40 protein-coding genes and 1 pseudogene are annotated in these 57,671 nt (G+C 70.0%); 21 read left to right on the top strand and 20 right to left on the bottom strand.

All coding sequences use genetic code 11. The features are described from left to right. The first annotated feature begins 21 nt into the window (after positions 1–21). From SMA5143A_RS26130 to SMA5143A_RS26120, 3 genes are read left to right on the top strand one after another with little or no spacing between them, the layout of a single operon-like run. Positions 22–477 (top strand): hypothetical protein, encoded by a 456-nt coding sequence (locus tag SMA5143A_RS26130; protein ID WP_107465283.1) that lies wholly within the window; start codon positions 22–24, stop codon positions 475–477. Positions 478–523: 46 nt separating this feature from the next. Further along, positions 524–1,192: a two-component system response regulator CseB gene (gene cseB / locus SMA5143A_RS26125; RefSeq protein ID WP_107465282.1), complete on the top strand. Its 669-nt coding sequence runs from the start codon at positions 524–526 to the stop codon at positions 1,190–1,192. Beyond that, positions 1,189–2,439, top strand: a complete 1,251-nt coding sequence (locus SMA5143A_RS26120; protein WP_107465281.1) for a sensor histidine kinase — start codon at positions 1,189–1,191, stop codon at positions 2,437–2,439. Before cseB ends, SMA5143A_RS26120 begins: the two co-directional genes overlap by 4 nt. Before the next feature lie 499 nt (positions 2,440–2,938). Here SMA5143A_RS26120 and SMA5143A_RS26115 read toward each other — a convergent pair whose 3' ends face one another. Continuing rightward, positions 2,939–3,208 (bottom strand): hypothetical protein, encoded by a 270-nt coding sequence (locus tag SMA5143A_RS26115; RefSeq protein ID WP_107465280.1) that lies wholly within the window; start codon positions 3,206–3,208, stop codon positions 2,939–2,941. A gap of 359 nt (positions 3,209–3,567) precedes the next feature. Here SMA5143A_RS26115 and SMA5143A_RS43120 point away from each other — a divergent pair, with 359 nt between their 5' ends. Continuing rightward, positions 3,568–3,738 (top strand): DUF6444 domain-containing protein, encoded by a 171-nt coding sequence (locus SMA5143A_RS43120; RefSeq protein ID WP_181362017.1) that lies wholly within the window; start codon positions 3,568–3,570, stop codon positions 3,736–3,738. Between the two features lie 390 nt (positions 3,739–4,128). On the opposite strand, the gene SMA5143A_RS26110 is transcribed toward SMA5143A_RS43120, so the two are convergent. Continuing rightward, positions 4,129–4,722 (bottom strand): lamin tail domain-containing protein, encoded by a 594-nt coding sequence (locus SMA5143A_RS26110; RefSeq protein WP_107465279.1) that lies wholly within the window; start codon positions 4,720–4,722, stop codon positions 4,129–4,131. A 428-nt stretch (positions 4,723–5,150) separates the two neighbouring features. Here SMA5143A_RS26110 and SMA5143A_RS26105 point away from each other — a divergent pair, with 428 nt between their 5' ends. The 5 genes from SMA5143A_RS26105 (at position 5,151) to SMA5143A_RS26085 (ending at position 7,423) form a co-directional block, all read left to right on the top strand. Beyond that, positions 5,151–5,555, top strand: coding sequence for a three-helix bundle dimerization domain-containing protein (locus tag SMA5143A_RS26105; RefSeq protein ID WP_146193955.1), 405 nt, complete (start codon positions 5,151–5,153; stop codon positions 5,553–5,555). Positions 5,556–5,613: 58 nt separating this feature from the next. Then, a complete protein-coding gene (locus SMA5143A_RS26100; protein ID WP_107465277.1) occupies positions 5,614–6,570 on the top strand; it encodes a polyphosphate kinase 2 family protein in 957 nt (318 codons plus the stop codon). Continuing rightward, the gene (locus SMA5143A_RS26095) at positions 6,567–6,794 is read left to right on the top strand and encodes a cation-transporting P-type ATPase (RefSeq protein ID WP_107465276.1); all 228 of its coding nucleotides are present in this window, start codon (positions 6,567–6,569) and stop codon (positions 6,792–6,794) included. Before SMA5143A_RS26100 ends, SMA5143A_RS26095 begins: the two co-directional genes overlap by 4 nt. Then, positions 6,752–7,012 (top strand): hypothetical protein, encoded by a 261-nt coding sequence (locus SMA5143A_RS26090; protein WP_107465275.1) that lies wholly within the window; start codon positions 6,752–6,754, stop codon positions 7,010–7,012. The genes SMA5143A_RS26095 and SMA5143A_RS26090 overlap by 43 nt, the downstream gene beginning before the upstream one ends. Positions 7,013–7,129: 117 nt before the next feature. After that, positions 7,130–7,423: a zinc-ribbon domain-containing protein gene (locus tag SMA5143A_RS26085; RefSeq protein ID WP_055514718.1), complete on the top strand. Its 294-nt coding sequence runs from the start codon at positions 7,130–7,132 to the stop codon at positions 7,421–7,423. Between the two features lie 10 nt (positions 7,424–7,433). On the opposite strand, the gene SMA5143A_RS43115 is transcribed toward SMA5143A_RS26085, so the two are convergent. Further along, complete coding sequence (locus tag SMA5143A_RS43115) at positions 7,434–11,171, bottom strand: TIR domain-containing protein (protein ID WP_181362015.1); 3,738 nt, start codon at positions 11,169–11,171, stop codon at positions 7,434–7,436. Positions 11,172–11,529: 358 nt separating this feature from the next. Continuing rightward, entirely contained in the window at positions 11,530–12,771 is a 1,242-nt protein-coding gene (locus SMA5143A_RS26055; RefSeq protein WP_258193748.1) for an MFS transporter, read from the bottom strand. Between the two features lie 158 nt (positions 12,772–12,929). Between SMA5143A_RS26055 and SMA5143A_RS26050 the strand changes: the two genes are divergently transcribed. The 4 genes from SMA5143A_RS26050 (at position 12,930) to SMA5143A_RS26035 (ending at position 17,497) form a co-directional block, all read left to right on the top strand. Continuing rightward, a complete protein-coding gene (locus tag SMA5143A_RS26050; protein WP_107465274.1) occupies positions 12,930–13,922 on the top strand; it encodes a helix-turn-helix domain-containing protein in 993 nt (330 codons plus the stop codon). Between the two features lie 88 nt (positions 13,923–14,010). Further along, positions 14,011–14,517 carry a glutathione peroxidase gene (locus SMA5143A_RS26045; protein WP_107465273.1) on the top strand — a complete coding sequence of 169 codons (507 nt, stop codon included), beginning with the start codon at positions 14,011–14,013 and terminating at the stop codon, positions 14,515–14,517. A gap of 94 nt (positions 14,518–14,611) precedes the next feature. Beyond that, the gene (locus SMA5143A_RS26040; protein ID WP_107465272.1) at positions 14,612–15,586 is read left to right on the top strand and encodes a MerR family transcriptional regulator; all 975 of its coding nucleotides are present in this window, start codon (positions 14,612–14,614) and stop codon (positions 15,584–15,586) included. Positions 15,587–15,832: 246 nt separating this feature from the next. After that, positions 15,833–17,497, top strand: a complete 1,665-nt coding sequence (locus SMA5143A_RS26035) for a hypothetical protein (RefSeq protein ID WP_107465271.1) — start codon at positions 15,833–15,835, stop codon at positions 17,495–17,497. 145 nt (positions 17,498–17,642) lie between these two features. On the opposite strand, the gene SMA5143A_RS26030 is transcribed toward SMA5143A_RS26035, so the two are convergent. Further along, on the bottom strand, positions 17,643–20,597 hold the full coding sequence (locus SMA5143A_RS26030) for a D-alanyl-D-alanine carboxypeptidase (RefSeq protein ID WP_107465270.1): 2,955 nt from the start codon (positions 20,595–20,597) through the stop codon (positions 17,643–17,645). Between the two features lie 263 nt (positions 20,598–20,860). Between SMA5143A_RS26030 and SMA5143A_RS26025 the strand changes: the two genes are divergently transcribed. The 3 genes from SMA5143A_RS26025 (at position 20,861) to SMA5143A_RS26015 (ending at position 23,450) form a co-directional block, all read left to right on the top strand. After that, positions 20,861–21,619, top strand: coding sequence for a GOLPH3/VPS74 family protein (locus SMA5143A_RS26025; RefSeq protein WP_055717212.1), 759 nt, complete (start codon positions 20,861–20,863; stop codon positions 21,617–21,619). Between the two features lie 498 nt (positions 21,620–22,117). Further along, the gene (locus SMA5143A_RS26020) at positions 22,118–22,978 is read left to right on the top strand and encodes a helix-turn-helix domain-containing protein (RefSeq protein ID WP_107465269.1); all 861 of its coding nucleotides are present in this window, start codon (positions 22,118–22,120) and stop codon (positions 22,976–22,978) included. Positions 22,979–23,240: 262 nt separating this feature from the next. Then, entirely contained in the window at positions 23,241–23,450 is a 210-nt protein-coding gene (locus SMA5143A_RS26015) for a DUF397 domain-containing protein (RefSeq protein WP_055537993.1), read from the top strand. Positions 23,451–23,588: 138 nt separating this feature from the next. Here the strand turns inward: SMA5143A_RS26015 and SMA5143A_RS26010 are convergent. Continuing rightward, positions 23,589–24,080, bottom strand: a pseudogene (locus SMA5143A_RS26010) (hypothetical protein); the annotation flags it as partial. 115 nt (positions 24,081–24,195) lie between these two features. Between SMA5143A_RS26010 and SMA5143A_RS26005 the strand changes: the two are divergent. Continuing rightward, positions 24,196–25,053 (top strand): hypothetical protein, encoded by an 858-nt coding sequence (locus tag SMA5143A_RS26005; RefSeq protein WP_107465268.1) that lies wholly within the window; start codon positions 24,196–24,198, stop codon positions 25,051–25,053. A 130-nt stretch (positions 25,054–25,183) separates the two neighbouring features. After that, positions 25,184–26,845 (top strand): N-6 DNA methylase, encoded by a 1,662-nt coding sequence (locus SMA5143A_RS26000; RefSeq protein ID WP_107465267.1) that lies wholly within the window; start codon positions 25,184–25,186, stop codon positions 26,843–26,845. A 27-nt stretch (positions 26,846–26,872) separates the two neighbouring features. Here SMA5143A_RS26000 and SMA5143A_RS25995 read toward each other — a convergent pair whose 3' ends face one another. The 5 genes from SMA5143A_RS25995 to SMA5143A_RS25975 all read right to left on the bottom strand — a co-directional run bounded on the left by SMA5143A_RS25995 (position 26,873) and on the right by SMA5143A_RS25975 (position 35,165). Next, positions 26,873–29,005 (bottom strand): UvrD-helicase domain-containing protein, encoded by a 2,133-nt coding sequence (locus SMA5143A_RS25995; RefSeq protein WP_107465266.1) that lies wholly within the window; start codon positions 29,003–29,005, stop codon positions 26,873–26,875. Between the two features lie 40 nt (positions 29,006–29,045). After that, entirely contained in the window at positions 29,046–30,257 is a 1,212-nt protein-coding gene (locus tag SMA5143A_RS25990; RefSeq protein ID WP_107465265.1) for an McrC family protein, read from the bottom strand. Beyond that, a complete protein-coding gene (locus SMA5143A_RS25985; protein WP_107465264.1) occupies positions 30,254–32,062 on the bottom strand; it encodes a DUF4357 domain-containing protein in 1,809 nt (602 codons plus the stop codon). The genes SMA5143A_RS25990 and SMA5143A_RS25985 overlap by 4 nt, the downstream gene beginning before the upstream one ends. A gap of 74 nt (positions 32,063–32,136) precedes the next feature. Further along, the gene (locus SMA5143A_RS25980) at positions 32,137–33,417 is read right to left on the bottom strand and encodes a type II toxin-antitoxin system HipA family toxin (protein WP_107465263.1); all 1,281 of its coding nucleotides are present in this window, start codon (positions 33,415–33,417) and stop codon (positions 32,137–32,139) included. A gap of 35 nt (positions 33,418–33,452) precedes the next feature. Further along, the gene (locus SMA5143A_RS25975) at positions 33,453–35,165 is read right to left on the bottom strand and encodes a DUF262 domain-containing protein (RefSeq protein WP_107465299.1); all 1,713 of its coding nucleotides are present in this window, start codon (positions 35,163–35,165) and stop codon (positions 33,453–33,455) included. Positions 35,166–35,548: 383 nt separating this feature from the next. Between SMA5143A_RS25975 and SMA5143A_RS25970 the strand changes: the two genes are divergently transcribed. Next, the gene (locus SMA5143A_RS25970; RefSeq protein WP_258193746.1) at positions 35,549–37,789 is read left to right on the top strand and encodes a hypothetical protein; all 2,241 of its coding nucleotides are present in this window, start codon (positions 35,549–35,551) and stop codon (positions 37,787–37,789) included. A gap of 105 nt (positions 37,790–37,894) precedes the next feature. Continuing rightward, entirely contained in the window at positions 37,895–43,981 is a 6,087-nt protein-coding gene (locus SMA5143A_RS25965) for a hypothetical protein (RefSeq protein WP_107465261.1), read from the top strand. A gap of 397 nt (positions 43,982–44,378) precedes the next feature. On the opposite strand, the gene SMA5143A_RS25960 is transcribed toward SMA5143A_RS25965, so the two are convergent. Continuing rightward, positions 44,379–44,789 carry a hypothetical protein gene (locus SMA5143A_RS25960; protein WP_146193954.1) on the bottom strand — a complete coding sequence of 137 codons (411 nt, stop codon included), beginning with the start codon at positions 44,787–44,789 and terminating at the stop codon, positions 44,379–44,381. Continuing rightward, complete coding sequence (locus SMA5143A_RS25955) at positions 44,786–47,221, bottom strand: ATP-binding protein (RefSeq protein WP_107465259.1); 2,436 nt, start codon at positions 47,219–47,221, stop codon at positions 44,786–44,788. Before SMA5143A_RS25955 ends, SMA5143A_RS25960 begins: the two co-directional genes overlap by 4 nt. Positions 47,222–47,406: 185 nt before the next feature. On the opposite strand from SMA5143A_RS25955, the gene SMA5143A_RS25950 reads away from it, so the two are divergent. Beyond that, the gene (locus SMA5143A_RS25950) at positions 47,407–47,907 is read left to right on the top strand and encodes a hypothetical protein (protein WP_107465258.1); all 501 of its coding nucleotides are present in this window, start codon (positions 47,407–47,409) and stop codon (positions 47,905–47,907) included. 846 nt (positions 47,908–48,753) lie between these two features. Here the strand turns inward: SMA5143A_RS25950 and SMA5143A_RS25940 are convergent. From SMA5143A_RS25940 to SMA5143A_RS25910, 7 genes are all read right to left on the bottom strand, one after another. Beyond that, the gene (locus SMA5143A_RS25940; protein WP_146193953.1) at positions 48,754–49,197 is read right to left on the bottom strand and encodes a hypothetical protein; all 444 of its coding nucleotides are present in this window, start codon (positions 49,195–49,197) and stop codon (positions 48,754–48,756) included. Then, complete coding sequence (locus tag SMA5143A_RS25935) at positions 49,194–52,277, bottom strand: DNRLRE domain-containing protein (protein ID WP_181362014.1); 3,084 nt, start codon at positions 52,275–52,277, stop codon at positions 49,194–49,196. The genes SMA5143A_RS25940 and SMA5143A_RS25935 overlap by 4 nt, the downstream gene beginning before the upstream one ends. 463 nt (positions 52,278–52,740) lie before the next feature. Continuing rightward, a complete protein-coding gene (locus tag SMA5143A_RS25930) occupies positions 52,741–53,694 on the bottom strand; it encodes a hypothetical protein (protein WP_107465255.1) in 954 nt (317 codons plus the stop codon). Beyond that, positions 53,691–54,533, bottom strand: coding sequence for a protein phosphatase 2C domain-containing protein (locus SMA5143A_RS25925; protein ID WP_258193745.1), 843 nt, complete (start codon positions 54,531–54,533; stop codon positions 53,691–53,693). Before SMA5143A_RS25925 ends, SMA5143A_RS25930 begins: the two co-directional genes overlap by 4 nt. Positions 54,534–54,925: 392 nt before the next feature. Further along, a complete protein-coding gene (locus tag SMA5143A_RS25920; RefSeq protein WP_107465253.1) occupies positions 54,926–55,591 on the bottom strand; it encodes a vWA domain-containing protein in 666 nt (221 codons plus the stop codon). 59 nt (positions 55,592–55,650) lie between these two features. Then, entirely contained in the window at positions 55,651–56,154 is a 504-nt protein-coding gene (locus SMA5143A_RS25915) for a hypothetical protein (protein ID WP_107465252.1), read from the bottom strand. Then, positions 56,151–57,569, bottom strand: coding sequence for a hypothetical protein (locus SMA5143A_RS25910; protein ID WP_258193744.1), 1,419 nt, complete (start codon positions 57,567–57,569; stop codon positions 56,151–56,153). Before SMA5143A_RS25910 ends, SMA5143A_RS25915 begins: the two co-directional genes overlap by 4 nt. Between the last annotated feature and the right edge of the window lie 102 nt (positions 57,570–57,671).

The raw sequence follows: 57,671 nt of genomic DNA, 5'->3' as shown, positions 1-57,671 counted from the left end.
GTCCGACGGAAGGAGTGGGGGATGCGGCTTCGCCGACTCGCGCCGTGCGCCGTGCTGACCGTCTTCCTGACCGCCTTGCCGACCGGGTGCGGCGGGGTGAACGGCGGCGTCCGGGTCGAGGGCCCGGCGCCGACGGCGATCCCCTGGTCGGGGCCGGTCTATGTGGCGGACCTGTACGGGCGGGCCTGGCAGCGTCCCAGGACGATCGAGCTGACCGAGCTCATCTCCCTGGACCGGTTGACGTGGCGGGACTGGGGCGCGCCCAAGCCGCGAGCCACCGGCGAGGCGTCCTGCACGGCCGGCTGCTCCGCGGGCCAACCCCGCAGCTACCCGGTCCAGGTCGTCCTGAGCCACCGGGTGCGGCGTGCTTCCGTGGCTTACTACGGCGAAGCGACCATCACACCCGTCCATCCCCCCGCACCACTCTGGGCGACGGGCTTCGACCGCCCGGAGACCCTGAACCTGCCGGACGGCTGACGACGTCACGGAGCTGACGGGAAGACGACCGCCGGAGAGGAAACCCATGCACGAAGTTCTACTCGTCGAGGACGACGAGCTGATCCGGGAGGCCACGCGGCTCACCCTGGAGGAGCGCGGCTACCGGGTGCGGACCGCGGCCGACGGCCTGACCGGGCTCGCGCTCTTCCGGGAACGCCACCCCGACGTGGCCGTGCTCGACATCATGCTGCCCGGCCTGAACGGGGTGAGCCTGGCCGGCCGCATCCGCGAGGAGTCCGGCGTCCCGGTGCTGCTGATCTCGGCCCGGAACGACCCGGTGGACGTGGTGCTGGGCCTGGAAGCGGGCGCCGACGACTACGTCACCAAGCCCTTCGACGGCCCGGTCCTCGTGGCCCGCATCCGCTCCCTGCTGCGCCGCGCGGCCCCCGCCGGGCAGCGGACGCAGGACACCCGCCTGGGCTTCGGAGATCTGGTCTTCTGCCCCGTCTCCCTGACCGCGCACAAGGACGGGAAGCCACTCGCGCTGACCATGACCGAGCTGAAACTCCTGCGCGAGTTCGCAGCCGCCCCGGGGGCCGTGCTCTCCCGGGACCTGCTCCTGGAGCGCGTCTGGGACTACGCCTGGTCCGGCGACACCCGGGTCGTCGACGTCCACGTGCAGCGACTGCGCGCCAAGATCGGCCGGGAGCGGATCGAGACGGTGCGCGGCTTCGGCTACAAGCTGCGCCCATGAGGCCGCCCGCCTTGAACGTGGGGGCGAAGGTGGCCCTGGCCGTCGCCGCCGCGGCAGCGTGCGTGGCGGGTTCGACCGGGGTGCTGGTACACCGGATCACCGCCACCGACCAGCTGGCCACCGCCCGCTCGGGACTGGACCGGGAGCTGGTGAGCGCCGCCCACGACCACGCGGCCGGACGCAGCTCGCCCGCCGCGATCGACCCGCCCGATCTGCCCCGTCCGGTGGCGCGGGCGGTGCGCCATGACGTCCGCGTGACCTACCTGCACAACGGTGGCGTGCATCCGGTGCTGTGGGCGGCGACCCGGGTCTCGGACCGGAAGGTGGTCGCGGTCTCCCGTTCGTACGCCCCCGAGCAGCGGTCCCTGACAGCGCTCGACCGGACGCTGCTGACCACGGGCACGGCCGCCACCATGCTGGTGTCCCTGACCGGGCTGTTGCTGGGCGTGCGAATGGGAGGCCGGGCGACCGCAGCCGCGCGTACGGCGGAACGCATCGCCGAGGGCGACCTGGACGCCCGGCTCCGTCCCCAAGGCCGTGATGAGATCGCCCGGCTCGCCGCCTCCGTCAACGCCATGGCGGACGCGCTGAGTGCGCGGCTGGAGGCGGAGCGCCGGGTGACCGCCGACATCGCCCACGAGTTGCGCACACCGGTCGCGGGCATGTCGGCGGCGGTCGGCCTGCTGCCGCCCGGACGGGCGTCGGAGCTGGTGGCGGGCGGCGTGCAGAAGCTGCGCGGGCTGGTCGAGGACGTACTGGAGGTAGCCCGGCTGGACGCCCGGATCGCGGTGGTGGACACCGAGCAGCGGGAGGTCAGCGCGATGGCACGGCGAGCGGTCGCCGGACTCGACGAGGTGCGGGTACGGGTCGCGGCGGACGCGGTCGTGGCAACCGACCCGCGCCGCGTCGAACGCATCCTCGCCAACCTGGCCGCCAACGCCCTGCGGCACGGCGGCCCGCCGGTGGAGGTGGAGGTCGACGGCCCGGTCGTCCGGGTCCGCGACCACGGCTCGGGTTTCCCTCCCGACCTGCTCGCCGTCCTGCACACCTCCGGTCCCCAGCGCTTCCGCACCGGGTCCTCGACCGGCGGCACCGGCCTGGGCCTGACCATCGCGACCGGCCAGGCCCGTCTGCTCGGCGCCCGCCTGGCCTTCCGCAACCATCCGGAGGGGGGCGCGGAGGCGGAACTGCGGCTGCCGACGGAGTGTGGTCCGCCACGGGACGTCCCACAGGCGCCGAATGCGTGAGCGGACGGCGTAGAAGGAGCCGCCCTGAGCCGGATGGCCGGTCCTGCCGCGCGGCGCCGGCGCCTGGCGCGCGATGTCAGCCTGGTGCCAGATCAGGGTGAAGGGCGCGGCTACACCGAAGCCGCCGTGCAGGCAGAACGCCGGCCTGATCCGTTCACGCCAGAACCTGTGGGCTCTCGCTGGTCGGATTCCGGCCGACGGGGAGGGGCGTGCGGGATCAGCCTGCCGGACGGATGGCAGACAGTACGCTGAATCCAGCGGGATCGGGCCGCGCTTGGGGCCGTCGCCATTCCACGACGCACTCACCGGCACCCCATGGCTCCCACCCACCACCCTGTGAATGAACACCATCAACCGGCCGACCGTACGGCCAGGCCGAAATGGACTCAGTGCCGCACGAGCCGTCCATGAAATCCTGCACGGCGAAGGGCCTGGCGGTGCACAGCACCGCCAGGCCCTCAAGGCCGGCATGTAATAAGGCAACTAATGCCGCTGGGCGTCAGTTGCACCTGATGCTGATTTGGGCGGCCCAGGTACCGTTCTTCTCCTGCCAGGTGGTCCGGCTGATCAGTGACACGTCGTTGCGGTTCGGGCACTGGTTCCGCGCTTCGGTCAGCGCGTTGGCGTACGCCACGCCTTCCTGCGAGGCGTACGCCACGCGCGTCACCTTGTCACCCACGTTGGCAGCAGCAGCGATACCGCTGGCCCCGAACGCCATGGAGCCGGCCACTGCGGTCACCACGAGAGCCTTCTTCATCAAGGCCTTCATTTTCGCTTACTCCTTATTCATTTACAGGGGGGGGTGGCCGAAGAGGGAGTTATCGGACTTCGAACAGAATCGCCGAACCCCCTGTCCTCTTCTGCGAGTGCAGCGTAACGCGGCTGATCTTTGGACGCCCATGCTGCACACACGATCCACCCTTTTCTCTGATCTGGCTCTGAATCAGCCCCAGCGATCGAGGTGGATTACTCGATTAATTTGGCAGACATAAAGAAGATGAGCGGCAGTAAGGTGTCCATTCACAGGCGGTACTGAGGAGCGGTGGGTCCGGTGATCCCGGTGAGCTGACAATCTTGTAGATTCCTGTCCGTGTCGCAGGGGCCGTCGTCGAGGATCTCGCCACGCCGGTGGCTGTGCAGGCTCGCGTGATCGATGAGCTGCGAGCCGAGGTCGCTGAGCTACGGGCGGAGAACGCGGAGCTGAAGCGCCGGCTGGGGATGGACTCCACCAACAGCAGCAAGCCGCCGTCGTCCGATCCGCCGGCGAGGAAGAGCCCGCATTCGCAGCGGGTGCGGTAGGCGGATCGCAAGCCGGGTCAGCGCGGGCGGGAGGGCCACTGGTTGCAGCCATCGGGGAGCCCGACCGCGTTGAACGGGTCCAGCCGGCCGAATGCTCGGGGCGCACCGGCCCGCTGTCGGATGCGGCGGAAGAGGGTTTCCGCACGGTCCAGGTCTTCGACATCCCGCTGATCGAGCGGGAAGTCACCGACATGCGCCTGATCCGGCGCCGCTGCCGGTGCGGGGCCGCGATCTGCGCGCGAGCCACGAATCCTGCCGTGGGCAGCAGGAAAAGACCCCGGACCGATCATGGTCCGAGGCCTTTTGCCATCCACTTCTCACATCAATGAGGACGGTCACTCACCACCGGCCGGCGCTTGAGCAGCCGATCTCGCGGGGAGGGCGTGGGGGTCAGCGGTGGTGGTGGCCGTTGTCGTTGTGGTGGTGGCCACCGTTGCGGTGGCCCCAGTCTCCGTGGCGGTGTCCGCCGTCGCCGTTGTGGTGGCCCCAGTCGCCGTGGCGGCGGTCGCCGTCGCCGTGGCGGCGGTGGCCCCATGATTCGCTGTCGATCCAGCGGCCTCGGTCGTTGCGGAGGGTGGCGGTGTCGGAGTGGTTGCCCCAGATGTGATGGCGGCTGCCCTGGAACAGGTCAGCGGCGGTGTCACGGCCGAAGCCGGTGTGGATGCGGACCGTCGTGCGGCCCCGGAGGCGGTAGTCGTCGAAGGTGTAGGTGCGGCCGTCCTCGTTCTCGAGGGTCCAGCCGTCGAGGTTGACGCTGCGCCTGGCGGTGTTGGTGATCTCCACCCACTCCCGGTTCAAGGAGCGGTTCGAGCGGTCGTCGCGGCCCGGGGCGTCGTACTGGACCTCCGAGATCGTGACCCTCGGGCGCTCGTGACGGTCGTGGTCGGCGGCGGACGCCGGCAGGGTGACGACCGAGATCAGAGCGCCGGCGGCGAGGGTGGCGGCGGCGAGACGGCGGGCGCCGGCAGAAGCGGTAGCGGACAAGAGGGCTCCCTCGTGGTGCGGACGGCTTCCCCGGGCAGGCGGTGCGGGCCCACGGGGAAGTCGGTGTGGTGGCGACCGGTTGGCCGCACGCACACTCTGTCCACGGCCTGGAGGACTCGTGGCGCAACATCCCCTTCTGTTACCTCTTGTCCATATTTCTATGACTCTCGCCTGCAACATCCATCAATGCGGTTTACGGCCGCTATTGCATCGCCGACTGGTGGGGCCGCCTTGTGGGCGTTGGGGTGCGACGTCCGTTCTCCCCCATGCACCCACCCGCAAGGGCTCGGGCGTCACCCGAAAGTGAGTAACAAGGGGGGCCGACGGATGAGCTCGCCGGCCCACCGATGAAAGGGGGTGGGGAAGCGGCCCGCGCGGCGGGCAGGCCGCCCGTCCCCGGAGGGCGATCTTGTCCAGGTGCGTCGACAATGAGCGCGAGGGATCCTGTCGCGGCTGTGGCGGGTGTGTGGCTCTGCGGTCGGAGGTCGGTCGTCGTGCGGGACCTGGTGGCACGGCTGGCCGTCGACTTCCCCTCGGTCGGCGTGGTCACCGTCGAGGCGACGGTCAGGGCGGCGTACGACGCCTTCCGTCAGGCCAGAGTCAGGGCCTACGTCCCCATCCTCATCGAACGCCGGTCCCGGAAGGTGCTCAGGGCCCGCTGTCTCACCGCCCCGGCCCTGGCCCCCCTGCCCGCCCCGCACTCCACCCCACACCCCGTGCCGCCCACCCCGCACCCCGTGCCGCCCGCCTCCGAACCCGTCCCCGTCCTCCCCGCCGCCGAACGAGCCGGGACCGCGACCGGAACGGGAAGCGGCACCCGGACCGGGCCGTGACCGTCCCGGTCCCCGTGGCGCGCCGTACCCGCCCCCGATCGCTGGAGGGTTGATCGTGATGTCGGACCGGAGAGCCAAGCGCATCGCGGAGTTCATCGAGCCGCTCAGGGTCGAGCCGGGGACGAAGGTGCGACTGGAGCGGGACTTCGATCCCCGGTACAAGGCCGGGCTGCGGAAGCGGGACGGGGTCGAGCTGCTGCGGACCGGGGTGTCGCTGCTGGCCGAGTACCAGGAGCGGCTGGCCGCGCAGGACACGTACGGCGTCCTGCTCTGTTTGCAGTCCCTCGACGCCGGCGGCAAGGACGGCACGATCCGCCACGTCATGAGCGGCGTCAACCCCCAGGGCGTGCGGGTCAGCAGCTTCAAGGTGCCGTCCGTCGAGGAACTCGACCACGACTACCTCTGGCGTTACGCCACTCGGTTGCCCGCGCGCGGCGAGATCGCCATCTTCAACCGTTCGCACTACGAGGAGGTCCTCGTCGTCCGCGTCCACCCCGAGAACCTGCTGCGGCAGAGGCTGCCGGAGGACTCGCGCGGGCCGGGCGTCTGGAAGCGGCGCTACCGGGAGATCAACCACTGGGAGCGGTACCTCACGGACAACGGGTTCAAGGTGGTGAAGATCTTCCTGAACCTCTCCAGGGAGGAGCAGCGCACCCGTTTCCTCAAGCGGATCGACCTGCCGGAGAAGAACTGGAAGTTCTCGGCGGCCGACGTCCGGGAGCGGCGCCACTGGGACGCCTACCAGCACGCGTTCTCCAAGATGCTGTCCGCGACGAGCACGCCATGGGCCCCTTGGTACGTCGTACCGGCCGACCGGAAGTGGTTCGCGCGGATCTGCGCGGCGGCGATCCTCGCGCACACCCTGATGGACATCGATCCGCGGTACCCCGAGGTGGGCGAGAAGGCGCGGAGGGCGCTCCTCGTCGCCAAGCGGGAGCTGGAGCGGGAGGCGCCCGCCGGGGCCCCGGCCGACCCGTACGCCGCACGGCATCCGGTCGAGGGAGCGGAACGGTGACCGAGCCCTCCCCGAGCGGTCCTCGGGAGCACGCCTGGTACGCCCGCGCTCCCGAGGACGTGGCCACCGCGTTCGGTGTCGGTCCGGCGGTCGGGCTGTCCGGTGCCCGCGCCACGGAGCTGCTCGCCGCGCACGGGCCCAACGCGCTGCCGGACGAGAGGCGGGCGCCGGCCTGGCGGCGATGGCCGGCGCGCAGGCCGGGCACATCCGGGTCCGCATGGTGACCGGTGACGACGTCACCACGGGCGCGGCGATCGCCCGGCAGCTCGGGCAGCTCGGTATTCCCGGCGAGGCGGTCCTCGGCGCGGACTTCGCCGCCTGGAGCGAGGGCCTCGGCACGAGCGAGATCGACGCCCGCCAGTTCGGCTGGGCCGTGCTGGCGGCCCTCGCCCTCCTGCTCCTGTGGGGCAAGTTCCTGGCCCGCCGCTCCGGGGCCGCGTGACCGGTCCCCGCCCAGGTGGGGGAGGTGGAGGTCGCGGCAAGAACTTCTAGGACGATCGGGCCCGGGCGTGCACACTGGGGGCAGAGTGCCGGTTGGCACCAACCGGGAAGGACCGACATGCTGATCATCTTTGGCACCAAGGGTTACCTGTACCAGCTCGCGATACTCACGCTGGTGTGCGGGCAGTGCGGGAACCCCTCCGCGCACACGCTGCGGAAGCGGGTCACGAAGTTCACGTTGTTCTTCGTGCCGCTGTTCCCGGTGTCGACGAAGTACCAGACGCAGTGCACGTTCTGCGGGGCGGAGCAGAAGGTGACCGCCGAGCAGGCGGAACAGCTCCAGGCGCAGGGCGCGGGCGGCCCCAGCGGCCACTACCAGGGGCAGAGCCAGCAGCAGCCGTACCAGTCCTGACCGCCGGCTCTCAGGTGGACAGTCGGGTCATCACCGCCTCGAAGATCTCCGAGAACTCCGAGGCGCGGTGCAGTTCGGGCGACAGGGTGTTCATGTCGCGCAGGACGTCCGCCAGCCGGGGCAGCTGGGCGCGGATCTCCGTGTAGAGGTCGATGTCCTCACGGAAGCCCTGGAGGTTGGCGGCCGAGACGCTCCGCATGGCCTCGTCCAGCTCGTTGATCTGCTCCTCCCAGTACCGTACGTAGCCGATGCGGTCCTGCGGCCGGTAGATGCGGGCGTCGGGGAGCACCACGGGGAAGACCCGGTCGGTGAACTCGCCGTGGCGGGCGGTCTCCAGGAGTTCGAACAGGCAGTTCTGCGACTTCAGATAGGCGTCGCTGATCACCAGGACCACGCACTTGCCCTGCCCGAGGCGGGCCATGAAGTCCTTGATGGACGCCTTGTAGCCGATGTCCCGCCGGTCGCGGACCACGGTGACGCCCCTGGCCCGGAACGCCTCGTCGAGCTCGTCGGCGAGCGCGTTGCTCTCCTTGCTCCAGGAGTACGACAGGTAGACCTCCGTGTCGGACGGGGCCGACGACCGCACCACCACTGCTTGCTCCTCACGCCTGTGTCGTTCCCACTCACGCCGCAGCGTCACGCGCAGCGGCTGGAAGGCCGGATGGTTGAAGGGGATGGCGTACAGCGTCAGCACCAGGTCGAACAGGCCGACGACATGGCGGGTCTCGTCCTGGAACCTGCCGGGCGCGAGACCGCGGAGGAGTTCGACGGGCTGGAGGCTGTCGGCGGTGCCGGCCCGCAGCAGCGGGATGACCCGGGGCCACGCGCCGGGGCCGCGCCGGGCGCGGATCAGTTCCGCGTCGACGGCCGCCGCGCCCTCGGGGCGGGTCAGGGCCCGCAGGTGGTCGGGGGTCACCACGACCAGGACGACGTCGTCGCCGCGTACGTCGGCCGGGTCGTCCACCATGAGCACCCCGGCCTCGCGCAGGTCGCGGGCGAGCCGGGACGCCCAGGCGGCTTCGGCGGGCGGCCGGCTGAGGTAGCAGCGGGGCACCGCGCGGTCGCTGCGGAAACTCTTCACCCGCACGAGGAACGACTCGTAGGTGCTGCGCAGCCGGGCCGCCGCCTCGTCCCGTTCGACGAGCCGGGTGTCCTCGGCGCCGAGCGCGACCGGCTGCTCGGTGTCGGGGAGGTCGATGCGGTCGCCGCAGCGGAAGCAGAACATGACCCGCACACCGTCGCGCAGGGAGCCCATCACCGCCGAGCGCTCCTGCCGGTGCCCGCCGGCACAGGACACCGGCGGGAAGACGGTCACCGTCACCTCACGCTGGTACAGGAACCGCTCGAACAGTCCCTGGAACATACGGCGGCCGTACGGGGGCACCGCCGCGCTGTAGTGCAGGACGAGTTCGATCTCGCCCTCGCGCTCCTGGAAGAGCCGGAACCCGCAGATCTGCCCGCTGCCCATGTCGAACTGGGCCTGGCTCTGCCAGTAGTTGACGCGGGTGAACGTCTGGGTGTGGCCGAGCAGCACCACCAGCGCGGGGTAGACGTTCTCTACCTGGCCGCGGACCACGTACGACACGTCGTCGACCGTCTCGATCGCGTCGAACAGCGGGCGCTTCTGCTTGATCAGACCGGGGAAGATCAGCAGGGTCTCCGCGCCGAGCGTGTCGCGGAAGCACAGGTTGTGCTCCAGGAACCGCACGACGGCGGCGTCCAGCAGGACCTGCTGCTCGGCGCGGTCCAGGGTGTCGACCTCGGGCAGGGGGTAGCCGCCGGCGAGCAGCGTGGACTCGCTGAGCGCGCCGAGTTCCTGCGGATGCTTGTCGGCCTGGAGGAAGACGGACGAGGCGAGGTCGACCAGCAGCTCCGGGGCCAGCAGGACGGTCCGCGCGCCGGAGGAGGTCCGCAGCACCGAGACATAGCCGTGGTTCTCCAGGTGCCCGACCGCCGTCATCATCTCGGCGTCGGTGAACCGCCACTCAGGGTCCGTCTCCAGCAGCTGCCGGCGCAGATCGGCGGGCGACACGAGGACGCCGCGGCGGTCCGGGCGTTCCTTCAGCGCGAGCACGAACTCCTTGATCCGCTTGAAGGTGAGGGTCGTGACCGTGGTGGTCATCCGCTCCCACTGGATCTGCTCGCGCAGCAGCTCCATCAGCGCGCCGACGCCGGTGCCGGTCGCGGCGCTGGTGCTGACGTAGCCGCCGGTGATGCCGTGGGCCTGGCAGTACTGGTCCAGCTCCGCCTGCGACACCACGGGGGCGCCCCGGTCGACGCGCGCCCCGACCAGGACGGTCGGGGGAAGGGCCCTCCTCCCCGAGAGCTGTTGCAGCCAGAACTGCACCCCCTTCAAAGGCTCCTGACGGTTCGTCGGGTCGAACAGCACGAGGGCGAGATCGACGTTGTCCAGGAAAATCGCGTGCACGGGGCGGTAGACGTGCTGGCCGGCGAGGTCCCAGAGGACGGCCTCGCAGTCCGTGCCGTCGGCGCGCTGGGTGCGTACGTCGTCGATGAGCCAGAACTGCTGGCCGTGCGTGGAGGCGTGCTCCTTGAACTCGTCGTGCGCGAGCCGCCATCCGAGCCCCGTCTTGCCGACCCCCGAGTCCCCGACGAGGACGACCTTGGCGGTCATGTACCGCACGGAGTCGCCGCCGGCCTGATGACCGAGCAGCTGGTCGAGGTCGTAGTCCCAGAGGGAGAGGCCGGCGTAGTTGTTCCAGACGGCGAGGCGGGGGAGGGTGGGGTGGAAGGCGAAGCTCGGGCTGGTCCGCTCGCGGACGCTCGTGTCGTCCTCGAAGCCGTCCTCGGAGTCGTCCTCGAAGTCGTCCTCGGTGATGTCGTCGAGGTCGGCATCGTCGTCCTCGCTGTCGTCGAAGTCGTCGACCTCGACCTCGACCTCGGAGTGGCCGCGGACACGGGCGTCGAGATCGTCCGAGCCGTCGACCTCGGCGTAGGGCGGCCGCAGCACGGCGACCGTCGTCCAGTCGTCGGTGCGCCACAGGCGGACGGTCTGGTCCCGGGAGGCCGTCCCGAGCAGCTTCCCGTCCGCCGAGAACATCACGTCCGAGACACTGTCCGTGTGTCCCTCCAGGTAGGTGATCGACTCGCTCCTGGCGTTCTCGTCGAGCCTCAGAACGCTGATCCTGCCCCCGCTGATACCCGTGGCGAGCGTCCTGCCGTCGGGTGACCAGGCCACGGAGATGACGATGTCCCCCTGGTTCACGGTCTGAACGGGCAGCCATGAACTGCCGGATCGCTTCCAGACGCACACGGTCGCGTCCGCCGAACCCGTCGCCAGCATCGTGTCGTCCGGCGACCAGGCGAGACGGTTCACATAGTCGGCGTGCGCGTGGATGGTGTGCGAAGGCCGCACGCTCCGGGCGTCCCACAGCCGGACCGTCCTGTCCTGCGCGCCGGAGGCGAACAGGTCCCCGCCGTGCGACCACGCGACGTGGCCCACCCAGCGGGTGTGCGCCGTCAGCCGCAGGGACTGGTGGGGTCTGTCGATGTCCCAGACACGGACGCCGTGGAGGCCGCAGGCGGCGGCGAGGCGCCCGCCGTCCGGCGACCAGCTCACCCGGTTGACGAAGCCCCTGCTGCCGCGCGCACGCAGGATCGCGACGTCCGAGTAGTCCTCGGCGTTCATGACGCGGATCCGGCTGTGGTCGGCGGGCACCGCCAGCAGACGTCCGTCCGGTGACCAGGCGACGTAGCGACCGCAGTCCTTGCGCGGCGGTCTCCCCACCACCCGGTTCAACCACACGCCCTCGTTGGACGAAACCCCGTGTTCCGACATGGCCCCCGTCGCCCCCAACCGTCGTCTTCGCGGTCCCGCCTCCGCGAAGGTGTTCCAGGGTAGTGCCGACACCTGCGTGGGCTCACCCGATCCCGTCCGGGCGCCGTTCCCTGCCCGTTCCCCGTCGCGGCAGTCGTGGTGGCCTCTGGTGCGTGTGGGGGGTTGGGGGTCCGGGCCAGGTGGGCGTTGTCGTGGTCGCCGCCAGGAGGATCGTCATGTGTTCGGCGAAGTCGGGGCGTGGCAACGAAGTTCCCGCGTCCCGGCCGGCCTCGCCCGGCGTGCGCCCATCATGAACGCCGAGGCGCCCTCAGCGCCGGAACCTTCCGGTCCGGGAGGTCCCGCCCCTCGTGCCGATCGAGGAGGGGCGGACCGCTCCCGCTCCGTCCGGCACGGGCGGGCGGGGGCGGTCGACCGCGAGCGCCAGCGTCACCGTCACGGACGCCGCGGCCAGCACCGCCATCGCCGTGCCCGGCGACGTCAGTTGGGCGACCGCGCCCGCGAGGGCCGCGCTCACGCCCTGGAGGGTGAGCATGCCGGCCGAGTGGAGGCCGAGGGCGTGGCCCGTGAGGTCCGGCGGTGTGAGGGCCAGCAGGTGCTGCTGCTGGACGAGGCTCGCGGCGAAGCCGACGGAGGCGAGCGTCGCGCAGGCCGCGGCCAGGGGGGTCGGGGGGTGGAGGGCGAAGAGAAGGTACGGGGCGGCCAGGAGCAGCAGCAGGGGTGTGGCGAGGCGGTCGCGGAACCGGGGCGCAAGGAGTCTGCCGACGGTCACGTCACCCGTGAACATGCCGAGCGCCGCGCAGGCGAACAGCACGCCCGCGCGGTCGGGGGCGTACGCCACGAACAGGGACTCGCAGCCGACGACCAGGCCGTTGGGTATCCACAGGCCCAGGTAGAGGCGCCGGCGCGGGACGGACGCCCACAGGCGCGCGTTGGTCCGCCAGGTCTCGGCGACGGACGGGCGGCCCGTGCCGCGCGGGGCGCGGCGCGTCAGTCCGGTCAGGGAGCAGAGGGCGGCCGCCGCGTACAGGGCCGCCGACACCAGCAGGGTCACCCGGGGGGACAGCAGCGCCACCAGGGCGCCGCCGGTGGCGTAGCCGGTGACCTGGGTGAGGCCGTGCAGCATGTTGAACGCCGAGCGGCCCAGCAGATAGCCGTCCTTCGGCAGGATCTCGGTCAGCAGGCCCCAGCGCACTCCCCCACCGAGGGACGCGATCAGCCCCTGGACGGCGATCACCGCGAACACCGACCACAGCGGCAGACCGGGCAGCGCCAGCAGGGCCGTGCTCACCGCGAACGACGCGGCGAGGCCGCTGAGTGTCGCCCTCGGCGGCAGCCGGTCGGCGGCGGACAGCAGGGTCGTCGCGCCGACGACCTGGGCCAGGGACGGGCCGAACATGCTGAGCGCCGACAGCAGCGGGGAACCGGTGGCCTCGTAGACGGACGTCCCGAGGGCCAGCCCGCCGATGGTGGACCCGGCGACCTGGAGGGACGAGGACAGGAAGAGAGGGGTGAACTCCCTGGTGCGGAAGAGGGCTTGATAGCTGCGCATGGGCAGGACGATCGGCCCGACGTCCCGGCCGCCGCTAATGTTTCGCGCACACGCGAAAGCCCGGACGGCCTCGCCGCGTCCCGAAGGTCCCGCAGTGGCCGTCCGCCACAGCCCGGAGGCCCCGCAGCGGCCGTCCGCCGCACCCCGGAGGTCCCGCAGTGGGCTGGTGGCAGGTCAACGCCGACACCCTCGCCGGCAGCCGGTTCGTGGTGTCGCCGCTCGCGGAGACGTTCGCGAGCCTGAAGCGGCTGCACGCGGGCACCGGCACCCATCCCGGCGAACAGGTCTGGCTGGCGGACCATCTGCCCGCCTACCGGGCCGAGTTGGCCCGCGACCCGGTCACCGCCCTGCTGGTCCGGGCGGGTCTCGGCGAGAAGTGGATCGCCGACTTCCTCACCCCGACCCCGCGTGAGGGCGAGACCTTCGCGCAGGAGGTCGCCCGGGTCCGGGCCGTGGACCCGGCCGCCGCCCGCGCCCACCTCGTGCTGTCCCTGCGCGGCCCGCTCCCGGCCGCCCTCGACCGCGACGACCTGCCGGACCGCGCGGCCGACCTCCTGACCTACGTGTGGGAGGAGGCCGTACGGCCGGACTGGGAGCGGCGGCGGCGGGTGCTGGAGGCGGACGTCCTCGCCCGGACCGCGCAGCTGGGGCAGAGCGGCTGGGCGGCGGTGCTGGACGCGTTGCGGCCCGGCATGCGCTGGCTCGGCGAGAACCGGCTCCAGGTCAACCTCCACGAGTATCCGCCGCGGGAGATCTCCGGCGCGCGGCTGGTGTTCGTGCCGGTCACCCCGCAGCGGGTCGGTTGGGTGGCGTGGGAGGAGGGCGAGCGGTACGCCGTCGTGTACCCGTGCTCGGGCGTCCTCGCCGGCGGCGACGGCCCGGCGGCCGCGCCCGCCGCCCTCGGCCCGCTCCTCGGCACCGCCCGCGCCCGTGTCCTCGCCCTCCTCGACTCCCCCATGAGCACGACCCAGCTGTGCGCGGTCACCGGCCGCCCCCTCGGCTCGGTGGGCCGCCATCTGAAGGTCCTGCTGGACGCGGGCCTGGTCCGGCGCGGACGAGCGGGCCGCTCGGTCCTGTACACCCGGACGGCGGCGGGCGAGGTGTTGGTACGGGCTCCGGAACGCCGGGAGGCCGACGGGGACGCGGGCTGACGCGCCGTGTCCGGGGCGGGCCGAGGCGGCCGAGGTGTTCCGTCCGGGGCGGCGGAGGCGAAAAGGTTTCCGGAGATAGCATCCGTTTATGACTACAGACACCCCCCGTACCTCTCCCCTCGACATCGAGATCGGTGCCCTCACGGGCGGCTCCGCGGACCTCGCGCAGTACGCCGGCAAGGCCGTGCTCGTGGTGAACGTGGCCTCCAAGTGCGGTCTCACCCCCCAGTACACGGGCCTCGAAGCCCTCCAGGCCCGCTACGCGGCGCAGGGCTTCACCGTGCTGGGCGTGCCCTGCAACCAGTTCCTGGGGCAGGAGCCGGGCTCGGCCGAGGAGATCGCGGAGTTCTGCTCGGCGACGTACGGCGTGACCTTCCCGATGACCGAGAAGGTCGAGGTGAACGGCGAGGGCCGGCACGCCCTGTACGAGCGGCTGGTCGGTCACCCGGACGCGGAGGGCCACAGCGGCGACATCCGCTGGAACTTCGAGAAGTTCCTCATCGGCCGGGACGGCTCGGTCGTGGCCCGTTTCTCCCCGCAGACCGAGCCGGAGGCCGCGGAGCTGGTGGCCGCCGTGGAGAAGGCGCTCGGCTGAGGCCACCTCCACCCGCCGCTCCGGGTGCGCCCGTTCGTTTGACCTTCCCCCTGGGTCAAGGACCACCGTCCCTCCCGCCGGGCGCGGACGCCCGGTGACGGAGGATGACCCAGTGGCCACGGACGACCTGCTCACCATCGGTGCCTTCGCCGCCCGCGCACGGCTGTCGGCGAAGGCGCTGCGGCTCTACGACCGACTGGGGCTGCTCGCCCCGGCGTACGTCGACGAGCTGACCGGCTACCGGTACTACCGGTCCGACCAGGTCGAACGCGCCCGTCTCGTCGCCCTGCTGCGGCAGCTCGACATGCCTCTCGCCCGCGTCGCGGAGATCGTGGAGGCCGTCGGGACGGACGGCGTTCTGGCCGCCGAGCGGCTCGACGCGTACTGGGCCGGCGCCGAGGAGCGGTTCGCGTCGCAGCGGGCCCTGGTCGGCTACCTCCGTGGACGGCTCACGGGAAGGGACCCGGCGATGGACGGCACGAACGCCACGGACGCCACGAACAGCTCGAACGGTACGGGCGGCACCGACGGAACGAACGCCGCGGACGGGGCCGGGGCCGGGGCCTGCGGCACCTTCGTGGTCGAGACGGTCGACACGGCCGCGCAGGTGGTGCTCACCCAGGCACGGCACCTCCTGGTCGACGAGCTGCCGGCGTGGATCGGGGCGTCGCTGGGACGGCTGGAGGAGGGCGCGGCGGCCTGCGGCGGGACGGCGGGGGCGCCGTTCGTCGTGTACCACTCCGAGGTGTCCCTGGAGAGCGACGGCCCCGCCGAGTCGTGTGTCCCGGTGGCCGACCCGGAGGCGGCCCGCCGCTGGGCCGCGGAGCAGGGGCGGGCCCGGGGGGCCGGGGTGCGGGTGGAGCCGGCGCGCCGGCTCGCGTACACGCGGATCACCAAGGCGCAGGTGGCCTACCCGCAGATCGCGGCGGCCTTCGAGGCGGTCGAGCGGTGGATCGCCGCGCGTGGCCTGGAGGTCGTCGGTCCCTGCCGTGAGGTGTACTTCGCGGACTGGGACGCGGCGGGGCCGGAGGATCCGGTGTGCGACGTGGCGTTCCCGGTCGCATCCTGACCCATGTAGTACCGGTACGGCCGTGGGGGTTTTCCCTACGGCCGCACCGGAGGGAACTGGTCCTGTCGGCCAACTGTCAGCGGGTGGTTAGCGTCTACTCCGACACACGACGAACAACAACCGCCCGCACGAGTCGAACGGAACGGACGAGCCGCAGTGGCCTTTGCCGAGCTGACCCCACGACGTCCCGTCTCGCGCGCCGACAAACCGTCGCCGACGCGTGAGCCGTGGCGGGAACGCCACCGAGTGCCCCTCACGGCCGCTCTGTGCGCCCTGCCGCTGTACGTCGTGTGGTGGGCGGTCTTCGCGACCGGCGGCGGGGATCTGGCCGCGCAGGTGGCGTGGGCGGAGTTCGCGAAGATGTACCCGGACTCCGCGGTCAACCTGTTCTGGTACGGGGGCCTGCACGCGGCGAACTACAGCGTCCTCTCGCCGTATCTGATGGCGGTGTGCGGGGTGGTCGCCGTGACGCTGGCGTCCGGGCTCTCCGCGTCCTGGCTCGTCGGCGCGGTCGTCGCCCGGACGGGTGTGCGGGCGCCGATCCCGGTCGCCCTCGCGGCGACCTTCTCGCTGTGGTGCCAGGTGGTGTCGGGCCGCTCCACGTTCATGCTGGGCACGGCCTTCGCGATGGGGGCGCTGCTGGCGGTGGTCGGCGGGCGCGGCGGGCGGCGGCTGGCCGTGGCGGCGGTGTGCGCGACGCTGTCCACGATGGGGAGCCCCGTCTCCGGGCTCTTCCTCCTCGTGGTCGGCGCCGCGTATCTGCTGTGCCGCGAGTGGGGCCGGGCGGCGGCCCTGATCCTGCCGCCGGTGACGGTCGTCGCCGTGACCACGCTGCTGTTCCCCTTCGAGGGCGAGCAGCCCATGGCGTTCAGCCGGATATGGCCTCCGGTGGTGATCTGCGCGGTGGTCGTGGTGACCGCCCCGAGCGCCTGGCGGGTGCTCCGCCTCGGCTCCGCGGTGTACGCCCTCGGTGTGGTCCTCTGCTATCTGATCCCCACCCCCATCGGCACGAACGTCGAGCGGCTCCTGGAGCTGGCGGGCCCGGCGGCTGCCCTGGCCATCGCCCTGTACCGCGGCGAGGCCCGCGCGGAGGGGGCCCGGCTGCCGCTGTCCTGGTTCACGGCCCGGCGGCGGGTGGTGGCCGGTGTGGTCGCCCTGGTCCTCTCCCTGACGTGGCTGACGGCCAAGACCACCGCCGACATCGTCACCAACACCAAGGTGCCCGAGTGGGCCGTGAAGACCGACGGGGTGGTGAACGAGCTGAAGCGGCTGGGCGCCTGGAAGACCCGCGTCGAGGTGGTCCCGGCCCGCGACCACCGCGAGGCCGCGATCCTGGCCCCGTACATCAACATGGCGCGCGGCTGGAACCGGCAGGCCGACGTGGAACGGGGCCGCCTCTTCTACGAGGGTCACGGCGGCACGGAGGTGCCCGAGGGCGCCTTCACCCCCTCGGCCTACAAGGCGTGGCTGTCGCAGTGGGCGGTCGGTTTCGTCGTCCTCGTCAACGGCGAGCCGGACGGGCCCGCCGAGCTGGAACACGCCCTGGTGACCAGCGAGCCCGACTATCTGGAGCGCGTCTGGGAGGACGCGAACTGGAAGATCTACCGGGTGAAGAACGCGACGCCGCTGGTCGACAGGCCGGCGTCGGTGGTCAGCGCCGACGGCGCCAACCTCGTCGTCCATATGCCCCGCCCCGGCGAGGTCATCGTCCGCGTCGCCTACTCGCCGTGGCTGTGGGCGGACAACGGCTGCCTCACCGCCGACCGCGAGTCCGACGGCGACCTCACCGAGTTCACCCGCCTCACCGTCCACGAGGCCGGTGACGTCCGCATCAGCTCGCAGTACGGGGGGCCGTCCCGGAAGACGGCGCTGGAGTGCGAGAAGGAGGCGGAGGAGGAGGGCGAGGAGTAGGACGGGCCCCACGCGAGCCCCATGAGGGCCCCAAGCAGACCCCATGCATGAGGCGCCCCTCCCGGTCGGTGGTCGGGAGGGGCGCCTCTTCGTGTGCGGTGCGGCTGGCGGTTCGCGCGGGTGGCGGCTGTGCCGGCCGGCCCGGTCAGCTCACGCGGGTGAGCCTGGGGACGAAGCCGGGCTCGGTGAGGTCCTTCTGCAGGGCCACCGGGACCTCGACGCCGTAGCCGGTGCCGTCGCCCACGGTCAGCGAGCCGACCTTCGTGCCGGCCTCCGCCTGGTGCGGGATGGTTTTTGCGGGCTCCAGCCCCAGCTTGACGGTCTTGCCTGCCCAGCCGACCGCCGAGACGTCCTCGGTGACGACGACGGGGGTCTGTCCGCCGAGCTGGTCGTCGACGTAGCCGACGACGTCGCCCTTCTTCAGGATCGTGTCGGAGGTGAGGGCGTCCTGGGCGGCGATCATGGCCGTCTTGCTGACCGCGTTGACCGTGTCGATGATCGGCGGGGTGTGCTGGCCGAGGATCGCGCCGACGACGATGGCCGTCTCACCGCCGACCTCCTTGGTGGCGGCGAAGAGCAGGTTGCCGCCGGCCGCCGAGGTGGAGCCGGTCTTGATGCCGATGGCGTTGTTGTAGGGGACGAGACGGTTGTAGTTGTCCCAGCGCTGGCCCGACGGGTCGAACCAGTAGGGCAGCTTGGTGATGTCGGTGAGGGCCTTCATCCGCACCAGCTCGTTGCCGAGCTTCACCTGGTCCTCGGCGGTGGAGACGGTCGTCTCCTTCAGCCCGGACGGGTCGGTGTAGGTGGTGTTCTTCATCCCGAGGTCCTTGGCGGCGGCGTTCATCTTCTTGACGAAGTCCGCCTCGGAACCGTTGCTGTCCCAGCGGGCGAGCAGCCGCGCGATATTGTTCGCGGACGGGATCATGATGGCCGCGATGGCGTCGTACTGGGAGAGCTTGTCGCCCTCCTTGACGGTGTTGAGGGTGGACTCGCCGTCCTTGTCGTAGCCGCCCTCGGTCTCCGCCTTCGCGTCGACCGGGATGGTCGCGCCCTTCGCACCCGGCTTCATCGGGTGTTCCTTGAGGATGACGTACGCGGTCATCGCCTTGGCGACGGAGCCGATGGCGACGGGCTTCTGCTCGCCGAAGCTGTCCAGGGTGCCGATGCCGTTGACGTCCATCCAGCCCTGGCCCTGCTCGGGCCACGGCAGGGTCACCTTGTCGCCCTTGAAGGCGTAGGACTCCTTCGCGGTCAGCGCGAGCGTCGGGGCGGGGAGCGAACGGAAGTTCTGTACGACCGCAAAGACGATCACCAGCAGGATGACCAGCGGGGTCCAGATCTTGACCCGGCGGACGGCCGTCCTGAGCGGGGTCTGCGGGGGCGGCGGCGTGTTCGTCAGCTCCGCCAGCAGATCCAGCGGCGGCTTCGGCGGCAGCGGCTGCTGCGTGGTCCGCTCGGGACCCACCTGAGGAATCGTCCGGGTGGCCTCGGCGGGCGCGACGGAGGGCTGCGCGGACTTGGCCGGGGCGGCGTCGTCGAGCGACTTGAGCGCCACGAACTTGCTGGTCCGCTCGCTGGGGGCGCCCTTGATGTCGGACGGGGTGCCCTTGGCGTCGGACGGGGTGCCCTTGGCGTCCTCGGTGGCCTTGCCGTCGCGTTCGGCCTTGTCGGAGGTGTCCTCGTCGGAGGCGTCGTCGGCCTCGCCGGTCGCCTTGGTGGCCGCCGCGCCCAGCTTGAGCATGGTGGTGGGCTGGTCCACCGGGGGGAGCTTGGGTGCGCGGAAGATGGCGGTCGCCTGATCGACGGGCGGCTCGGCGTCGGCTCCAGCTTCGGCTTCGTCCTCTGCCGCGATCTCGCTGGGGCGGGACTTGGCGAAGAAGACCCCGGAGCCGCCCTTGGAGGCGGGGGTACCGGAGCCGGTCCTGGGGGCCGCCGCGTCGGAGTCCGCCCCGGACGACGGGGCACCGGAGCCGGCCTTCCCGCTGCCCTCGGGGCCCTTGCCGCGCTCCTCGTCGGGACCGGCGTCGCCCGCGTCCCCGGCACCGGAACCGGCGTCGGGCTCGGGCTTGCGCTCGCGCTCGCGGTCACGCGGAGCGTCGGCGTCGGCGTCGGCGTGCGAGTCGGCATCGCTCTCCCCGTCGCGCGACGAGTCGGCGTCGGCCTCGGCACTCGCAGCGTCGGCCACAACCTCCTTGGGCTTCGCGTCCTTGACGGACCCGGAGCCCTCGCCCTCGTCGCCGGGCTCGCGGTCACGCGGAGTCGCGGCGTCGGAGTCGGCGTCGGAGTCGGCATGTGCGCGGCCAGCAGTCACCCGGTCGGCCCCGGTCTCCTCGGACTCCGCCGCGCGCGGCACGTCCGCGTCGGCCTCGCCGCTCGCGTCCTTCGCCTCCCGCGCCGCGGGCAGGCGTGCCGCCAGGGCGAGGGTGGGCGTGGCGGCACCTGGCGAGCGCCGGGAGGCATCACCGGACGCGGAGTCGGCCGCGTCGCCGGTCTCGGCGGTCTCGGCGGTCTCGGCGGCGGGTGCGTCGCCGGTCTCGTCGTCCGCCGGCTCCAGGCTCACCTCAGCCTCAGCCTCGGGCCCGCCACCGCCATCGGCGTCGGCGTCCTCGACAGCAGGCTCGCTCTGCTCGGCGTCATCCGACCCAGCGCCGCCCGAAGTCCCTTCGGCACTCTCGGCACCCTCGGCACCCGACCCGGCACCTTCAGCGTCGGCCCTCGCGCCAGCAGCGTCGGCCGTCACGTCCGTGGTGTCGGTGTCGGCCCTCGCGCCCTCCGTGTCGGACGACTCCGCGCTCCCGGCGGCGGCACTCGCCTCCGCCGCGTCGGACTTCACGTCCCCGGCGGCGGCGCCGCCCTCCTGATCCGCCCCCTCCGCCGTCTCCGCCGTCTCCAGCAGCGTGCGGCGGGAGAAGACCGCCGTCGCCTGGTCCGGCTTCGGGGCGGGGGCCGGGGACGTCGGCCGGGAGAGCGAGAGGCGTGGGTCCTCGGAGGACGTGGAGGACCCGGAACCCGGGGTCTCCGGGATCGGCGGTTCGCTCCCCGACGCCGACGATGTCGACGACTCGTACCGCTTCGACCTGTCGGGGGACGTGCCCGCCACCGATGCCTCCTCCCGCGCGCCGCCCGTCCTCGGGACACGCGCCCTACCGATCTGTGAAACCCACCGCCCGGACACTAGTCACCCCGCGCACCACCGCGCCGCGCCGCTGTCCGAACCATGTACCAGTGTCCTGTGTGCGGGCTTAACCCCTGCGGTAGACGAGAACGACATACCTATCGGTTCCACTACATTCCGGTCACGCACCCTCGACAGACCAATGTGAGAGGGGTCACCCTGTCATTCATCCACGCGGGGAGGCATGGATGGGCAGGAGCCGCAGAACAATTCCGGAGGAGCTTCTGCTGCTGGCGTTGGACCCGGCCACGGGTACCACCGCACAGCCGCAGTCGCTCGACCTTGGTCTGGCCGGAGCGCAGCTAGTGGAGCTGGCGCTGGCCGGACGGATAGCCCCAGACGGGGATCGTATCGCCGTGGTGTCCCCACGGCCGACTGGAGATCCAACACTGGACTGCGCGTTGGAGTTGCTGCGAAGGCGTGGCGCTCCGGTCCGTGCGGTGCACTGGATCGGCGGGCCCCGGCTGGGGCTGCGCCAGACCTATCTGTCACACCTGGAGCGCTGCGGCATGGTGCACGCCGTCGCGGGCCAGATGTGCGGGGTGCTGCCGACCACGCGCTACCAGGCGACGGACACGGCCATCAGCCGGGAGATCAGGGCCCGGCTGGATTCCGCGATCCGCACCGGCGTACCGCCGGACCCGCGGACGGCCGCGCTCGCCGCACTGGCCCACGCCGTGGGCCTCGGCAAGCACCTGTACCCGGGGAACGAGGGACGCTCGTCCCGCTCCCGGCTCAGGGACCTCATCCGGCACGACCCCATGGGTGGTCTGGTGGCCCACGCCGTCATGGACGTGCAGAACGGTGTGGCCGCACAGCCGCGCCGCAGCCCGGCACCGGCCGGCCGACAGGCCGCACCCGGCGCCCGGCCACCCGCACCGGAACCCGCCCGCGGTGTTCCGATGCAGCCACGCCGTGGCTCCATGGCACGCGTCGTGGCGCACTGAGCCACCTGCGCAACGACGCGCCAGCCCCTCGGCGCGCCGGGGCAGTTCCACGGCACGACCCGTCACGACCGCACCACGCACGACCCGTCACCACCGCACCACGCACCACCGAACGACCCGCACCGCATCACGATGCGCACCATGCGCACCACTCGCACCGTCAGCGCCGGACCGAACCGCCTCACGGGACCCCAGGGCCCGGTTCGGGAGCCGCTGGATCGCGCGGGGCGCGCGAGGCCGTACGGACACGCCCGGCCGGTCGATCCGTCGACCGTTCGGGCCGGTCCGTACGACAGGGCCTCGCCGCCCCGCGCGGCCGCATGTTCCGGTGCTGGCCGTACATTCGGCGGAGAACCCCCCAGGGCGGAAAAACTACGGTGCGAACGGCTCACGCACAGCGCATATCCGTTGTTTTCCAGCGGTACTCGGCACCTTGGTGGCAATCTGCTCAGCAGCAGATACGCAAAGTAGAGGCCCGCAGCCGGAGGTGCACGTCCCGTGGCGTCCAATGTCAATCCCACCGTCAGGCGACGCCGGTTGGGCCAGGAGCTGCGTCGGCTCCGCGAGCTCAAGGGCATGACCGCCGAGGAAGTGGCCGAGCGGCTGCTGGTCTCGCAGTCGAAGATCAGCCGACTGGAGAACGGCCGCCGCAGCATCAGCCAGCGCGACGTCCGTGACCTCTGCGGGGTCTACGAGGTCGAGGACCAGCGGGTCGTCGACTCACTGATGCAGATGGCCAAGGACTCGCGCCAGCAGGGCTGGTGGCACGCGTTCGGCGACGTCCCGTACAGCGTCTACATCGGCCTGGAGACCGACGCGGCCAGTCTGCGCGTGTACGACCCCCAGGTCGTCCCCGGGCTCCTCCAGACCCGCCCGTACGCCGAGGCACTGATCGCGGGCGCGCTGCCCGAGACGATGCCCGGGGACATCGAGAAGCGGGTCCAGGTACGGATGAGGCGACAGGAACGTATCTCCGCGCCCGAGAGCCCCCTGCGGCTGTGGACGGTCCTCGACGAGGCCGCGCTACGCCGGGTGGTCGGCAACCGCTCCCTGATGCGCGAGCAGTTGGAGCACCTGGTCGAGCAGTCCCAGCTCCCGCACGTCACCGTGCAGGTGATCCCCTTCGACCTGGGCGCGCATCCCGGCCTCAACGGCCAGTACGCGATTCTGGAGTTCCCGGACGCCTCGGATTCCAGCGTTGTCTACATCGAGGGTGTCACGAGCGATCTGTATCTGGAGAAGCCGGCGGACGTCCAGAAGTACAGCGTGATGTATGAGCACTTGAGGGCGCAGGCCCTGAATGTGGATCAATCCCGCCAGTTCATCGCCGACATCGCGAAGGCCTATGCGCGGTTGTAATCCCTGCGCGGGCCCGATCAAGGAACTGCGGGATTGAAAGGGACGGAAGATACACCTTGGCACCCCTGAGGGGAAGACCCAAGGGGAATATGCCACTCGCACGAGTGAATGGCCGCTTCGCCAGCCGATGTTGGCGAGTAGCGTCGATCACGTCAAGGAAATCAACGACCTTGGCGGAAACCGAACTGTGGGGTCCGGGAACGGACGCGTTCCCCCAGTTCGGCGGCAGCAACTCAACGACCAACCGGCTAGCGGAGCAGAAATGGCAATTCAGCAAGGCGCCACGGACACGTGGGTCAAGTCCTCGTACTCCACGGGCAACGGCGCGTGCGTCGAGGTCAAGTCCCCCGTCGTCGCGGCACTCTCCGTGCGTGACTCCAAGGTTTCCGACGGTCCGACCCTGGCGTTCCCCGCCGACTCGTGGAACGCGTTCGTCACCGGGGTCAACCGGGGAGCCTTCGACCTCGCGTGACCATGGTTCACCCCCACCAGGAACACAACTTCACACACACCAACTGACAGAGCCCTCTCGACCGGCCCGCCGTCCTGGCCGAGGGGGCTCGGCCTTGCCCGCCGACTCGCTTCGCAGCCCGGTGGCCTCCCCGTCCGGCTACCGCAATCGGTCCACGTACCGGTCCGTCCCCGGCACCGTCGGGATGAACGGGGCCAGCAACTCCAGCCGCCCCAGCCCCGATCCGTCCAGCTCCTCCCCCAGGCCAGCGAAGTGCGCCTCCCAGCAGTCACGGGGGTCGGTCTCCAGGAACCACAGGAGGGTGAGGCGGGTGTCGACGCCCTCGACCTGCTTGACGTAGGACATGCGGTCCAGGGGCAGCGGTGTCGGCCGGAACACCGTCACCAGGGCGGCGGGGGACCCTGCGAGCCGCTTCGGCAGCCGACGGGCCCGCAGCCACTCCAGCAACTCCGCCCGTTGCTCCGGCCCTTCGGCGTCCACCACCTCCAGCACCAGACCCGCGTACGGGTGGTCGAGGGCGTGGACGTCGCGGGGCCCGGCGGCGCCGTCCCGGTAGACGGTCACCTCGTGGTCCTGGAACGCGGTGAAGACGTGCGTACGGTCCTGGTAGACGCGCGCGTCGCGGTTCAGCCCGGGTGCAGTCATTGATCCGTCTGGCGGGCCAGCATGCGCGATCACTGAGCACGTGCGAAGTCGGGCGCGCACCCGTCTTCAGATCTGACGATCTGTCAGTTAAACCGGACCCATGACAGAAAACGTCACGAAGGCAGACGAGACCCACAGCGATGTGTATGCCGAGCTTGCCGCCGTCGGCCCCTATGGAGCCGACCTCGGGCACGCGCTCATCACCATGGTTGAGCCACACCCTGGCCGGGAGCGCGAATACAATCGCTGGTACGAAGACGACCACTTCATCGCCGGCGCCATGGCCATGCCATGGATGTACGCCGGGCGTCGCTGGGTAGCCACGCGGGACCTGCAACTCCTGCGCTACCCGGAGAAGTCCACCGTCGCGCAGCCGGTGACGGCCGGTTGCTACATATCCGTCTACTGGATGACCGCCGGCCGCTACGCCGACCACATGCGATGGACCGTCGGCATCAACAAACGTCTCAACCGCGACCGCCGCGTCTTCCAGGACCGTACTCATGTCTTCACGGCCTTCCAGGACCACGCGACGACTGTCTACCGGGACGACGATGAGGGCCCTCGCGACATCCACGCCCTCGACCACCCCTACGCCGGACTCGTCGTCCAGGTCATCGACAGCGACTCCCCCGCCAGACGCGCAGAACTGGTCGCGTGGCTACGCGACGATCACCTCCCGCAACGCCTGGCGGGCTCGCCCGCGGCCATGGTGACTGTCTTCACACCCACACCTCTGCCCCTGGACCGCATGTCCTACGTCAAGCAGGTCGAGGGGGTCGGGACCCGGCTGACCCTGCTGTGGTTCCTCCAGCAGGATCCGCGTGACACATGGCACGAGCATTTCGCGAGCCTGGACACGTCGGTGGCGGCTTCGGGGCTGGGCGAGGTGCAGTTCGTCGCACCGTTCATACCGACGGTGGCCGGGACAGACCGGTATGTGGACGAGCTGCGGTGAACCGTCGGACCGAATGGCCGAGGCGCACGGTCCTCCTCGCTCGACGAGGGACTCCAGCCGCCGAGACGTGTACAACGTCAACATACTCTCATCATTGATGGAGTCAGGGCATCCGTGTACGGTGACGCGCATGGCAGACCATCCCGCCCCGCCAGCCGGTGGACCGCTTGTCACCGGCTCCGAGATCGCCAGGCTCGCCGGTGTCACGCGTGCCGCAGTCTCCAACTGGCGGCGGAGGTACGAAGACTTCCCAGCACCCGCGGGCGGCGGTGTGAACAGTCCTCTGTTCGACCTGGCCGCAGTGCAGGCGTGGCTGGACAAACAGCGCAAGGGCCAGGACGTCTCGGAAGAGGTGCAGTTGTGGCAGGCCCTACGAGGTACCTACGGCGACGACATGATCGGCGGGCTCGCCGATGTCGCCCACCTGCTCGCCGGCCGCGAGAGTGAGACCTCGGTAACCCTTCCGGCAGACGCCGTTCGACTGGCGCGGCAGCTCGGCAACAGTGGATCACCTGGCGACGTGGTGAGCACGCTGACGGAACGCTTCACCGACTCGGTGCGGCGGGCAGGCTCCGACCAGGTCACCTCGCCGCGCATCGTCCGGGCGGTGCGGCACTTCGCAGGTGAGGTGCCGACTGACGCGACCCTCTTCGACCCGGCGTGCGGTATCGGGACGCTCCTGCTGACCGTCGGGCCGGAGCTCGGCCCGAAACGGTGTGGTCAGGAGGTCGACGCCCGCAGTGCTCGCTTCGCACAGCTGCGAGCCGATCTCACGGGCCGCTCCGACGTCGACATCCTCGTCGGAGACTCCCTGCGCGCCGACCACTGGCCGGACCTCAGAGCCGACCTGGTCGTCTGCGATCCGCCCGCAGGCTCCACCGACTGGGGGCGCGAGGAACTGCTCCTCGACCCCCGGTGGGAACTCGGTACACCCTCGCGCGCCGAGGCAGAACTCGCCTGGTTGCAACATGCCTACGCGCACACCGCGCCAGGCGGCTGCGTCCTCATGGTCATGCCCGCCTCGGTCGCCTACCGCAAGGCCGGCCGTCGCATCCGGGCCGAACTCGTGCGCCGTGGCATCCTCACGGACGTCGTCGCCCTCCCACCCGGAAGCGCTGCCTCACACGCGCTCCCCGTACACCTCTGGCGGCTGCGCCGCCCACTGTCCCCGGATGCCACCGTCGACACCGTGCGCATGGTCGACCTCACGGCGAACGATCCGGACGGCCCGATGGAGCCAGGGCCCGGCCAGACGGCGGACGTACCCCTGATCGAACTCCTCGACGACGCCGTGGACCTCACTCCTGGTCGTCACGTGGCGGCGTCTCACCGTGACTACACGGCGGATTACCAGGCTCTGTGCCATGAGCTCGCGGAGCAGGCGCGGCTGTTGGCCGATCTGCTGCCGGATTTGACGGCAGGGGCCGGTCCCAGTGCTCTTGAGGGGCCGTCCGTCAGCATCGCCGACCTCGCGCGCGCTGGGCTGGTCGAGTATGGCGATCCGGAGCCGGTCTCGGTGAGCGATCAGCTCGACACCGACTATCTCCAAGGCTTCCTTCGCAGCGCGGCGAACGCTCGGCGGTCCACAAGCGCCAGCGGGACCTACCGGCTCGACGGCAAGGGCGCCCGCATCCCGCAGATGGACATCACCGAGCAGCGCCGGTACGGAGCGGCGTTCCGCGCGCTGCAGGAGTTCGAGGAGCGGGCGCGGCGGGTGGCGGAGCTCAGCAAGCAGGCGGCTGCACTTGCCAGGGACGGACTCGGCAACGGAGCGCTCTCGCCCGAGGAGTGACGTCCAATCAGGCCGCGGGCCGACGCGTCACCTCGTCTGCGGAACGAAGGGGCTGGCCCCTCCGCTCCACGACACCGCCAACGCCTCCCGCGCCCGCGTGCACGCCACGAACAGCAGGCACCGCTCCCGCAGCAGGTCCGAGTCGTGCTGGAGCGCGTCCACGGAGGCCGACGTCACTTCGCGGGCGAAGGGAAGAGCGCTCGCCGTCACTCCGAGAACGGCGACGCAGCGAAACTCCAGCCCCTTCATTGCGTGCATCGTGGCCAGTCGTACGCCGTCCGCGTCCGGCCCCGGATTGTCTCTGACCCGGACCACCGGTATCCGGGCCGCGGCCAGCCTGTCGTATGCCTTGTCGAGCAGCACGTTGAAGCGGGCGCACACACCGATCTCCGACGGCCGGATGCCCTGCGCGATCCAGTCCTCGACACGTTCGACGAGCGCCGCGATCTCCGCCTGCTCCGAGCCGTACCCGTCCGCCTGTGGACGGCGGCCGTGCAGAAGCGACCGGTAACCCGCCAGGGTGTCGCTGCCCTCGCCCCCGAGGTCGTCGACGGACACGGGGGTGAGAATGCACGTCGACCAGGCGAGGATCTCCTCGGTACTGCGGTAGTTGATGCGCAGGCGATGCGTACGCCCGGACACCTGGATGCCAAGCGAACCGAGTGAGACTTTCGAGTCGTAGATCCGCTGGTGCGGGTCGCCGGTGATGAACAGGTCGTCGCTGCCGGGCGCCACCGCGCCCCGCAGGACGCGCCACTGGGCCGGGTGCAGGTCCTGTGCCTCGTCGACCACCACATGGTCGTGCGTGGGTGAGGAAGCGGCCAGGAGTTCGGCCGCACGGGCGCACACTCCGAGGTGGGTGGTGGCTTTCTGCTCGCCCAACGTGGACTCGAACAGCTCGACGGCCGGCCACAGCTGTTGCCGCTTGGTGGGCGACAATGCGCTGCCGCGTCCGCGCCGGGAGGCCGAGCGGTAGTCGTCCAGGGTGCGGAGATCCTGGGCGAGGACGACGTGGCGGTACTCCTGGGCCAGGAACTGTTCCGTCCACGGCAGGCCGAGCTTCTTGACGACCCGCTGCCACACCTGCCGCTCCTCCCGGTCGCCGATCGGAGAAGGCGCCCGCCCGTCCAGACGGGTCACGATGCCGTGCGCATAGGCGTTGACCGTGGTCACCTCTACCCGGGTGAGCAGCGACTCGTCGTCCAGGAGTACTGACAGGCTTTCGCGCAAGGACGCGGCCAGGGCGTTGGTGAACGTGGTGAGCAGGACACGAGTGTCCGGGGACCGGGTGAGCAGGTGCTTCACCCTGTGCAAGGCCGCGACCGTCTTGCCGGTCCCCGGGCCGCCGGTGACCTGTACCGGGCCGCCGTACGAGACCCGGTAGGCGACACGACGCTGCGAGGGGTGCAGGAACACCCTCCAGGCCGCGAACGGCTTCTCCAGGATGTCGGCGAGTTCCTCCGGGCCGGTGACCAGGGTGATGCGGCTCGTGGTGTTGGCGATGACGACGGCCAGGCTCTCGTCCGGGTCGGGTCCCGCGTCGACCGGCCGTCGGACGGCGACCACGTCCCGGTACACCTCCTCGGGGCTGAACCCCTCGGCGAGGTACTGCAGCACCTCGCACTGGTCCTCCGGCAGCAGTGTCTCGAAGGCACGTAGCTGCGCCCCGTCGACGATGGTCCGCACGGCTCTGAGCACCTGGTCGTCGATGCCGAGTTCGCGCAGCACCGTGTCCGAGTACGTCGCGAACAGCAGCGAGTCTGCGGTCGCGGCGGCCCTCTCCAGGGCCGGGGTCAGCTGCTCGATCGCCGCGACGTTGCGGACCTCCAGCGCCCGCGTGGCGGAGTTCGTCGTGTAGAGGCGCTTGGCGGCCCAGGTGTAGGCGTCGTCGTGGGGGACGACGTTGACGAGCAGAAAGACGTCACTGCCGTCGTCGGGGGCGAGGACCACACCTCGCCAGAAGTCGTTGATGCGGATGGTCCGCATGCGCGGGTCGCGCGCGTTTTCCACGGACTCCAGGTGCAGCCCTTTGTCGGCGTGCAGTTCGGGAACGGTGAGCTGCTGGAACTTCTGCATCGCCTTGCGCACGCCGGCCTTGACGGGCCTCTGCAAAACGTCGTAGCTCTCCCAGAAGCTGCTGGCGAACGCGAGCTGCGGCACGATCCGCCCTCCCCACCCTGAACGGACACTCAGCGGTCGATCATACGCGTGGGCGGCGTATCAGCCGGGCGGAGATCTCCTCCACGTCCGAGAGCAGCGCGGACGGTTCCTGGTCGAGGTCGAGGGCGTGCTGGTGGATGACGATGCCCGCGTGCCGCACCGTGTGGGCCGCGTGCGGCGCGTTGCCCTTGGCGTACACCAGATGGCCTTCGCGCAGGCCCAGGGCGGTGCAGTAGGCGAGCATCTGGTAGAGGTCGGCGTCGGGGAAGCCCTCCCGCTTCTCGGCCTTGTACTTGGCGTCCACGACGGCCCCCGGGACGCCCTCCGGCCCGTACAGCACGAAGTCGGGTCTCATGCGGATCGCGGACGCCTCGTCGAGGTGGTGCGGGTCCTGGAGCCGCGCCGTGTGTCCGAGGGCGCGGCACGCCTCCCGCAGCGCCACGGTCACGAAGTCCTCGAAGAGCTTGTTCATGTCGAAGAGGAACCCGTCGACGTGCAGCCCGCCGGGCGCGTGCTCGACAGAGGCGTTCTCCAGGACGGTGCGGGCGAGGAGCAGGGCGTGCTGGTAGCGCGAGTTGAGCCGGCTCGGCTGCCATGCGGGCAGAGGTCGCCCCCGCACGATCAGGGTGACGTCGGCCAGGCGGGCCCGCTGGTGGAACAGTCCTCGACGCACGTCGCGGGGGACGCCGGGCAACCGCAGGAGGCGCTCGACGGCGGCACGCAGCAGGCGGTTCTCCGCGATGTCGGTGGTGAACTCGTCGTACTCCACCTCCACCGGCAGCGTCGCGCCGAACCGCCGCCGTATCTGCTCGGCCTCCCGGGCGCGGCCCCGGACGACCAGGGACGTCTCCTCGGTCACCCGGTACCCCTGGAGGAGCCCCTGCCGCAGCGCCCGGTCGATCTGGCGCTCCACGGCATGGGCGAGGGCGGGCAGCAGATCGCGGTGCACGGCGACATCGACCTCCCCGTCCCGTCGTCCGCCCTTCGGGTCGAGGCTGTACCCGAGGAGGAAGAACAGCCGGGCGATGGAGACCTTGGGCGCGACCCGTACGGTGACCAGCCCGCCGCCCCCCGGTACCGCGACCGCCACGGCGCCGACCTTGCTGCCGGCCCGCAGGGACCAGAGCCCCCCGACATACGGATCGGGAGCCGCATCGACGATGTCGCCGGCCGCCAGCGCCCGTCCGACCGCGTCCGGCAGCGGGATGCCCTCGACCGCCGTGTGCTCGACGAGTTCGATGACGTGCGTCACCCGAGCGACTCCCGCAGAGCCGCCAGGCCGTACCGCTTCTCGATGTCCACGCCCTCCCCGTAGTGGTGCTCCTCCAGGAGCGGCAGGATCTTGGTCCGCCACGTCCGTTCGAGACCGCCCTCCCGGTAGACGCCCTTCTTCATCAGGTAGGAGGGCCCGATACGGAAGTCGGCCTCGTCGATACGGGAGTTGAGCGTGTCGAGCAGGTCGGCCGGCTCGGCGTCGCGGCCCTCACGGCTTAGCCAACGGCGCAGCAGCCCGCTCGTCGGCTCCGTGCGCGGGGACAACTCGACGAAGGCGAAGCGGCGGCGCATCGCCGCGTCGACGAGTGCGATCGACCGGTCGGCGGTGTTCATGGTGCCGATCACGAAGAGGTTGGGCGGCAGCGCGAAGTCGTCGCCGGAGTACGTCAGCCGGACCGACTTGTTGCGGTACTCCAGCAAGAAGTACAGCTCACCGAAGACCTTGGCCAGGTTTGCGCGGTTGATCTCGTCGATGATCAGGAAGTGCGGGATGTGCCGGTTGCCCTCGCGGGAGGCCAGGTCGGCGAGTTCGCGCAGCGGGCCGGCGGTGAGCCGGAAGGCGACCTCCCGGGTCTGCGGATCCTCCTGCGGCCGGAACCCCTCGAAGAAGTCCTCGTAGGCGTACGAGGGATGGAACTGCACGAGCTTGACCTGCTCGGGTCCGCCGCCGAGGAACTCCGCGAGCTTCAGGGCGAGATACGTCTTGCCGGTCCCGGGCGGGCCGTACAGCACCAACTGCCGTTCGTCCCAGAGCAGATCACGCACCTCGCGCAGCCAGGCAGTGTCATGCACGAGTAGCTCGCCAGCCAACTCGTCCGTGGGTTCGGGCAGTTCCAGCTCGCGCCGGGCGGTGAGCGCGGGGATCTCCACGCTCGGATCCCGGTCGGCGGCCTCGGCCTCCTCGATCAGGTCCTCGTCGCTTATCCCCAGGCCGTCGATAAGATCCTTCACGGCGGTCAGATCGATGACGTCGTGCTGTGCCGAGAGCTTCTGCTGGAGCGCCTCGGGCAGGTCCTCGTACGCGTGCCCGGCGTCCGCCCAGTCCACCGGCCTGCGCAGATCCGACCGGCCGTCCTCGGAGGCGAGCTGTTCGGCGTCCCCCGTGATCTTTCCGACGTACAGCCTGCCGCCCGAGATGGTGCACATGGTGTCGCCGGGCCGCATCCGGGAGAGGAACATGTGTAGCTCCTCGACCAGCTGCACCTTCTGGTTGTACGTCGCGGTGGAGGCGTAGTCCTCTTCGACGGCGGTGCGCAGCCGGTCCTTGCTGATGCCCTGCTCGACCCCTTGCCTCAGATGACGTGCACGCAGGGTCACCAGCCGCTGGGGCAGCCACAGACGCGGGACGAGGTCGAGGCCGGAGACGTTGGAGCCGCGCACCAGCCAGGCCCGGTTCGGGCCCCACCAGACCTGGTCGAGGTAGTCGGAAAGCGGATGGCCGTCGGCGCTCTTCCACTCCAGCCAGCCGTTGGCGCTGCGGCCGACGAGGATCTCGGCGGCGGCCGACGGCGAGTTGCACTCGACGTCCTCGATAAGCTCCAGCCAGCCGGGCCAGGTATCCGACTCCGTGAGAATCCCGTCCTCGACCAGCCGTTGCCTCAGCCGGTGCGACGACGGCATGCGGATGGGGAAGGAGGGCACAACCTCCGGACGGCCCGGCGACCCGGCCAGCACGACGAACTTCTGGCTGCCGTTCGTCCCTTTCTCGGTCAGCAGCCGTCCTCGGGCCTCGGGGCCGCCGCTCGGCAGCCTCAGCCGGAACTCCGGATACTCGAGGGCCATGGATCGTCCTTCTCATAGGTACGGGTGCGAGGCGTACGGAGCGGCACTGAAACAGCCGGATGGGCCGATTGCCGTCAAGCGCGCCTGAGTAGTCTCTGGGCGGAGCCGGTGATCCACGCCCCGATCGTCTCGCGCAGGCGCTGATTGTCCGCGAGGTGCTCCTCGTACTGCGGCCACTGAGTGCGCACCCGCTCGATGGTCTGCACAGCCTCCTGGCGCAGTCGAGCATCGGTCGTCCCGAAACGGCGATCCAGGGCACCTTCGAGCCGGTCGAAGGCGGCAAGCTGTACTCGTTCGAAGGACTTGCTGCCGCCGAATTTGAGCCCTAGGTCCTCCGGCTCGTCGCTCGGTGCGTAGGGGGCCGTGGACACCAGGTCGTAAACCGGCGACAGCGATGGGACCCGGCGATCGCGATAGATCAGGGACCAGTTCTTCAGGTGAGCATCCCCGTTGCCCACCACGACGGAGAAGGCTATGCGCCGAGCGGCCTCGCGCAGTGATTCCCTGTCATGGCCTCGGTAGGCGATGGCCGCGACCGTCTCGAATGTCGACTGGTACTTGTCCTGGGGGTACTTGTCCCTGACCTGGGCGAAGTCCTCGATGTGGAGAGGGGCGCGAAGTTCGTCGTGGGTGCGGTCGAAACGGCGGACGGCGTAGGCCCATTGTTCGTCGTTCGGCCACATACGGTCTGGCAGGCCTTCGAGCTCGTCGCGGTGCATGAGGCGTACGTCCGGAACGTCGAGCCCTGCGGCGCGGGCCAGGGACATGATGGTGAACTCGTTGCGCGGTACGTCGGGATGGCGGTAATCCGGAAACTTGACCAACCAGTCGCCGTGCACACCAGCAGCAGGAACGGTGAGCCGGTCTCCTCTGGCCAGCATGGAGAACTTCAGGGCGACACCTGCCAGGGAGAATCGCCATGGCGAGTGGGAGGAAGGGAAACCATAGGCTCCACCGGGGCGTTTTCCCTCTCCTCCTGAATGCTCGCCTTCAGGCCACTCCCAACCGTCGTCGGGGCCCTCGGCAGGCAGCACCTGGACGGCGCCGGGCAGGTCATGGCCGACCTGTGCCAGAAGTTCCATCTCCCGGTCCAAGGAGACACCCCGGTCGTCGGCGATCCACTCCCGGAGCGGACCTTCGGGGAGAAGGTTGGAGAACCAGCGCGGCAGCCGCAAAGCTGACGCATAGGGGGCGCGCAGGTTCTCTTCGAAGCGGAGACCCAGGACCGGCCGCTGTGGGTCGGTCACGTAGGACTCGTTGACGACGAAACGCGTGTAGTCGCCTTTCTGGCAGAGCGTGCCGATCCGCCGGGAATGCAGGAGTACGGCGTGGTAGGTCTCCGGGAGCGGGGTCATGCGCAGTGGTGTCCTGTTCGCGGGATCCGGACCTGTCAGAACAGCTCGTCGGGCTCGTCGAGTTCGTCAAGGGCGTCGAAGTCCAATGAGTCCAGTGAGGGAGTGTCCTCGTAGTCCCACTCGGCCATACGCCCGAGGAAGTCGTCCAGATGCTGCTGGATTGTCTGCTGACGCAGTTGGAGGAAGCCCTCGCGATCTCCTTCGGAGAGAGCCTGACTTGCCTCTCGGCTCATGGTGTGCGAGGCGAGAACGAGGTCCCAGGTCTCCTCGCCCAGATGAGGGGGACGGTGAGCGAGCAACGTCGTGATCTCCGAGACGGGATCTTCCGCGCTGGGCAGGAACAGACGGTTCGCCGCATACAGGACCTGCTGCGAGGTGAGCCCACGAGGAAAGATCACATGGGCCACCGTGGCGGCGGTCTTCTGATCGGCAAGAAGCGTCGAGAGGCTCTGAAGATCCACGGGAACACCCGTGACCAGGGATCGGGGCCGAAGGGACCACCAGGAACTAAGGATGATCTTCGCGGCGGCCTCATTGGTCCGGAAGCGCTCGATGGTCGGGGTCGACGGCTGGGCTTCGGCCATGGCGTCCATCAAACCCATGATCGAACCACGCTCGTCGCCCTTGCGAATTCTGGCGCACAGGACACGCGACACCTGCGTGAAACTGCCCTTGAAGACGGCGGGCCCGGAGACGGCCACTCGCCAGTACAACCGCCGCAGCAAACGGCGGGTGTTGGGCTCCGGATCGGGGAAGTGGGCGAAGAAGCGCGTCAGGACGACGAGCAGCGCGCGATAGACGAGCAGGGCGATGTGCGGCACCTCAGCCTCGGACTGCAGAAAGCCGATGGCACGTACCAGGGCCTCTTCGCCCTCGCCGTAGGCCGCGTACTGGTCCTCGTCCTCGAACTCCGGGGCGGTGCGTCGGCCCGTGGAGCTGAACTCGTTACGGATGTCCCGAGAGGGGTCGGGTCCGCGGCGAGCCAGGATCGACGCGAGGACGGTGTCTGTGTCGATGGTGCCGAATCCGGTCCTTGCGGCAATGCGGTCGGCGATGCGGGAGAGGTTCAGCCTCTCCGCGGCTCCTTCTTCCGGACCCGCGTAGAGAGCGGAGAAGATCTCTGCCCGATTGAGGCGCTTTCCGTAGTTGTTCATCCGGTCGAAGATGTCGGTCAGGATGTCGAGATCGTCCTGCCGCACGAGATAAGCGGGCACCTTGTACTGGCGCAGCGCTGTGGCCACCCGGTCGGCTTCGTCGAAGAGCTCGGCGACCAGTTCGCCCTCCGTGCGGAACCACCCGAGGAGCTTCTTCAGGTCGAAGAGAACGGGCAGTGCGATGTGCTGGGGCTCACGCGTCTTGGGCTGGGCGATGAACCGCTTCTCCCTGAGGTCGTAGTAGATGGAGAACGGTTCGTGAAGATGCCCTTCCGGGCTGAGCGCGTTGGCGAGGCTGGTGATGCGCTGCTGCCCGTCCACCACCCAGAAGGCGTCCGGAGAGGCCGGCGCGTCGATCTTCAGCTGGCCGAGGACAAAGGAACGTGCCGGTGTCTTGCGAACCCAGAGGAGCAGGTTCCCGATGGGGTAACCCTTGACGATGCTGTCGAAAAGCCGGAGTACATCAGTGGTGCTCCAGCGGAAATCGCGTTGGAAGTGCGGGACGTGAATCCTTCCGCTCCAGGCCTGGGCCACGAGGTCGCCCAACTCGTAAGTAGTCGCGCTGGGCTGGGTCTCCAGGCCTGCGGTGGTCATCTTCGTGTCCCCCTGGTCGATGGTTGAGACGAGATTCGCGTGGCGACGGACGATCGGCAACGTCTTTCGGCGAGCCATCACAGGCTGCCAGGTTCTCCCATGTCGCACACGCTACGCCAGGAGCATGAAGCAACACCTCTCCGCATTATCTGTTGACATCGTCAACATGTCAAACCTAGGCTTCCGTGTGAGCGACCGGACGATTCCGGCATAAGCCGCTGTCAGCCGACGCAAACCGATGAAAGTGCCACAGGAATCCCAAGCACGGGCATAGTCTGCGGGGAATACCGCAGGCGGGCCGGGGTGACCTGTAGTGCGGCGGAGGTGTCATGGGTGGGGACCCGTATGTGTCAGCAACGGACGGTGAACACGAGGGGACGGGGGTGCCGGATCCATACGGTGAACGGGCCCTGCTGACCCCGGTCATGGTGAAAGGCTACGACGCCGTACCCGAAGAGGAACGGCAGCGGCTGCGGCGCTATCTGGAAGCCGTGGTCGCGGCCCGGCCGGCGCCGGTGCACACCACCGTCGCCTTCAACGCCGTGTACTTCGGGTACGACCTCGGCGGCGAGGGTTATGGCGGCAGCCCACTCCGGCTCGATGACTTTCCTGTGATCACCTTCGGGGAGTGCGCTCCGGTACTCCCGGTCGGTGCCATGGTCTGTGTCACCACCGGGTCGGACCCGCTCTACGCCGAAATCGTCTACCGGGAGGGGGCCCACCCCGCCGGAGGCGCCCTCGGCGACTTACCAGCCTGGGTGTCAGGGGCGCCCGCGGGTGCCGAGGGTCCAGGCAGGCCGGGAAACGACGCCGCGCCACGGCGTAGGGAGCTCCTCGTCCCGGATCTCCACGCCTTCGGCCCCGCCCTGAGCCTGTCACCGGCCCAGCTCCACCGCTTACGCACGCGTCGGCGCTGGATCAACGAGGACGGACATGTCGTGGTTGACGTCTGCTATCCATCCCCGGAGGCGGCTGGAAGCGACGACCTGACGGCCTACGCGGACCACCTCCTGACGACGGCACGGGAGCAGCTGCTCAGCCCCTTTGTCCCGGTCTCCCTCGCTGCGCTGGTGGGCGGCACGCACGACGACACCCTGCGGGTGGGGCTGCTCGGTCTCCTCGACACGGTGCGGGGTGTCCTCAACACCAGTGCCCCGTTGCGCACCTGGCGCAACTACGCCATAGCCCGGGCCTCTCTTGCGGACTGCTGGCGGGACACCGGACCGCTGGGCGGCGATGACCTGAGGACTCTCGCCGCAGCGGTGGAACACGCGGCTACCCCAGGGAGGCGGCGCTACGGCCTCACCACGCCGGTCACCGTGTACACGGCGGTCGGACCGCGGCTTCGCGGGTTCCCGGGGTCGACGGAACTGCTCAGGGGCGTGGGATACGCCTCGGCGGTGTGCCGGGCGAACGTGGCGCTCGCCGATGTCGTCCAACGGGACAGCGACCAAGGCCTGTTCGATAGCGGCTCCCGTATCACTCTCGACGACGCCTTCGAGGGTGGAGGCGTATGGCGATCCCATCATCCTGGTGATGCGGAGGCACCCGGAGATCCCCTGGCCCCGGCCGGACGCGGCTGGAGGTCCACCTTGCCCGCCCTTCCAGAGCCGGAGCCGGAAGCGGAGCTGGACCCGGTCGATCTGCCCCTCGCCGACGACGCCTCCCTCTGCACCGGCGAACTTCTGCAGAACGACGCGCAGGAGATCGTCTGGCGGACACCTCTGCGGCTGGCCCATCTCATCGGCGGCTGGTTCCCCTTGCATCCGTACGTCGCACAGAAACTTCGCCGGTCTTACGACGCGCGCGCCGCGGTACGTGTCGAACTAGAGCACGTAGGGCAGGCGTTGGACGAGAAGGAGGCGATACAGGACGTCACCGCCGAACTCGGTGACGGCTCGGGGCGGCTGACCGGCATAACCTGGCCCCGCGACTTCTTCCCCGGCCTCATACTTGAGCTGCGCCAGCACCAGGACGGTACGGCGCTCCGCCTGGCCACGACGCGGCTCGAGGAACGGGTGCAGGTCGGCGACCGTGAGACCGGGCACTGTTACGACCCTCGTGTGCTCACCAGGGAGGACGCCCCGGGCAGCGACCGTCATGGCGACAGCGCGGTCGGACTGGGCCCCCGCCAGCTGGTGATGCGCACAGTCCGCCGTTGCGGTCTGCTCACCCCGGACGGGCATGCCCTGATCGACCGTTCGGTCCTGCCGAGCGCGGTCTACGGCCGCCGGCCGGCACGGTCGCAGGCCGACGCCCTCGAAGCGGCCGTCGCGGAACTGCTCGCCGAACGGCTCCTGGAGCCGGCCCTCGGCAGCCGGGACCTCTGGGGCCAACCGCACTTCCCTGCGCGCGACAGAGAGCCGACCATCCCCCTCATCGGCTACCGCCCGACACGGCGGCTGATACGGCCCTGGGGCGACACGGATACGCAACTGGACGGTGTGGGGCTGCTGACGGCCCAATTCGTCTCCGGTCACCTCCGCCGCCTGCGGCCCGGTTGCTCGCCCAGCGACGTGCAACGAGCGGCCTTTCGGGAGTACTGCCGCAGGCTCGGCAAGGCGGACGGGTGGGAACTGCCCCACGGGTACACCTTCGTCACTGAGCACACTCGCGGCCGCTGACCCTCCGGCTCCCTATCTCTGCTCGTCTCTCTGTTGCTCTCCAGGCCCCCTCGCCGTCGAGTGGGCCGATCCCACAGAACCACCACAGAAACGGAGTATGCCCCCATGCAAGACCGCTACCGCGTCGTCACGGGGCCGCCGCTGTCCCCGCCGAGCGCCTCGGCCGAGAACCTCGAAGGCCTGGCAGCCGCGCTCAACGCCTTAGAGCACCCGGCCATCGCCGCCCTGGACGACCTCACGGCCGACATGGTGGAGCTTGCCTTCAACTCCCTGCCGCCCAGGGATCGGCAGCAGCTGCTCGGCGGCCTGGGCATCCGCTTGGCGGCCCCTCGACGGGTCAGCAGAGCCCTGTGCCGGGACGTTCTCGCCAGGCTGCGGCGCGAGTCGCGCCAGAACACCTGTACATGCGGGATCCAAGGACTCACCGTCACCGTGATGACTCAGGTCGGCAGGTTCGTGTTCGCGCAGGACGGTGAGACGGTTTCCGATCCCGTTTCCCGGTGGGGCGAGACGCTGGTCCGGGCTACGGTGTTCGCGTGGTGCAACGCCTCCGTCGCCGACGCCCACCTCCTCGCCTGGGCAGCGGACCAGGATTGGTTCGCGGCGACGGCCGACGACAAGGAATCGGCACAGCTCGCCGCTGTTGCTGCCGAGGCGCGGTCTCTCGTAGAGGCGCACCCGGGTTTCGTCCCCGGAGGAGCGGAAGACGAGGAACCGCAGCTCGTGAGCGACGGAAAGCCTGGACGCGCTGCCGTCGCCGACGGGCCGGTTACGAATGCCCCCGCCCCAGGGACCGCGGCACCGGAACCCTGTGCTCCTCACGACGTGGCCGCTGCGACGTCCGCAAGCCGCAGGACCACGGTGGGGATGGAACCGGAGGCGGCCTGCCGGCAGCTGGAGTCGGCTCTTGAACAGGCCCGGCAAGCGGCAGAGCAGGTGACCGGTGCGGTCGTGGACGGCCGCCCCCCGCAGGACGGGGACCTGGCCGCGTTGACCGCGCTGGGCGCCCTCTTCGACAACGTCGCCGGGGCGTTCCGCGCGGCGGGGATCGAGGGCGTGCCGCGCCGCCTGGGGGACATGACCCGCGCCGCACGCGCATACCGGGCGGCGCACGAGCGTGACCTCAAGGCACGTGAGGTCCTGAGGAAGCTGCTGGGTGTCACCTGCCGTCCGGACAGCCCTGCCGCCGCCGCCACGGAGGCCGTGCGAGACACGGCCCGCAGCCTGCTGGACGCACCGGTGTGGGAGCCGTCGCAGCGGGAGCAGAGCGCAGCGCTCGCCGCCCTGACCCGGCTCATCAGACTGGGGCGTCAAGCGGACGCCGCGGCGGAGATCCTGGCACTGCAGGAGCAGGTCGTGCGCGTGCTGCCCGCGTGCGCCATGGCGGCTGTCATGGCTCCCGAACTGACGTCGGCCCAGCCGGAGGAGGTCTGTAGCGAGCCCGCAGGGGCCAAGGCGGACGGCTCCACCGGACCCGCCGACAGTGCGATGACCATGGACCACGGGGCCGTGGAGCCGGTCGAGCAGGCGGAGGAGACCACCGACCACACCCCCGAGGAGACCGTGCGCAAGCCCGCCTCCGAACCGGAGGTTCCCGCGTCCCCTCGGACGGCGGCGCCCGAGCCGGCTCACACCACCGACACGAAGGCCGCGAGGACGGTCGGCAGCTCCCCGGTCCCGCGCACGGACCCGCAGAGGTCTGTGCCGGCACCCTCACCTACGATCCGTCCCACCGACGACGCGCCCACCCGAGAAGCGGCCCCGGCCGCGCGTGACGACTCCGACGCGGCCGTAGCCGAGCAGGCTCTGGCCCAGTTGGTCGTCGAGCGACGCTTCGGACTCGCCCACCACGTGGCGAAGGCCGCCGGCCGCCCCGAGCCACAGGTGGCGGCGCTCCGCCTGGCCGGTGCCGCCGCGCTGCTCACTTCCGGTGACAGCCAGGGTGCCCGGCTGACGGCTGACCTGCTGCAGGAGTACGGCGGATACGCGGGGCGGGAGACCGAGGGCAGCGAACTCCTTCTACTGCCCGCCCTGCTGCGCACCGCGCTGATCACCGGCGACCACTCGGCAGGCGCTCAGCTCAAGGCGCTGGTCCCCCGGCTTCCGGACCGGCTTGCGGAGGCGGCGACCGCTGTCGCCGACCGTGCCCTCAGCGGTGCTTTGATGAACGCCTCACCGCTCGTCTCCGACGTCTCCGGGACGGAAGCCCGGCTGCGGGAGTTGCGCGCGCAGAGCCGTGCCCTGCTCGCACCGCAGAGACTGCGCTTCGCGCGAGCGACGGAGATCGCCAAGCACTGGCTGGCCCCCGGCGACGGCATGCTCGGATCGCTGCTCACGACCGTCGTCCACGACAACCGCGACGCGATCCAGCAGGTGCGCGAGCATGCCGAGCGGCTGTCGAAACTGGCCGAGGTCAACAACGAGATCGACCGCATGGATCGTAGGCACCGCTCGCCCAGCGGCAAACCACTCCAGGGGTCGGGGCGGCAGGACCTGGTGCATCTTGTGGAGCGAGCCGTCAGCCTGGTCAAGGAGTGGTGCCTGGCGGTTGACGGTGCCCGCCGCGGCGATCGTTCCGATGGCAGCCGGGCGGTCAAGGAGGTCTCCTCCCTGCGCCAGTCCCTGCTGGACGGCAAGGAGTCGGCACTGGGTGAGCTGGAGCAGCTGGCGCGGCGCTCGGACGCCGTGTCGGCCGCGACGGCTTGGGCGGCGCGCTCCTCGATGCAGGAGCTGTTCGCCCTGCTCGCGGGTGAGAGCGCGACCACGCGTCCCGGCGGATCGGTCGCGACCGAACTGGTGCTGGACGCGGAACTGCTGAAGGTCTGCGACGCCCCCGACGAGCGACAGTCGCTTGACCAGCTTCTCGCTGCCGTCGAGCGGGGCTGGCAGGACGCATTCGCCGAGCGCCTCTCCCAGGATGCCTTCGCCGCGGCCCGTACCATCGTCGAGCTGGCCTCACGCGGGCTGCTGCCCGCCGCGCAGGCCGACGACTTCACCCCGCCCTCCGTCGCCGAGATCGACGAGCAGGAGGCGGTGCGGCGCACAGAACTGCGCCGGGAACACGACGAACTGGTCGCCGAGCTGCATCGCGCACAGGCCGACGGGGCTGTGACCGACGACCAGGACCTACTCCTCCAAGAGTTGCTCGCCGACGCCCGCGACCGACTCGACGGCACCGGTGCACACGACCTGAGGGACGTACGGCGGGCCCTCGACGCCGTACGGAGGGACCTGCCCGCCTTCCGTCAGCAGGCAGCCGACCGGATTCGGGCCCGGCTCGACGCTCTGGACCTCACCGCAGAGGAACGCGCCCAGGTCCTGCGTCACTTGGACACCGGCGGTCTGGCCACCGCCGCAGACCTCGTCTACTTCCTGGAGATCGGCGAACCTGTCCCGGAGATCGAGACCGGTGAGTCCCATCTGAACGAGTTCTTCCCGGCCGTCCCCGACGGGCTGCCGAAGGGCATCGACCGGGAGCTCGTCGACCTCGTCCGTTCCGGCGCCAAGCATCCGACGCTGCCCGTCCTGGACTACAGCGCACTGTCCACCGACGAGGCGGCCTTGGCGGCCGACGCCCTCGGCGCATGGCGGGAGCTCGGCGCGACCGAGCCGAAGGACCGACTCGAAGTGTCGGCGCGACGTCAGTTGCTCCCTGCCCTCAAACTCCTCGGCTACGACGCCAAGAGTGCGAGGCCGCTCGACGAGCGGTCGCCAAACCTGCGTCGACGCGAGTACCGCTTCTTCGAAGCGACCGACGTGGAGATCAACGGCAGGGCGAAGGCGCCCGCGTTCGGCTCGCAGATCGGGGAGCAAGGCGGCAGCCTCCGCGTACTCATGGTCTGGGGGCGCCCACACGCCAAGGTCGTCATGAGCTGGGCGGAGCGTGACACAAGCGGCGCGAGCCTGCTTGTCGTCTACTTCGGCACGTTGAGCCGCGAGGCCCGTGTAGAACTCGCCATGGGTTCAGACCAGTTGCAGCCTCTGCTCGTCGTGGACGACGCGGCACTCGCCTACCTGGCGGCCCGAGGCAACCGCCAGGTCAGCACGGCCACGCAGACGCTGCTGCCGTTCTCCGGCGTCAACCCGTACATCAGGGAGAAGCGTGGCCGGATCGGCGGCGAGATGTTCTACGGCCGTGACGCCGAGCGGAAGAGCATCCTCGATCCGCGCGGCACCCAGGTCATCTTCGGCGGCCGGGGCCTCGGCAAATCGGCGCTGCTCGCAGACGCCGGGGAGCGATTCACCGAGCAGCGCCCCGGCTACCACCAGGCGGTGTACGTCAACCTCGACCAGGAGAACATCGGCAAGGGCAGCTCGCTGGGCCCTGAGGCGCTGTGGAGCGTCCTGGACCGGGAGCTGACCGCCGCACAGGTACTGGGCCGACCGCAGAGCCGCAGGTCGAGTCGCGACATTTCGGAACGGGTTCGCGCCGCCATCCGAGCCTGGCTCGACGGGGACTCGCGGCGCAGGCTGCTGATCCTGCTCGACGAATGCGACCAGTTCTTCGAGGCGGATGCCCCCCGCTTCGACCAGACCAAGAAGCTCAAGGGCCTCGGCTCCGACACCAAGGACCACGCCAAGGTCGTCTTCGCCGGACTGCACTCCGTCCAGCGGTTCTCCAAGCTCGCGAGCAACGGACCGTTCGGCCACCTCGCCCAGACTCCGAAGGTGATCGGGCCGCTCGCACCCCAGTTCGCCGCTGAACTGCTGGTGGAGCCGATGCGGGCGCTGGGTTTCGAGTTCCAGGACATGGACCTGGTCAACCGGGTACTCGGCTACTGCTCCTACCAGCCGTTTTTGCTGCAGATGTTCGGTCACCGGCTGGTCGAGCTGATGCACCGCAAGCGGGCGCGGCGCGGAGCCGAGGGCCCCCCGTACACCGTGAGCGTCGCCGACATCGAGGTCGTGGAATCGGACGCCGGTCTCAGGGACAGCATCTCGTCGGCCTTCAAGGACACACTGAGCCTCGACCACCGCTACGACGTGATCGCCAACGTGTTGGCGTACCACGCCCGCCATCGCGGTCTGGAAGCACGACTCAGCGACGCCGAACTGCGCGAGGAGTGCGAGACGTTCTGGCGCAAGGGCTTCGAACAGCTCGACACCGAGGGATTCCGTGCCTATCTCTCCGAGATGGTGGGCCTCGGCATCCTCGCCCCCAACCACGACGGTCAGGGCTGGCATCTGCGCGGCCCCAACGCTCTGCGCATGATCGGCACTCCCAACGAGGTGGACGCCCGCCTGCTCAGGGCCGAAGAGGACTGCAAACTCCAGGAGAGCATCGTGCAGGAGGGCCGCCCCGAGCTGCCCGACGGCCGGCCGGCTCCGCTCACCATCACCCAGCTGGACGATCTCCTCGGTGAGCGCTCCAACCAGACAAGGGTCGTCCTCGGCACCACCGCCACCTGTGTCACCGACGTCGGCGATACCCTGCGTGCGGTCGCGGGGCGCATCGCCGACTGGAAGCTGCCGCCCGTCGGCAAGCCCAGCGCCTACAAGCAGGAGCTCACTGGCGGACGGCCCCGCGAACGGCGAGTGGTCATCAGCGACTTCGCCCGCTATCCGGCGCGCCAGGAGACGTGCCGAGAGGCCGTCGATCTGGCTGAGACGCTACTGCCCGCCACCCCGGGGGTCACCCGCGCTGTGGTCCTCGTCATCGACCCCACTCAGCTGGCCCTGTGGCGCACCCTGTTGACGGGAACCGAACCCACCACGGCGGCGCCCGTGGTGCTGCGCCGTCACGACGGCCGCAGCCTTCGCGGCTGGGCCCAGCGGGTCAACATGTTCCACACGGAAGACCGCCTGGACCGCCTCCATGAGCTGACCGGCGGCTGGCCTCTCATGGTCGGCCGAGCCCACCGCCTGCACGACGAACTGGGCGACCCCGATGAGGTCCTGCGCCGTTTGGCCGGCCTGCGCGCGGACCGGTCCGAGGCCCGCGCCTTCGCCGAGGCGACCGGCTTGTACGCGGACCAGCTGCTCGTAACGGGGTACCGGGCCCTGAACGACGAGTTCAGGGAGGGCCTGTTCGATCTGGAGGGCGCGGTGACCGCCGTGGCTCTCAAGCTCGAGGACGAGGACGAGGCGCGCTGGATCGTCAGCTGTCTCGGCGCGCTGCAGGTTTTCGACCGCGAGGACACCCAGCTGCGTCTGGAACCGCTGCTCCGTGAGTGCGTGGCGCTCCACGGGTGACACCGTGTGGCACGTACCGGCTGCCCCGGCGGTCGGTACGGTTCACGGTCCGGTTTTCCGGTGGCCGGCTCGGACGTGCAGGCGAGACGGCATGCCGCACTGTCCCACCGCGTTGCGCTGCACGCCTTCTCACAGAGACACGGCCTCCGAAGGGGCGACAGCCTCGAAGGCGCGGAGCCGCGCGTCGCTTGCTCAGGGACGGGCACGCCGACAGGTCTGCGCCGGCTGGCAGACAGTCGCCGCTGCCACCGAGCACACACAGATCGGCCGGCTCCGAGGCCTGGCGACCCGGCCCTGCCCTCGACAGGGCGCCCCGTCCCTCATTCATGCACCGTGAGTTTCTCCAGAACGACAGGGGCACCGCTGACAAGCGGCGCCCCTGTCCGCGCGTGGGGACCTATCCCGCGTCTTCTGCCAGCCTCACGGAAGCCGGGTCCGGTTTGTCGCCCAAGGCGGCGAGGAGGGCGGTGACCTCCCGCAGCCGGGTGCGGATCTCTGCCGGGGCCGGGGGCAGCTCGTACGTGCGGTAGTGGCATGCCGCGCTGAGCGCCGACCAGGTGGTGCGGCACCGGCGGGCGGTGTCGTGGCCCGCGTACCACTCCAGACACAGCATCCGGTGCTTGCCGATCCGGGTCATCGACGGAGTGATCCGCTGCCAGTAGGCGTCCAGGGCCTGGTCGAGCGCCATACGGAGCAGGATGGCGGCGGCACGGGCGCGCAGGCCGGGGACGAGGGGAGCGACGGTGCCCGGTGCGGGCTGCAGGAGGCGTCCGGCGGCGGTCACGAGGGTCTCCGGGGGCACGCTCATCGATCGCCTCCGACGCTCTGGGTGCCCCCGGCGCTCCCGGTCCCCGTGCTGCACCGGATCGCGGTCGCGAGGGCCTTGGTCCGGCGGACGAGATCCTTGCGGTCCTCGACGGTCGGCAGGGGCGTGTGGGCGCCCGAGTTGAAGAGCTGGATCAGCGTCCAACCCCCGGGACAGATCCGCTCGACGGCCGCACGGGCGTGCTGCTGTTCGTCGCCGAGCAGCGCGAGGGACACGTACGACTTGGTGCGGTCAAGGGACTCCACGCGCTTCTCGATCGCCCGCAGCCCGAGGCCCTGCTCGTCGCGGAGCCTGCGCCGCGCGGTCTCCAGGCAGGCGGCTTCGACAGCCACCCTGCACATGGCGGGCAGCACGTGGTCGGCCACGTCCTGCGGCAGGTTGAAGTCCAGGGAGACGGCCCGCGCCTCCGCGAGAGCCTGGTCCACCGGGTCGGTGAGCGTCTCCACGCCCACCACCGAGTCGGTCTGGCGGCTCACGCGCAGGACGGTCGCCTTGATGCCGAGGTGGGCGACGGCCTGCTGGAGCCGGGTGTCGTGGGTGAAGACGATCACCTGCCTGTCCCGGGCGCAGGCGTCGAGCACCCGGGCCAGTCCCTCGACCTTCTCGGGGTCCATGGACTGCACGGGGTCGTCGATGACGAGGAAGCCGAACGGGCTCTCGGCGTGCGTGGCGCGCGGCAGGAACAGGGAGAGAGCGAGGGAGTGCAGCTCGCCCTGGCTCATCACGCTGTAGGCCGGGGCTGACATCTCGTCCACGGAGACATCGAGGACGACCCTGCCACGGCCGGGCGTGCCGCCGAGAGTGACTGATCCTAGGGTGACGCTGCTGTGCTCGCACAGCCGCTGCCACACCTCCTGCGACCGCTGCGCGAAGGGCCGCAGCCGCTCGTCCCGCAGTTCGTCGATGATGGGGCGCAGCCAGGTGCGTGCCTTGCGGGCGTGCCTGCCCCGGTCGAGTGCGGCCTCCTTCGCCTCCGCCGCGCCGAGCCACTCGGCGAGCCGTACGGCGAACGGCTGCCAGGCCCCGTCATGCTCGGCGAGCTGCCGGGCGGCCTCCTCCCGCACCTGCCTGCACGCGTCGTCCAGTGCGGCGGCGGCACGCTCGACGCGGTCCGCCAGCTCCCTGGGGTGGGTGATGTCCCGACACTGGGCCCAGTCCTGCCACACCGTCGCGAGCGGGGAGGTCTCGCCCCGCAGCCACACCGGTACCGGCTGCACGAGGTCGTGTGCGGCCCGCACCGAGACCGACGTCTCCTGGCGGGCGGCCTCGGCCTCCGTGGCCGCCGCCTGGAGCCGCTCCACCTCCGCCCGCGTCTGCTCGGCCCACGTCCGGTCGAGCCGGTTCTCCGCGCCGCAGACCGGGCAGTCCGTGGTCCGGGAGCGCCGCTGGTGCTCGATCGCCGTCTCCAGCAGCCGGGCCAGGCGGCGGGCCTCCTCGGCACTGCCGTACCGGGCCTCCTCGGCTGCCGCGGCGGCCTCCCGCAGCCGGGCGACTGCTCCGCCGACCTCCGCCAGATCCGGTCCGGTCAGCGTCGCGTGCCGCCGCAGCCGGGCCAGCTCGGCCTCGGCGGCGGGGGCACGGCTCGCCAACAGGGCACGCACCCGGCCGAGGTCGGGCTTGGCCCCCGACAGCGCCTGCACCGCCTCGCGGGCCCTGGGGTCGTCGACCGCACCCAGGTCGGCGAGGAGCCCCGCGGTGAGGGCGACCGAGTGATCGACCGTCTGCTTGCACTCGGCGACGACGTCCTTGACCCGGCCGTCGAGCTCGGCGAGCAGTTCGAGCCCGAGGAGCTTGAAAAAGGCGTCGTGCAGCCCACCGAGCGTGCCGTTGATCATCGAACCGAGTTCGCTGTACGGCAGGAAGGGCCGGGCGAAGTCCAGCGCCTCGGCGTCGACGACCTCCTCCAGTTTGAGCTCCGTGCCGTCCGCCCCCTCGACCCGCGTGCGGGCCTCGTCGACCTTGACCCCGTGCCAGGTCCGCCGCAGGGTCACGGCTTCGCCCTGGTCACCGACGGACAGCACGACGGAGACCTCGGGGGTGACATCGGGACTGTGCAGGTTCCGCCAGCCCTTCTGCCAGTCGGTGGCCCGCTTCCCGTCCCACCGGGAGTTGCGCCCCGTCAGGGCGGTCTCGGCGGCCTCGGCGAAGCTCGACTTGCCGGAGCCGTTGGGCCCCGCCACGACGACCAGACCGGGCCCCGGCGGCAGTTCGAGGGTGGTCCGCGGCCCGATGCCTCGCCAGCTGGCCGCGGTGATGGACCGCAGCTGCACGGGTCCGGCACGCCCTCCACTGCTCCTGGACGACTCGTCGGGGACCAGCTCGCGCAGCAGGTCCCGTACCTGGGGGGTGAGGTCGGAGTGGTGGAGACGGTCGAGGAGGAGGTCGCGCAGGGACGCGGAGGGCTGCTCGGTCATGGTCGGGTCCCGTCGTGCGGGCGCGGCGGAAGGGGCCACGCGGGCTGTTGGTACGCCTTGTTGGCGCTACGAGCATGATGAAAGTACGTTAACGATGTCAACAGGCTTACGAGATTTCACGAGTTCGAACTTGTGTACACGCGGGGAGTGTCAGTCCTGTGGAGTGGGCCCACTAAGGTGACCGCATGTCCCCCGCGCACCTGCTGATCATCGGAGACCGCGCCGCGCTGAGCTGGGTCATCACCGAGCAGCGGATGGCTTTCCCGGCGGGCCGGGCCAGGACGGCGCGCACGCTGGGGCAGGGGGACGAGGTGTTCCTCTACAGCACGCGCGGCTGCTTCCGGAATCCGACCCGGGACCTGGGGCGCGTCATCGGCCGGGCGGCGATCGCCAGTCCAGTACACGTTCTGGACGAGCCGGTCGTCTTCAGCGGGCGCTCCTACTCCGAGGGTTGCAGCATGAAAGTGTCGGGACTGGCCCCGTTCCGCGAGGGCCTTGTCCTACGTGATCTGGTGCCGCGGCTGTCGGTCTTCCCCGACCCGGCCACCTGGAGCGTCCGCATGCGGCGGGCGTCGCTGACCCTGCCGCCGGAGGACGCCGAACTCGTGCGTACGGAGCTGGAACCGCTGCTGCGTCCGTACGACGAAACGGGCGAGGGGTACCGCTGGGAACCGGCGGCGGACTGACCCACTGCCCCGGGCCACGGGCTTTCCGTGCAATGTGACCTGCTCTGTCCAGACCGCAGCCAACGCCCACCCCCGAACCGGGTGCCCTGCGGGCCGCCATAGAAGAGCTCACGGCGAGCCGGATGCCGGCGTTCGTGCATAATCTCTCGTCTACGCGACCTGCAGCGCTCAGCGGGCCCAGCCCCTGGTGCCACAGCACACCTTCGTCCACACGTGGGTGTGTCCGTCGCGGTCCAGCGCTACCTCTCAGGAGCCGCTCGCCTGCATCACATGGAAAACCTGGTGAGCGGTGGGGTGGAGGATTCGACGGATGCCGTCATCGAGATAAGGAAGATGCAACCGGAGGCGGGCCGAGGCCGGCCTGTGACCGACTGGAAGTGGGAAACCTGAGCAGGGAGTACCTGACCGCCGGGCTCCCCGTCGGCGTCGTCGCGAAAGTGGAGCGCAGCGCCACTGAACTCGCCGCGCCGGCCCGCGAGGCCGAGACCGCAGGGAGCAGACCCGAGGACAGGCCCGGCGGGGCTGAAAAACTTCCCGATCTTCGGTGGACGTGCTTCGGTGGACGTGACTTCATCCAGTTCCTCGCCGTGCCCCGGCACGGGTGCGGCCAGATCTGCAACATCGTGAGGCACCAGTTACGGCACCTCCCAGCGGTTCGCCGGCTCGGTGTGGATCACGTGCGACGGCGAAGCGGGACGATAGACACACCGCCTCCACTTCTTGGGCCTCCCTGTTGACCTCCAGGCCGAACCCCGGGTTCCCGACTTCGCCTCGGAGCGGGCCGTACAAACATCGTGGCGCCCCCACCATGTACTTGGGGACGCCACGGACGCAGGGTGGGGCTCTTTACGCCTGAACGTGCGGTCCGAACGGCACAGCGGTACGCGCCTCCGAGATGCACGCGGCGGCGATGCCCAGGGCAGCGACCGTCATAGCTGCACCGAAGACGACGTCCGGGCCAGGGTCCTGGCCGAAGACATTGATCAGTGCCAGCACGGCGATGGCGACCTGGCCCAGCGCGACGACTCCCAGCCATCCCGCTCGCACGGGCCGCGGGGTACGTGCGCGGACCTTCTCCAGCCCGAGGATCGCGGCTGCGCCCACCAGGGCGATCACGATGCCGAGCAGGGTCACGGCGTACAACGCCGTGTCCAGCATCGAGGTGTCCGTGTGGTCGAGTTCGGCCGTGTCCGGCGGCAGGGCCGTGACCAGCACGGCGAACAGCCCGATGTAGGCCACCTGCAGGAACAAGAGGATGGGCGCCACGCGCCGACTGAGTACTGAGGTCACTTGTCGCTCCTGACGAGGTTGCCGCTCTTGATGATCCACAGGCTGCCATTCTTCTGGGCGTTCAGGCATGCCTTCTTGCTGCGGATGCCGGCACTGGTCTTGCCGTCGTTCTTGCGCCCGATGCCACGGCCGATGGAGTTGTTGCGCAGGTCCATCGTTTGATCGTTGCCCTCGGACTTGGACTCGTGCCGTGTCGCGATCTCGTACGCGTCCTTGGTGGAGAGGCGAATTTCCATCAGCGCGTTCCAGTAGCAGTGGCGGAACGCGTCACCCGTGCCTTGGAAGAGCGTCCTGTCCGGGTAGAGGTCCTGTGCCTTCTTGAAGGCTACGTTCGCCCTGTCGTGCGCTATCGAGCAGTCGTAGGGGTTCCAGAAGCAGTAATACCGCTCTGAGGGGGTGACGGCACCGTAGCCATGTCCCGGGTCCAGGAGCACCGGGTAAGCAACGGTCTGTCCTGGGGCCGGGGTGAGCGAGACGACGATGTCGTCGCCGGACAGTTTCATCGTGACGGGAACGGTGGTGCCCTTGGCGTCCAGAGCCAGCGGAGCGGTGATAAAGCTCGTCAGGCCGCCTTCGGCGCTTGAGATCATCATGGTGTTGTTCTCGCCCACGGTGATGACCTGTCCGGGGCCGAGCGCGGGCTGGTACGTGAAGGTTGTCGGGGCATCGGAACTGCGCAGCAGATGGAAGACCTCGACCGCGCTCGCGTTCTTGCGTATGGCGATGGTGTCCGCATCGGTTTGGGTGTTGGGGTAGACGACCAGGTTCGTGCTGCTCAGCTCCGCCGAGGAGGCGGTGGCGGCGGGCAAGTTGACGACCGTCTGGGTGTTTCCATCGGAACTGGTGCCAATGACGTCCTGATCGGCGCGTTCCGGAAGCTGTGCGATCGGCACGGCTTTGGCGGAGTCCTCGGTCTCCGCTTCCTTGGGGTCGATCTGCTCGACGAAGTCGGCAGGTGTGTCGTCGACGTCCGGGTGGCTCTCGTCCGCTGGGGGGTCCTCGACCAGGGTGTCATCGTCGGCCGGAGGGTGCAGCGTCTCGAAGAAGTGCGTCTCGGCGATGTCGTTGATGAACGCGGCGGAGAGGCTTCCCTTGATGGCGCCCACGAGGAAGGTGTACGTGCCCCACTCGGACCACACCCCGTTGGGGTTCTTCACTCGTGCGGTCAGAGCGTTCGCACCACGTGTCGCGGGTGTCAGAGAGAGCGTGGCCGTGCCTCCGGTGAGCATGGCGGCGCCTGTCGTGCCCTCGTTGAGGCGGTACTCGGCGGAGACCGCCTTGCCCGCCGGGTCGGAGATCTTGAAGGTGCCGCCCTGGCCCGCGTCGCCGTGCCACAGGCCGTCGGCCGGATACGTGCTGGACGACAGTGCGGGCGCGGCGGGAACAGAGGTGTCCACCGTGAGGGTGCGCCAGGCCGACCACGTACCGTTCCAATCGGTGCCGTCATAGGTGGCTGTGCGCCACTTGTACGACCCGGCGGCCAGCGTCGGCGCGGTCCACGAGCCTGTGGCTGCCGAGGCGGTGTACGGAGACTGCCCCGAGGCGATCTTGGTGGTGCCGTCGGCGTTCCACACCTCGATGGTGAAGCGGACGGTGTCACCGTCCGGGTCGGTGGCCTTCGCCGACAGAGTCGGGGTGGTGTCGGCCGTGACCGTGCCGCTGGCCGGGCTCACCGGCGATGCCACGCCCGGCTTGGTGTTGTACGTCACCGACAGCGCGGGCTCGGTCGGGCCTTGGGAACCGTCGACGTAGTTGGCGGATCTGAAGCGGCGCCAGGTCGAGGAGTCGGTCTCGTCCACCCCTCTGATCTGCAGCCCGTGGTTGGCCTCGCCGTCGGCCCAGGCCTGGGCGATGTCGGCCACGTTCCAGCGCATGAAGTTCGCAGGGCAGGCCGCGTCGTGGCCGTACGACGATGTCGAGACAGCGGCTCCGGCGTCGGTCGTGGTCGGTTGAGCACCCCAGGTCACGGCGCTCGGGTCCCAGCTTTCGGTGATCCGCCGCGCTGTCACGCCGGAACCGGTGGTGGAGCAGCTGGAGGACCAGTACGAGTGAAGCCGCAGCTCGGCGCTGAGAATGTGCTTGCCGACGTGCTTGGACACGTCGAACTTCACATAGGAGCGGGCCTTCGTGGTGCCGACGTCGTACGTGCCTGCCTTCAGTTCCGTAGAACCGCGCTGTGAATCCGGGTAGTTCGTAGCCACCCAGGTGTCGGTCGATGCCGCAAGTGTGGTCGTCGGGTCGATGGTGACCGGGTAACTGACAGTCGGATCCGAGAGGAACTCATGACTCGGGCGCAGCACGAGGACGGTACCCTTCGCGGTCTCCTCCACCGTGGTGGCGATCTCCGCGGAGCGGGCCGGATCACCGGACTTGGAGTCCGTGCCGCTGCCCCACATCCGGGGTGCCGGTGCACTGGCTACGAGGTCGCCGTCACCGTCTTCCAGACGAAGGTGGCGTTGGCTGGTCTTCTCCAGGTCCATGCCCTCCAGAGTGACGGGCAGCCGCAGTTCGACCGGCTCGGTGGGCCGCTTCTTGAGGATCAGCGACTCGGTGAACCCGTGCGGTAGAGCGGTGACGTGCAGGTCACCGTCCGGGACGACCGACGGATATACGGCGGTGGCCCCGTTCACTCGGGGTTCCGGCAGATCCCTGCCCCAGTCCAGACCGAACGTGAGCGCACCCCTGCTGACCGAGGCGAAGTCCCCCGAACCGCCGTCCGACAGAGCCACATCGGCGACAGCGGTCTTCGGCTCCAGACTGCTTCCCGTGTCGACGAGCGTGGTGTCGATGGGCTTCCACTGCCCGCCCTCCCGGACCCGAATGTCACCGGACGCGGTTTCAGTGGTCAGACTGCCGTCCGGGTTGACCCACGTCGTGGAGTCGGCTGCGCGCTCGGACACGGCCTCCACACGCTGACCACCCAGCACAGCGGCCAGCCGGGCGGACTGGACGTCCGGAGCCTCGGTGACCTTCTGCCGCGCAGCCTTGCTCTGAGAAGAGCTCTTGTCCGCCTTGGACGTGGAATCGGCTGCGTAGGTCGCGCCTGCCGCGTGGACGGCGAAACCGAAAGACAGGGCCAACGATGTGGCCGCCATTGTGAACCTTCCGTTCACAAAACCCCCTATATGTACATGCTTTACGCATGCCAATGCGTCATCCGCAAAGCTGATGAGCCAAGAGGATCTTATGTAAGGAGTACGTAAAAAGCTCGCTCCATAAAGGCGATCGAGAGCGGCAAATGACCTATATCTCCCGTGACTTCACGCACATCGAAGGACCGACTGAATCAGATAACTCGTCGGCGAATACTGCGACTGATACTGCTGTCATGCCGCGAGCACTCGGTACGCCGCGCTGAGCGCCGCCGCGGGGGCAAGCGGCTGAACCTCCTCGGTTCAGCGGCTATAGGTGAAACTGGGAGCTGCTCACGCACCTGCGCAGCGAGCTGACATCCATCGATGGTGGTACCGGGGACGTTGGCAACATCCCCAGTTGGTCGGCTCCGAGTTCACATGCCCTCGAATTGCCAAGCCGGGCCTCTCATTACTGCCTTGGTCCTCGCAGGTTGATCGGCCTCCGGTCGCGCAACCCGTCAAGGACCGAGTGGTCGACGGCGGGCCGGGGCCTGGGCGCTGCCGCGGTGAGGGTGATCGTGCCGCGGTCGCTCAGCGCCGTCTGCCACTCGCTCGGGCGGGGCCGGGTCCCCCGCTCGCCCGCGGCTTGAGCAAAGAGCTTCCCCGACGCGGCGGCCTGACGCTCGTTGAGGCAGCCGACGACGGGCCGCATCCCCTGCTCCGGCCTGACGTACGGATCCTGCGCGAGGATCCGCCCCGCAGCGAGGGCGGTCTTGTACGCGTCCGTGTCGACGCTGGCCTCGGTGGACGGCGCGAGCGGGTCGTTCCAGTCGGGAGTGGCGGCCTGGGCCTGGACGGCGTCACGTCCCACCCTGCGGAAACCGTCGCAGTCCAGAAAGTGGACGGCGGGTTCGGGCGTGAGGGACCACAGAACGTTGGCCTGCGAGATGTCCCCGATCACCAGGCCCGCGTCGTGGAACCAGCCGATGGCCTCGACGCAGGCCAACGCGAGAGCCCTGCGCTGCTCAGGAGTCGGCTGCGGTACCTCCTGCCAGGCCAATTTCGGGGGCCTGATCAGGTACTGCAACTCCTGGAGTTTCGTCGTCCCGGTCGCAGTGCGCCACGTCATGGAGGACGGGGCCCACTGCATGAGGAAACCGAGGGGCCGGCCCCCCTCGACCACCCTGCACAGCGGCCAGGCAGCCAGCGTGTCGAGGCGGCCCCGATCCGCCTGGCCGAGCCCCTGCCGGAACGCGACCAGGTCGGCAAGCGCATGGCCGTTGACCTTGGACGGGTCCTTGTACTCCTTGTAGAGCAACGATCCGTCGCCGACGGCGTGGACCTCGCCCTGGCCGCCGCTGCCGACCCGGTTGCCCAGTGTGAGCGACGAGCGGGCGACGTCGGCACCGTCCTGCGCGGTCATCCCTGCTCCTCCCACACGCAGATGACGGTCCGGTCGTCGTCGTAGGACTTGGCCCGGGTCTGCGCCTGCCACAGGAAGTCGGACATGGAGGGGACCTCGGGCCCGCCCCAGGCGTCGGCGAGGCGCCGTGCGAACTCCGGGTCCTTCTGGGTGAGGGGGTTGGTGACGCCATCGGTGCTCAGCAGAAGGACCTCGCCGGGCACGGTGCGCAGCACCGTGGCCTTGACGCTGCGGTAGGCGTGAGGAAGAGCCTCGGTGCGGGTGTCGAGGAGATCCTCGCCACCCTCCGGATCCCCCTGCTCCCAGCGGCCCTCACGCAGTACGAACAGGCCGCCGTCGCCCACGCTGAACAGCACACGGTCACGGATGCGCGCGTCGACGGGGATCAGGAGGACGTGCAGCGTGGTGGCGTAGTCCTGGTCGGCATACGGCCGAGGCTGGTGCTGGGCGGCACGCGCCCACCCGGAGCGCAGTTCGGCGGCCGCTCCGGCCACGGCCTTCGTCGCCAGGACGCGCAGCTCTTCCCCGTCGCGAGCGCACAGGGCCGCGTGGATGTCCTCGGCCTCCCGGTCCAGGTAGACGGCTGTGAGGCGGGAGAACTGGTAGGAGCCCACATGGGAGTACAGGGCGGAGCCCACGCCGTCGGCGACGGCCAGCAGAAGCAGCTCCGCCTCCGGAGGACCGATCCGCGTCACCGCCATGGCGTCCTGGCGGCAACTCCCCTCCCAGTTGTGGGAGTCGCCCCGCACGGAGGCGGCACGCACGGTCAGCCTCCCGATCTGCGCCCCGTCCAGCAGGACCACGGGAGAGAAGGGTGCGAAGAGGTCCGAGTCCCGCACGGAGGGGCGTCCCAGCGGATGAGGCGGATAGCTGGGAGGGCGATTGCCGACGTGCGCGGGCACTCCTCGCAGAGCCTCCGCCTCGGGTTCAGCGAATGGCACGGCGGCCTCGGGCGCCCGAGGGGCCGACGGCGCGACTGGTGCGGTCGGAGCTGCCGGAGGCGTCGGAACCGTCGGGGCAGGCGGGGTCGGCGGGGCTTGTGGGGCCTGTAGGGACGTCGGCGCTGCGGGCTCGGTCACCCGAGGAAAGACCTCGGGTGCCATGACGCCGTACGGCAGGCCCGCGACGTGCTCGTCGAATCCGTCAGGATCGGTGGCTCCGTCCATGTGGCGGGGGTCATGCCCCGCGTCGCCGTACACGCCGTGGGATGCGTCGTGGTTCATCGGGCCGCTCACAGCTTGTCGAGGGAGAGGCTGGTGAAACCGGGCACCTGCTCGTCGACCTGAAGCTGGAACCCGTCCCCGCCCTGCGCGGCCATGCTGGTCGCCGAACTCACGATGGAACGGGTGAGACTGGAGGCGAACTCGCGAAGCGCGACGGCGGGGGTGATGGACGCGTCCTGCTGGATGAACGCCTTGAAGTTGGCGACCTCCGTGATGATCGCGGCGTCGGCGTCGCTGATCCCGAAGGCGATGATCTTCGGGGCATAGCGGAACGCGTTCAGCTCCTTGAGCGCCGTACGCCAGCCGTTGTCCGTCGGGTTGCCGTCGGACAGGAAGAACACCACGGGCCGGTACACGTCGTGGCCTTCCCCCTTCAGTGCCGTGACGTCCTTCTCGATGGTGTCCTTGAGCAGAGTGAAGGCGGCGCCGAAGGAGGTCACGCCTCCCGCTGAGAGAGAAGGCAGTTGCGTCAGTTCACTCAGGTCCGCGAGCGGCTGCAGCACGGAGGCCTGGGTGGAGAACCCGATCAGCGCGAAGCGGGTCTTGTCCGCGACGCTCGGATTGGTGCTGATCTCCTGGTGCAGGTCGGGCAGGGCCGAGTTGATGGCGTCGACTCCGGTTCCCGCCATGGAACCGGACTCGTCGCACACCATGTAGAAGGGCAGGATCTGCATGAACTCTCCTGAGCGTGGGCGTGGATGACGGCGACGCGGCCGTCAACGGGGACAGAGCGTCAACGGGTGTAGAAGTAGATCTCCAGGTCGGCCGCGCCTGCGGAACCACCGTTCCAGAAGTCCCGCGTCGTGGCGTCGGTGAACATGTCCGGTCGCGCCTTGCGCAGAGCCTTGTTGATCTCGCGCGCGTACGCCTGGCCGTCACTGGGTTCGACGGCCTGGCCGAAGGTCATCACGAAGGCGGCGGCGCGACCCTCGTAGCGGGCGGTTGCCGAGCGCAGTTGCTTCACCATCCGTGCCCTGTCACCGACCGCCGCCGTCACGTGGATCTTCACCGGCTTGCGTTCCACCGACCGGGGGCCCTGCGGAGTCGGACTCGGTGTGGGCGACGGATCAGGGTCGGCGGACGAGACGGAGGGAGAAGGACGCGTGGCGGCCTGCGCGGCCAGCGGATCGCCCCGGTCCCCCATGGACACGAGGGCGAGCACGAGCAGCATGTCGGCGAAGAGCCACCCGGCGAGATGCAACGGGGTGAAGCGGAACCCTTTTCTCACTGGGCTCACCGTGCGGATCCGATTCCGGCCCGCAGCTCCCTCGCCTGCCGTAGCTCGTCCTCGGCCTGCTTGTGGGCGGCCTCGGCTCCGGCCCGCGCCGCCTGCGCCTCAGTCCGCGCCGCCTCTGTCTCGGCGCGGGCCGTCTCGGTCTCCCGCAGTGCCCGCGCCAGGGCGTCGGTGACGCCGGTGAAGCGGTCGGCCGCTTCGTGAAGGGCCTGGCTGCGGGCCTCGATGCCGAGCAGGGCCTCGCGGGAGACCTCCGCGGCCTCACCGGTGCGCTCGGCCACCGCGCCGAGGTCGTGGAGCAGTCGGCCGTTGACATCCGCGACGACCTCGACGCCAGTGGTGAACCCGCGCTGCGACGCGGCCAAGAGCGTCAGGGAGTCCTCGACCTGTTGCGCCGCGTCCGACAGTGCCTTGTGGACGCTGCTGCCGTTGGCGCCGACCGCCGCCTCCAGCCGGTCCGCGGTCCGGGCGAGGAGATCGCGCATCCCGTCGCCGGCCGCCCGCACTTCCTCCAGCGCCTTGTCGAGCACGCTGGTCTGTCCGGTGACGGCGTCGGCCAGTCTCCGGCCCGCCTGCGTCACCGGGTCGTCCAGGCTCTGTACGGCGGTCTGGATGGCCGTACCGCTGTCCCGCACGGTCTCCTCCATGCGCAGCACCACCTGCTCGATCGGCCGCACATACGACTCCGCCTGGGCGAGGCGCTGCTCCGCCTTGTCCATGGCCTCGCCCACCGCCTGGGCGGCCCGGGTGAGCTCTTCCTGTGTGGCGATGGCCTTGGTCTGCATGCGCTGCAGCCGGCCCGCCGCCGAGTTGAGCTCTGCGGCGAAGCGCTGCGGGGAGGCGAATCGATGTGCGTTCAGTGCGAGCTGGGCCCGGGTGAGGACCGGAGCCAGGCGGGCAAGGGCAGCTCGGGTGCGTACGCGCGCTTGCTCTTCATCGCGTTCGGCAGCGGTGCGCCGGTAGCCGTGCACGGCGGTGAGAACGAACAGCATCGCGAGGCTCAGGCAACCGAGGACGGCGACGTGGTCGAACCTGAATGCCTCGCCCAGATGCCCGTCGAACCCGGATTGCCACAGCTGGAGGAACGGTCGGCCGGCGGCCTTGGGGTCGTCGCCCGTGAGCGCCCCGTACGCGCTGGAGGCCTTCCACAGGCCGAACCAGGTGAACAGCAGGGGCAGGAATACCAGGGCCCCAAGAATCCAGTCCAATAGCGAGTTGAACCGTGCGCCTCGGCTGTCGACCGTGGGCTCGGCGATGCTCTCGGGCCGGGCGAAGTGCGCCATCAGGTCGAGGTCGGCCCAAGCGTCGAGGGCCTGCGTGTCGGTGGAGCCGAGCGCCTGTGCCAGTGCGCGCAGTTCCTCGGCGCGCGGTGCGAGTACAGGATCCTGTGCCAGATCTTCGAGGTGACGTGCCGTCACACCTTGGTCGAGTTGTATCCCCGTGAACATTCCCACCCCTGCCCGGTGCACGCCGGGACGTACTCGCCGATCAAGCGCGGCAACGGTCAGGTGGCCCAGCGG

Origin of the sequence: Streptomyces sp. MA5143a, from assembly GCF_900290235.1 — a bacterium.
In the GTDB taxonomy this organism is placed as follows: Bacteria; Actinomycetota; Actinomycetes; order Streptomycetales; family Streptomycetaceae; genus Streptomyces.
Note: the sequence above shows the minus strand (reverse complement) of the source record. Positions and strands in the feature narration are given on the sequence as shown.

Bases quoted from the DNA above. Each gene is read 5' to 3' on its own strand.
- SMA5143A_RS26100 (WP_107465277.1), top strand. From the start codon at position 5,614: ATGTCGGACCGGAGAGCCAAGCGCATCGCGGAGTTCATCGAGCCGCTC.
- SMA5143A_RS26045 (WP_107465273.1), top strand. From the start codon at position 14,011: ATGACTACAGACACCCCCCGTACCTCTCCCCTCGACATCGAGATCGGT.
- SMA5143A_RS26025 (WP_055717212.1), top strand. From the start codon at position 20,861: ATGGGCAGGAGCCGCAGAACAATTCCGGAGGAGCTTCTGCTGCTGGCG.
- SMA5143A_RS25920 (WP_107465253.1), bottom strand. From the start codon at position 55,591: ATGCAGATCCTGCCCTTCTACATGGTGTGCGACGAGTCCGGTTCCATG.
- SMA5143A_RS25960 (WP_146193954.1), bottom strand. From the start codon at position 44,789: ATGAGCGTGCCCCCGGAGACCCTCGTGACCGCCGCCGGACGCCTCCTG.
- SMA5143A_RS26120 (WP_107465281.1), top strand. From the start codon at position 1,189: ATGAGGCCGCCCGCCTTGAACGTGGGGGCGAAGGTGGCCCTGGCCGTC.
- SMA5143A_RS26000 (WP_107465267.1), top strand. From the start codon at position 25,184: ATGGCAGACCATCCCGCCCCGCCAGCCGGTGGACCGCTTGTCACCGGC.
- SMA5143A_RS25955 (WP_107465259.1), bottom strand. From the start codon at position 47,221: ATGACCGAGCAGCCCTCCGCGTCCCTGCGCGACCTCCTCCTCGACCGT.
- SMA5143A_RS25975 (WP_107465299.1), bottom strand. From the start codon at position 35,165: ATGACCACCGCAGGCCTGGAGACCCAGCCCAGCGCGACTACTTACGAG.
- SMA5143A_RS26005 (WP_107465268.1), top strand. From the start codon at position 24,196: ATGACAGAAAACGTCACGAAGGCAGACGAGACCCACAGCGATGTGTAT.
- SMA5143A_RS26105 (WP_146193955.1), top strand. From the start codon at position 5,151: ATGAGCGCGAGGGATCCTGTCGCGGCTGTGGCGGGTGTGTGGCTCTGC.
- SMA5143A_RS26090 (WP_107465275.1), top strand. From the start codon at position 6,752: ATGGCCGGCGCGCAGGCCGGGCACATCCGGGTCCGCATGGTGACCGGT.
- SMA5143A_RS26130 (WP_107465283.1), top strand. From the start codon at position 22: ATGCGGCTTCGCCGACTCGCGCCGTGCGCCGTGCTGACCGTCTTCCTG.
- SMA5143A_RS26015 (WP_055537993.1), top strand. From the start codon at position 23,241: ATGGCAATTCAGCAAGGCGCCACGGACACGTGGGTCAAGTCCTCGTAC.
- SMA5143A_RS25985 (WP_107465264.1), bottom strand. From the start codon at position 32,062: ATGGCCCTCGAGTATCCGGAGTTCCGGCTGAGGCTGCCGAGCGGCGGC.
- cseB (WP_107465282.1), top strand. From the start codon at position 524: ATGCACGAAGTTCTACTCGTCGAGGACGACGAGCTGATCCGGGAGGCC.
- SMA5143A_RS25965 (WP_107465261.1), top strand. From the start codon at position 37,895: ATGCAAGACCGCTACCGCGTCGTCACGGGGCCGCCGCTGTCCCCGCCG.
- SMA5143A_RS26115 (WP_107465280.1), bottom strand. From the start codon at position 3,208: ATGAAGGCCTTGATGAAGAAGGCTCTCGTGGTGACCGCAGTGGCCGGC.
- SMA5143A_RS25980 (WP_107465263.1), bottom strand. From the start codon at position 33,417: ATGACCCCGCTCCCGGAGACCTACCACGCCGTACTCCTGCATTCCCGG.
- SMA5143A_RS26055 (WP_258193748.1), bottom strand. From the start codon at position 12,771: ATGCGCAGCTATCAAGCCCTCTTCCGCACCAGGGAGTTCACCCCTCTC.
- SMA5143A_RS25930 (WP_107465255.1), bottom strand. From the start codon at position 53,694: ATGACCGCGCAGGACGGTGCCGACGTCGCCCGCTCGTCGCTCACACTG.
- SMA5143A_RS26085 (WP_055514718.1), top strand. From the start codon at position 7,130: ATGCTGATCATCTTTGGCACCAAGGGTTACCTGTACCAGCTCGCGATA.
- SMA5143A_RS25950 (WP_107465258.1), top strand. From the start codon at position 47,407: ATGTCCCCCGCGCACCTGCTGATCATCGGAGACCGCGCCGCGCTGAGC.